The sequence below is a fragment of the Pseudoalteromonas sp. J010 genome, from assembly GCF_003934235.1.
GTDB classification, from domain to species: domain Bacteria; phylum Pseudomonadota; class Gammaproteobacteria; order Enterobacterales; family Alteromonadaceae; genus Pseudoalteromonas; species Pseudoalteromonas peptidolytica.
In genome coordinates, this window is record NZ_RDBW01000018.1 from 1 (window position 1) to 57,276 (window position 57,276).

At 42.6% G+C, this 57,276-nt stretch carries 57 protein-coding genes and 1 pseudogene (1 of these 58 only partly in view); 31 read left to right on the top strand and 27 right to left on the bottom strand.

Features of this window, described 5'->3' with window-relative positions:
* Positions 1-639, top strand: a pseudogene (locus tag EAG18_RS22175) (hypothetical protein); the annotation flags it as partial.
* Between the two features lie 52 nt (positions 640-691).
* Positions 692-1,456, top strand: coding sequence for a class II glutamine amidotransferase (locus tag EAG18_RS10875; RefSeq protein ID WP_125252407.1), 765 nt, complete (start codon positions 692-694; stop codon positions 1,454-1,456).
* A gap of 180 nt (positions 1,457-1,636) precedes the next feature.
* On the opposite strand, the gene EAG18_RS10880 is transcribed toward EAG18_RS10875, so the two are convergent.
* From EAG18_RS10880 to purM, 3 genes are read right to left on the bottom strand one after another with little or no spacing between them, the layout of a single operon-like run.
* Positions 1,637-2,332, bottom strand: a complete 696-nt coding sequence (locus tag EAG18_RS10880) for a DUF3108 domain-containing protein (protein ID WP_125252408.1) — start codon at positions 2,330-2,332, stop codon at positions 1,637-1,639.
* A 13-nt stretch (positions 2,333-2,345) separates the two neighbouring features.
* Complete coding sequence (purN, locus tag EAG18_RS10885; protein ID WP_125252409.1) at positions 2,346-2,996, bottom strand: phosphoribosylglycinamide formyltransferase; 651 nt, start codon at positions 2,994-2,996, stop codon at positions 2,346-2,348.
* Positions 2,996-4,048: a phosphoribosylformylglycinamidine cyclo-ligase gene (gene purM, locus EAG18_RS10890; protein WP_125252410.1), complete on the bottom strand. Its 1,053-nt coding sequence runs from the start codon at positions 4,046-4,048 to the stop codon at positions 2,996-2,998. Before purM ends, purN begins: the two co-directional genes overlap by 1 nt.
* A 352-nt stretch (positions 4,049-4,400) precedes the next feature.
* On the opposite strand from purM, the gene EAG18_RS10895 reads away from it, so the two are divergent.
* Both EAG18_RS10895 and EAG18_RS10900 read left to right on the top strand, forming a co-directional pair.
* A complete protein-coding gene (locus tag EAG18_RS10895) occupies positions 4,401-4,643 on the top strand; it encodes a DUF465 domain-containing protein (protein WP_125252511.1) in 243 nt (80 codons plus the stop codon).
* Between the two features lie 175 nt (positions 4,644-4,818).
* On the top strand, positions 4,819-6,390 hold the full coding sequence (locus EAG18_RS10900) for a bifunctional diguanylate cyclase/phosphodiesterase (RefSeq protein ID WP_275557272.1): 1,572 nt from the start codon (positions 4,819-4,821) through the stop codon (positions 6,388-6,390).
* Here the strand turns inward: EAG18_RS10900 and EAG18_RS10905 are convergent, their stop codons facing one another.
* A complete protein-coding gene (locus tag EAG18_RS10905; RefSeq protein ID WP_125252411.1) occupies positions 6,391-7,362 on the bottom strand; it encodes a LysR substrate-binding domain-containing protein in 972 nt (323 codons plus the stop codon).
* Between the two features lie 174 nt (positions 7,363-7,536).
* Between EAG18_RS10905 and EAG18_RS10910 the strand changes: the two genes are divergently transcribed.
* Positions 7,537-8,517, top strand: coding sequence for a zinc-binding dehydrogenase (locus EAG18_RS10910; protein WP_125252412.1), 981 nt, complete (start codon positions 7,537-7,539; stop codon positions 8,515-8,517).
* 422 nt (positions 8,518-8,939) lie between these two features.
* Positions 8,940-9,527, top strand: coding sequence for an ABC transporter substrate-binding protein (locus tag EAG18_RS10915; RefSeq protein ID WP_125252413.1), 588 nt, complete (start codon positions 8,940-8,942; stop codon positions 9,525-9,527).
* A 73-nt stretch (positions 9,528-9,600) separates the two neighbouring features.
* On the opposite strand, the gene EAG18_RS10920 is transcribed toward EAG18_RS10915, so the two are convergent.
* Both EAG18_RS10920 and EAG18_RS10925 read right to left on the bottom strand, forming a co-directional pair.
* Positions 9,601-10,581: a 2-hydroxyacid dehydrogenase gene (locus EAG18_RS10920; protein ID WP_125252414.1), complete on the bottom strand. Its 981-nt coding sequence runs from the start codon at positions 10,579-10,581 to the stop codon at positions 9,601-9,603.
* Positions 10,547-11,062, bottom strand: a complete 516-nt coding sequence (locus tag EAG18_RS10925) for a glutathione peroxidase (RefSeq protein WP_125252415.1) — start codon at positions 11,060-11,062, stop codon at positions 10,547-10,549. The genes EAG18_RS10920 and EAG18_RS10925 overlap by 35 nt, the downstream gene beginning before the upstream one ends.
* A 128-nt stretch (positions 11,063-11,190) precedes the next feature.
* On the opposite strand from EAG18_RS10925, the gene EAG18_RS10930 reads away from it, so the two are divergent.
* Positions 11,191-12,075: an NAD(P)-dependent oxidoreductase gene (locus EAG18_RS10930; RefSeq protein WP_125252416.1), complete on the top strand. Its 885-nt coding sequence runs from the start codon at positions 11,191-11,193 to the stop codon at positions 12,073-12,075.
* 130 nt (positions 12,076-12,205) lie between these two features.
* Here the strand turns inward: EAG18_RS10930 and EAG18_RS10935 are convergent, their stop codons facing one another.
* From EAG18_RS10935 to EAG18_RS10965, 7 genes are all read right to left on the bottom strand, one after another.
* A complete protein-coding gene (locus EAG18_RS10935) occupies positions 12,206-12,919 on the bottom strand; it encodes a M15 family metallopeptidase (RefSeq protein ID WP_275557273.1) in 714 nt (237 codons plus the stop codon).
* A complete protein-coding gene (gene dapE, locus EAG18_RS10940) occupies positions 12,888-14,015 on the bottom strand; it encodes a succinyl-diaminopimelate desuccinylase (RefSeq protein WP_125252417.1) in 1,128 nt (375 codons plus the stop codon). Before dapE ends, EAG18_RS10935 begins: the two co-directional genes overlap by 32 nt.
* Positions 14,015-14,362, bottom strand: coding sequence for an ArsC family reductase (locus EAG18_RS10945; RefSeq protein WP_125252418.1), 348 nt, complete (start codon positions 14,360-14,362; stop codon positions 14,015-14,017). Before EAG18_RS10945 ends, dapE begins: the two co-directional genes overlap by 1 nt.
* Positions 14,359-14,871: a PTS glucose transporter subunit IIA gene (locus EAG18_RS10950; RefSeq protein ID WP_125252419.1), complete on the bottom strand. Its 513-nt coding sequence runs from the start codon at positions 14,869-14,871 to the stop codon at positions 14,359-14,361. The genes EAG18_RS10945 and EAG18_RS10950 overlap by 4 nt, the downstream gene beginning before the upstream one ends.
* Complete coding sequence (locus EAG18_RS10955; RefSeq protein ID WP_125252420.1) at positions 14,868-15,248, bottom strand: ACT domain-containing protein; 381 nt, start codon at positions 15,246-15,248, stop codon at positions 14,868-14,870. The genes EAG18_RS10950 and EAG18_RS10955 overlap by 4 nt, the downstream gene beginning before the upstream one ends.
* 408 nt (positions 15,249-15,656) lie before the next feature.
* Positions 15,657-17,804 (bottom strand): phosphate acetyltransferase, encoded by a 2,148-nt coding sequence (gene pta / locus EAG18_RS10960; RefSeq protein WP_125252421.1) that lies wholly within the window; start codon positions 17,802-17,804, stop codon positions 15,657-15,659.
* Positions 17,805-17,806: 2 nt separating this feature from the next.
* Positions 17,807-19,006, bottom strand: coding sequence for an acetate kinase (locus EAG18_RS10965; RefSeq protein WP_125252422.1), 1,200 nt, complete (start codon positions 19,004-19,006; stop codon positions 17,807-17,809).
* Positions 19,007-19,158: 152 nt separating this feature from the next.
* On the opposite strand from EAG18_RS10965, the gene yfbV reads away from it, so the two are divergent.
* The gene (gene yfbV / locus EAG18_RS10970) at positions 19,159-19,605 is read left to right on the top strand and encodes a terminus macrodomain insulation protein YfbV (protein ID WP_125252423.1); all 447 of its coding nucleotides are present in this window, start codon (positions 19,159-19,161) and stop codon (positions 19,603-19,605) included.
* A 112-nt stretch (positions 19,606-19,717) separates the two neighbouring features.
* Here the strand turns inward: yfbV and rlmA are convergent, their stop codons facing one another.
* From rlmA to xthA, 3 genes are all read right to left on the bottom strand, one after another.
* Positions 19,718-20,521, bottom strand: a complete 804-nt coding sequence (gene rlmA, locus EAG18_RS10975; protein ID WP_125252424.1) for a 23S rRNA (guanine(745)-N(1))-methyltransferase — start codon at positions 20,519-20,521, stop codon at positions 19,718-19,720.
* A complete protein-coding gene (locus EAG18_RS10980) occupies positions 20,518-21,141 on the bottom strand; it encodes an energy-coupling factor ABC transporter permease (RefSeq protein ID WP_125252425.1) in 624 nt (207 codons plus the stop codon). The genes rlmA and EAG18_RS10980 overlap by 4 nt, the downstream gene beginning before the upstream one ends.
* Positions 21,142-21,373: 232 nt before the next feature.
* Positions 21,374-22,183 (bottom strand): exodeoxyribonuclease III, encoded by an 810-nt coding sequence (gene xthA / locus EAG18_RS10985; RefSeq protein WP_125252426.1) that lies wholly within the window; start codon positions 22,181-22,183, stop codon positions 21,374-21,376.
* A gap of 517 nt (positions 22,184-22,700) precedes the next feature.
* On the opposite strand from xthA, the gene EAG18_RS10990 reads away from it, so the two are divergent.
* Positions 22,701-23,135: an exonuclease III gene (locus EAG18_RS10990; RefSeq protein ID WP_125252427.1), complete on the top strand. Its 435-nt coding sequence runs from the start codon at positions 22,701-22,703 to the stop codon at positions 23,133-23,135.
* Positions 23,136-23,297: 162 nt separating this feature from the next.
* Here the strand turns inward: EAG18_RS10990 and bcp are convergent, their stop codons facing one another.
* Together bcp and EAG18_RS11000 are read right to left on the bottom strand one after the other, a co-directional pair.
* Positions 23,298-23,771 (bottom strand): thioredoxin-dependent thiol peroxidase, encoded by a 474-nt coding sequence (gene bcp / locus EAG18_RS10995; RefSeq protein ID WP_125252428.1) that lies wholly within the window; start codon positions 23,769-23,771, stop codon positions 23,298-23,300.
* Positions 23,772-23,780: 9 nt separating this feature from the next.
* Positions 23,781-24,317, bottom strand: a complete 537-nt coding sequence (locus EAG18_RS11000) for an ACT domain-containing protein (protein ID WP_125252429.1) — start codon at positions 24,315-24,317, stop codon at positions 23,781-23,783.
* Between the two features lie 324 nt (positions 24,318-24,641).
* Between EAG18_RS11000 and bamC the strand changes: the two genes are divergently transcribed.
* Together bamC and EAG18_RS11010 are read left to right on the top strand one after the other, a co-directional pair.
* The gene (bamC, locus tag EAG18_RS11005; RefSeq protein ID WP_125252430.1) at positions 24,642-25,700 is read left to right on the top strand and encodes an outer membrane protein assembly factor BamC; all 1,059 of its coding nucleotides are present in this window, start codon (positions 24,642-24,644) and stop codon (positions 25,698-25,700) included.
* Between the two features lie 66 nt (positions 25,701-25,766).
* Positions 25,767-27,137: a YjiH family protein gene (locus tag EAG18_RS11010; protein WP_125252431.1), complete on the top strand. Its 1,371-nt coding sequence runs from the start codon at positions 25,767-25,769 to the stop codon at positions 27,135-27,137.
* A 217-nt stretch (positions 27,138-27,354) separates the two neighbouring features.
* Here EAG18_RS11010 and EAG18_RS11015 read toward each other — a convergent pair whose 3' ends face one another.
* The 4 genes from EAG18_RS11015 to pabB form a co-directional block, all read right to left on the bottom strand.
* Positions 27,355-27,588 carry a hypothetical protein gene (locus EAG18_RS11015; RefSeq protein WP_125252432.1) on the bottom strand — a complete coding sequence of 78 codons (234 nt, stop codon included), beginning with the start codon at positions 27,586-27,588 and terminating at the stop codon, positions 27,355-27,357.
* A 169-nt stretch (positions 27,589-27,757) separates the two neighbouring features.
* A complete protein-coding gene (locus EAG18_RS11020) occupies positions 27,758-29,134 on the bottom strand; it encodes an L-serine ammonia-lyase (RefSeq protein WP_125252433.1) in 1,377 nt (458 codons plus the stop codon).
* Positions 29,135-29,317: 183 nt separating this feature from the next.
* A complete protein-coding gene (locus EAG18_RS11025; protein WP_125252434.1) occupies positions 29,318-29,914 on the bottom strand; it encodes a CoA pyrophosphatase in 597 nt (198 codons plus the stop codon).
* On the bottom strand, positions 29,904-31,253 hold the full coding sequence (pabB, locus tag EAG18_RS11030; RefSeq protein WP_125252435.1) for an aminodeoxychorismate synthase component I: 1,350 nt from the start codon (positions 31,251-31,253) through the stop codon (positions 29,904-29,906). Before pabB ends, EAG18_RS11025 begins: the two co-directional genes overlap by 11 nt.
* Before the next feature lie 165 nt (positions 31,254-31,418).
* Between pabB and EAG18_RS11035 the strand changes: the two genes are divergently transcribed.
* The 10 genes from EAG18_RS11035 to EAG18_RS11080 all read left to right on the top strand — a co-directional run bounded on the left by EAG18_RS11035 (position 31,419) and on the right by EAG18_RS11080 (position 41,464).
* On the top strand, positions 31,419-32,945 hold the full coding sequence (locus EAG18_RS11035; RefSeq protein ID WP_125252436.1) for a fumarate hydratase: 1,527 nt from the start codon (positions 31,419-31,421) through the stop codon (positions 32,943-32,945).
* Between the two features lie 358 nt (positions 32,946-33,303).
* Complete coding sequence (locus EAG18_RS11040) at positions 33,304-34,344, top strand: Glu/Leu/Phe/Val dehydrogenase (RefSeq protein ID WP_125252437.1); 1,041 nt, start codon at positions 33,304-33,306, stop codon at positions 34,342-34,344.
* A 51-nt stretch (positions 34,345-34,395) separates the two neighbouring features.
* Positions 34,396-35,040: a CatA-like O-acetyltransferase gene (locus EAG18_RS11045; protein ID WP_125252438.1), complete on the top strand. Its 645-nt coding sequence runs from the start codon at positions 34,396-34,398 to the stop codon at positions 35,038-35,040.
* A gap of 404 nt (positions 35,041-35,444) precedes the next feature.
* Positions 35,445-36,215, top strand: coding sequence for a DUF3450 domain-containing protein (locus EAG18_RS11050; protein ID WP_125252439.1), 771 nt, complete (start codon positions 35,445-35,447; stop codon positions 36,213-36,215).
* A 6-nt stretch (positions 36,216-36,221) separates the two neighbouring features.
* Positions 36,222-37,583 (top strand): MotA/TolQ/ExbB proton channel family protein, encoded by a 1,362-nt coding sequence (locus EAG18_RS11055; protein ID WP_125252514.1) that lies wholly within the window; start codon positions 36,222-36,224, stop codon positions 37,581-37,583.
* Positions 37,583-38,107, top strand: coding sequence for a MotA/TolQ/ExbB proton channel family protein (locus EAG18_RS11060; protein WP_125252440.1), 525 nt, complete (start codon positions 37,583-37,585; stop codon positions 38,105-38,107). The genes EAG18_RS11055 and EAG18_RS11060 overlap by 1 nt, the downstream gene beginning before the upstream one ends.
* A 14-nt stretch (positions 38,108-38,121) precedes the next feature.
* A complete protein-coding gene (locus EAG18_RS11065) occupies positions 38,122-38,526 on the top strand; it encodes a biopolymer transporter ExbD (RefSeq protein ID WP_010606404.1) in 405 nt (134 codons plus the stop codon).
* Positions 38,526-39,140, top strand: coding sequence for an energy transducer TonB (locus EAG18_RS11070; RefSeq protein WP_125252441.1), 615 nt, complete (start codon positions 38,526-38,528; stop codon positions 39,138-39,140). The genes EAG18_RS11065 and EAG18_RS11070 overlap by 1 nt, the downstream gene beginning before the upstream one ends.
* Positions 39,141-39,151: 11 nt before the next feature.
* On the top strand, positions 39,152-40,411 hold the full coding sequence (locus EAG18_RS11075) for a tetratricopeptide repeat protein (protein ID WP_125252442.1): 1,260 nt from the start codon (positions 39,152-39,154) through the stop codon (positions 40,409-40,411).
* Positions 40,412-40,462: 51 nt separating this feature from the next.
* A complete protein-coding gene (locus EAG18_RS11080) occupies positions 40,463-41,464 on the top strand; it encodes a hypothetical protein (RefSeq protein WP_275557274.1) in 1,002 nt (333 codons plus the stop codon).
* Here the strand turns inward: EAG18_RS11080 and EAG18_RS11085 are convergent.
* Together EAG18_RS11085 and EAG18_RS11090 are read right to left on the bottom strand one after the other, a co-directional pair.
* On the bottom strand, positions 41,427-41,801 hold the full coding sequence (locus tag EAG18_RS11085) for a TraR/DksA C4-type zinc finger protein (protein WP_125252443.1): 375 nt from the start codon (positions 41,799-41,801) through the stop codon (positions 41,427-41,429). The two genes, EAG18_RS11080 and EAG18_RS11085, sit on opposite strands and share 38 nt — an antisense overlap.
* Before the next feature lie 28 nt (positions 41,802-41,829).
* Positions 41,830-42,825 carry a tRNA-dihydrouridine synthase gene (locus EAG18_RS11090; RefSeq protein ID WP_125252444.1) on the bottom strand — a complete coding sequence of 332 codons (996 nt, stop codon included), beginning with the start codon at positions 42,823-42,825 and terminating at the stop codon, positions 41,830-41,832.
* Positions 42,826-43,153: 328 nt separating this feature from the next.
* Here EAG18_RS11090 and EAG18_RS11095 point away from each other — a divergent pair, with 328 nt between their 5' ends.
* The 6 genes from EAG18_RS11095 to EAG18_RS11120 all read left to right on the top strand — a co-directional run bounded on the left by EAG18_RS11095 (position 43,154) and on the right by EAG18_RS11120 (position 49,144).
* Positions 43,154-43,678: a hypothetical protein gene (locus EAG18_RS11095; RefSeq protein WP_125252445.1), complete on the top strand. Its 525-nt coding sequence runs from the start codon at positions 43,154-43,156 to the stop codon at positions 43,676-43,678.
* A 158-nt stretch (positions 43,679-43,836) separates the two neighbouring features.
* Positions 43,837-44,673, top strand: a complete 837-nt coding sequence (locus tag EAG18_RS11100) for a DUF692 domain-containing protein (protein ID WP_125252446.1) — start codon at positions 43,837-43,839, stop codon at positions 44,671-44,673.
* Between the two features lie 2 nt (positions 44,674-44,675).
* Positions 44,676-45,425, top strand: a complete 750-nt coding sequence (locus EAG18_RS11105; protein ID WP_125252447.1) for a putative DNA-binding domain-containing protein — start codon at positions 44,676-44,678, stop codon at positions 45,423-45,425.
* Positions 45,426-45,908: 483 nt separating this feature from the next.
* Positions 45,909-46,454 carry an adenine phosphoribosyltransferase gene (gene apt, locus EAG18_RS11110; RefSeq protein WP_125252448.1) on the top strand — a complete coding sequence of 182 codons (546 nt, stop codon included), beginning with the start codon at positions 45,909-45,911 and terminating at the stop codon, positions 46,452-46,454.
* Between the two features lie 2 nt (positions 46,455-46,456).
* Positions 46,457-48,754 carry a DNA polymerase III subunit gamma/tau gene (gene dnaX, locus EAG18_RS11115; RefSeq protein ID WP_125252449.1) on the top strand — a complete coding sequence of 766 codons (2,298 nt, stop codon included), beginning with the start codon at positions 46,457-46,459 and terminating at the stop codon, positions 48,752-48,754.
* A 63-nt stretch (positions 48,755-48,817) separates the two neighbouring features.
* A complete protein-coding gene (locus EAG18_RS11120; protein ID WP_010368987.1) occupies positions 48,818-49,144 on the top strand; it encodes a YbaB/EbfC family nucleoid-associated protein in 327 nt (108 codons plus the stop codon).
* A 123-nt stretch (positions 49,145-49,267) separates the two neighbouring features.
* Here EAG18_RS11120 and EAG18_RS11125 read toward each other — a convergent pair whose 3' ends face one another.
* Together EAG18_RS11125 and EAG18_RS11130 are read right to left on the bottom strand one after the other, a co-directional pair.
* Positions 49,268-50,320, bottom strand: a complete 1,053-nt coding sequence (locus EAG18_RS11125; protein WP_185745586.1) for a site-specific integrase — start codon at positions 50,318-50,320, stop codon at positions 49,268-49,270.
* 192 nt (positions 50,321-50,512) lie between these two features.
* A complete protein-coding gene (locus EAG18_RS11130) occupies positions 50,513-51,484 on the bottom strand; it encodes a transposase (RefSeq protein WP_125252451.1) in 972 nt (323 codons plus the stop codon).
* Positions 51,485-51,565: 81 nt separating this feature from the next.
* Here EAG18_RS11130 and EAG18_RS11135 point away from each other — a divergent pair, with 81 nt between their 5' ends.
* Together EAG18_RS11135 and EAG18_RS11140 are read left to right on the top strand one after the other, a co-directional pair.
* The gene (locus EAG18_RS11135) at positions 51,566-51,757 is read left to right on the top strand and encodes a hypothetical protein (RefSeq protein ID WP_125252452.1); all 192 of its coding nucleotides are present in this window, start codon (positions 51,566-51,568) and stop codon (positions 51,755-51,757) included.
* Between the two features lie 397 nt (positions 51,758-52,154).
* Positions 52,155-52,721 carry a rhomboid family intramembrane serine protease gene (locus EAG18_RS11140; RefSeq protein ID WP_125252453.1) on the top strand — a complete coding sequence of 189 codons (567 nt, stop codon included), beginning with the start codon at positions 52,155-52,157 and terminating at the stop codon, positions 52,719-52,721.
* Positions 52,722-52,767: 46 nt separating this feature from the next.
* Here the strand turns inward: EAG18_RS11140 and EAG18_RS11145 are convergent, their stop codons facing one another.
* Positions 52,768-54,843, bottom strand: coding sequence for a M13 family metallopeptidase (locus EAG18_RS11145; RefSeq protein ID WP_125252454.1), 2,076 nt, complete (start codon positions 54,841-54,843; stop codon positions 52,768-52,770).
* A gap of 287 nt (positions 54,844-55,130) precedes the next feature.
* Between EAG18_RS11145 and recR the strand changes: the two genes are divergently transcribed.
* Entirely contained in the window at positions 55,131-55,730 is a 600-nt protein-coding gene (gene recR / locus EAG18_RS11150) for a recombination mediator RecR (RefSeq protein ID WP_125252455.1), read from the top strand.
* A 155-nt stretch (positions 55,731-55,885) separates the two neighbouring features.
* A protein-coding gene (gene htpG / locus EAG18_RS11155) for a molecular chaperone HtpG (RefSeq protein WP_125252456.1) crosses the window boundary here: on the top strand, positions 55,886-57,276 show its 5' portion. It continues 523 nt past the right edge of the window; 1,391 of the gene's 1,914 nt are visible here — the first part of the coding sequence; the start codon lies at positions 55,886-55,888; its stop codon lies off the right edge, out of view.

Here is a 57,276-nt window from a genome sequence, read left to right on the forward strand (position 1 = left end):
GGACTACCGTTTACGAGTGGTGCTGTATCAAAACTCGCGATGAAAGATGCGCTTCAGCATGATGTCTTTCTGAGCACTTTACTTCCATTTACAACGATAGGGACAGCTATTCTAATGCTAAGATTCTTAGAGTTAATTCAGAAAAAGCGGTTAGAGAAAGCATCCGTGACTGACACTGGTATTTTCCAATATTGTTCGTATATGGGTCTTATTATTTCGTCTTTTGCCATTACGTTTTGGTTGTTTTCAGTTGAGTTTGAATTACAAAAACTCTTTATTAAAGAAGTTTTTTGGGGGAGCGCATGGCCTGGACTACTTGCGCTAATACTATATTTCCCAATAAGAAAACTATTAAATCGTTTAGATGCGATCCCAGCTGGAGACATTGGGATAGCATACGCAGAAGTGGGTCGCTTTACGACCAAAGGAGTGAGTACGGTTTGTAAAGAAACGAATTTTATTTTTCAAGAAATACGCCTTATGGGGCAAGCTACTGTTGAGCAGATACGTGAGAAAGGAGAAGGTAGGGCGGGCGGCCAGCGCTTAAAGTCTATTATCTCACCCTCTCCGGGAGCTATATTCACAATACTGTTTTTGGTTTTTATAGTGATAGCGCTTATCGAGTATTTTTACAATTAGAACTATAGGGTATGATAACCGACATTTTTAATATCCTGCACTTGAGGTGGATATGTGCGAGCTTTTAGGGATGTCGGCAAATGTACCGACGGACATTTGTTTTAGCTTTTCTGGTTTATTAGAGCGAGGCGGTAATACTGGGCCACATAAAGATGGTTGGGGTATTACCTTTTATGAAGGTAAAGGGTGTCGGACATTTAAAGACCCTGAGCCCAGTTGCCAGTCGGAAATCGCTAAATTGGTAAAAGCCTACCCGATTAAAAGCGTATCAGTGATCAGTCATATTAGGCAAGGTAATCGCGGCCGAACCTGTTTAGAAAATACTCACCCATTTACGCGGGAATTGTGGGGCAGAGAAATTACTTATGCGCACAATGGTCAACTGTCTGATTACAAAGACTTAAAAACAGACTTTTATCGCCCAGTGGGCAATACCGATAGTGAGTTGGCCTTTTGTTGGATTTTAGACAAGGTGAGAGAAAAGTATCCTAACAGGCCCTCAAATATGGTGTCAGTGTTTAGGTACATAGCCAAACTTGGGCACACACTTAGGGAGAAAGGAGTGTTTAATATGCTGATCACCGATGGTATTTATGTCTTAGCATATTGCACCAATAACTTACATTGGATAACGCGTAGAGCACCATTTGGTAAAGCAACCCTTATTGACGCTGACATGGTTGTTGACTTTCAAAAGGAAACAACTCCAGACGATGTGGTAACGGTAATAGCGACTCGACCGCTAACAAACGATGAACAATGGCAAAAACTACAGCCAGGTGAGTTTGCACTATTTAAGCTCGGTGAAAAGGTATAAGTTGCATTAGTTCCTTGCCATCAGCCTACTAGGCATTTGGCAAGGGTCAAACCGAATAATTTTTCGCATCAGTAGCTAGACTAAGCGCTAACTGCACCTAACTCTTGATACGTAGGCTGCCACTTAATGTGAATCTAGAAACAATGTGTTAGCTCATTGCTTATCTACACCTCAGGTTATCTAGCTATCTGATTTTGCCTTTAAGGTTTTCAGCTCTATTTGAAATTGTTCCATCCCATCCTTTCCTTTATACATTTTCACAAGCATGTGATCATGATCGGGGGCAAACCATGCTATGGCTTGACGGTCACTGTCGTCATAAATGCGCTTAACTTTTATTGTTTTTACATTTCCAAACGGGAGGGTTATTGTTTCTTCGCCTGCAATTTCAAAGTCATAGCTACGTTGACTGCCTTTTTTGTCAATAATTGGATAGCTAAATTTGGTTTTGCCAGACTTTAAATCTTCCCTCAATTGTACTTGATAGCTAATCAAATCTTGTTGATTTTCGAGCCACTTTACTTTTAACGGATATTTTTCTTCGCTCGAGGTAATGGCATGATTTTGATGATCGAACTTAATTTTATAGCTTTTATCAGGTCCTGTACCTTCACGCTTCATACTATAGTGAAGTGGGCTGATGACATGATCTGATAGCTTAAATAATGACTCCTCAATACGCACATCTGAAAAGATCATCCATTCTATGTCACTTTTATATCGCACTGCATAAGTGGACTCTGCTACTTTGGTGAGTGTCCGAGTTGCTGTGCCATGTACTTCCCCTTTGCGAGAAACTTGGTATTCTGCGTGATATTCTTTTAGAGGATTGGCAATCGTGGAGGTGGAAAGTAGAGCGCTAATACCAATTAGCACAGCGCTCCATTTTTTATTCTTTGATGTACGGCGCACCTTGAACTGGTAAGGTTTTGTTGTCAAAAACAGCATATTCTGCTTCCATGGTTAGTCTTTGTTCGCTGAACCATTTGACCACCAAAGGGTAAAGAATATGTTCTTGCTTATGAACACGTTGTGCTAGTGACTCTGCCGTATCACCGGGAAGAATTGCAACCTTGGCCTGGCAGACCACAGGACCGCCATCTAACTCTTCTGTGACAAAGTGAACGCTAGCACCATGTTCTGCATCGTTAGCATCGATAGCTCTTTGGTGGGTGTTCAGCCCTTGATACTTAGGCAACAAAGAAGGGTGAATGTTCAACATTTTTCCCTCAAATTTTTGCACTAAATATGGAGTTAGAATACGCATAAATCCTGCTAATACAACCAAATCAGGTGTAAAGCGCTCAATTAATTGACCAAGCGCAACGTCATAGTCCTCGCGTGAGGCAAATTGCTTATGGTCTAATACTTCGGTTGTTATGCCGGCCTGTTGGGCTCTGATCAAACCATAGGCACTGGCTTTATTGCTGACGACAGCTGCAATTTCGCCGTTTATATAGCCTGACTTACAAGCGTCGATAATCGCTTGTAAGTTTGACCCGCTACCAGAAATTAATACAACCAGGCGAGTTGGTGCCATTACTCGGCACCACCTAAGATCTCAACTTGTTCTTCACCTGCTTGTGCGTTTTGGATCTCACCAATGTGCCAAGCATTTTCACCTTGTGCTTTTAGTATTTCAAGGCTCTGCTCTAGTTTGTCAGCTGGAACTACTAGCACCATACCGACACCACAGTTGAATGTGCGGTACATTTCGTGAGTTGCGATGTTGCCATTTTCTTGTAACCAATTGAAGATTGCAGGCCATTGCCAGCTATCCCCTTTGATCACTGCCTTTGCTGACTCAGGCAGCACGCGAGGGATATTTTCCCAAAAACCACCACCTGTGATATGCGAAAGCGCGTGCACATCGACTTCTTTTAACAATGCTAAGATTTGTTTTACGTAGATGCGCGTCGGCTCTAGTAGGTGTTCACCCAGTGTTTTACCTTCGAACTCTGCGTTGGTGTCTGCGCCAGAAACCTCTAGTACCTTGCGGATCAGTGAGTAACCGTTGGAATGGGGACCACTTGAACCAAGCGCAATTAGTTGGTCGCCTGACGCAACTTTAGTCCCGTCAATAATTTTAGACTTTTCTACAACACCGGTACAAAAGCCAGCCATATCGTAGTCATCGCCTTCGTACATACCAGGCATTTCTGCTGTTTCACCACCGATAAGTGCACAACCAGATAACTCACAGCCTTTACCGATACCAGATACAACGTCTGCTGCAACGTCAACGTCTAACTTGCCAGTGGCATAGTAATCCAAGAAGAATAGGGGTTCAGCACCTTGGACAATAAGATCATTAACACACATAGCAACTAGGTCGATGCCTACCGTATCATGTTTTTTTAAATCGATAGCTAAGCGTAGCTTAGTACCAACACCGTCAGTGCCAGCAACCAAAACAGGCTCTTTATACCCAGTTGGGAGTTCACATAGTGCACCAAAACCTCCAATACCGCCCATGACTTCTGGACGGCGAGTTTTCTTCACTACGCCTTTAATTCTTTCGACCAATGCGTTGCCCGCATCGATGTCAACGCCAGCGTCTTTATAACTAAGAGACTGTTTTTGTTCGCTCACAGGTTTTCCTCAAAAGTTGCTAGATAGATTTGCTTAGAAACGCCGACATTTTACAACAATTGCATCTGGGCGGCTAGCGACTTTGCGAGAAACCCTTTGTATGTGGTCAAAGGTCCTCGATTTATTTGTGAGTCTAGTATAGGAAAGTGCTAGATGTTTGCTTTCAATGTAAAGGTATTTGACTTGCGTTAGATCAATATTCAGTGGCGGCAGGAGCGTACTATGAAGACAGACCCAATCAAGCAGTAACTTCATGAGATTATTGAAGAACACTGTTGTTAAAGGCGCATTGATTGGGTTTTCTAAACACGAGAATGCGTTTTATACCACCACGATTAATGGGACTAAAAAGATGAATATTGAACGCCATAGTTTAGCAAAAGAGCTACCAGAGTTTAAAGATAGAATTCACGAACTTAAATTGTCAGATGGACACTTCTCAAGGCTATTTAAAGACTATCACGAAGTAGATAATGAAGTGATCCGAATTGAGGATGGTGTAGAACACTCAAGTGATGAATATTTAGAGTCGCTGAAAAAAAAGCGCCTATGGTTAAAAGATCAACTATATAGCATTCTTAAAAGTGCTGAGTGACGATATATAACAATGCGGGCTAAGCTGGCCCGCATGCCTGCCTTTGCTTATCTTTTGCCTCCATTGATGCTGTTTTGAGCAGGATCAAAATTCTTATCTATACTGTAAACATTGTACTCCTTTCACGATATATCCTTTGATTGCACTCACTTTGGTCATTGCTGGTAGCTTTATTATGGGATTAGCGTTTTCTCCAGCAATTAAGATCTGCCGTATGACTTCGTCCATGGGGTGGCGTGTTTTGTTGATCCTAATGGCCTTGTTTGAGCTTGGTTACGTAAGCTTTGCGTATTTTATGTATGCTCATCTAGAGAGCATTAGCATTATTGAGCAAGGATTGAGCCTCATCTTATTCTTAGGGTCAATTTTCGTGTTTGTTGTCAATTGCCTTAGCTTGACGAGCTTGCGTGAGCTAGACGAGATAGCAAAACAAGCAAAATATAACGCGGAGCATGATTTTTTAACCGATCTTGAAAATCGGCAGCGCTGTATCGATGCGATAAATGAACGGAAATTACGACAAGTTGATTTCAGTGTTATTCTAGTCGACCTCAATAATTTTAAGCAGATAAACGATGCCAAGGGCCATTTTTTTGGTGATAAATTACTGGTAGCACTTGCGAATAAAATGCGCGCTGCACTATTACCGCGAAGTCAATTATATAGGATGGGTGGGGATGAGTTTATTATCATTATGGATGTCAGTGATGCCAACTGTATCTATTCACAAAATAATGCTTTGCTAAGCGAACTAAGGTCGGGGATCGAAATAGAAGACTTAGAACTAGATGTTACCTATAGTGCAGGTGCTAGCTTATGGACAAAGCAACGACAGCTAGGGGTCTTTGATCTATTGAAACAAGCTGATATAGCAATGTATTCGGCAAAACACAGCCGCCAAAGTATCGTTATTTTTGACGAAGAGCTTCACGAAGGAGTTGAAGCTGAGTTTCAATTACTTACAAACCTAAAAACGGCATTGGCACGGGGGGAGTTAACGCTTTATTATCAGCCGATTGTGTGTACACAAAGCGGCGATATTTATGGTGTGGAGGCATTACTGCGGTGGCCGCAAGCTGACGGCACTGTGATTATGCCTGATAAGTTTATTACATTGGCTGAGCGTAACAACTTAATTAAGCAATTGAGTGCGTTTGTTATTAACCGTGTGTTTCAGGACTTAGTAATTTTGCTGGAAGTACATTCAAGTTTAGAAGTGCATATTAATCTTTCATGCCAAGACTTTGTGGAACAAAATTTGATAAGCACACTAGCAATGTTGCTAGATACGCACCAAATTGATCCTAAGCATGTTGTTTTCGAATTAACCGAAAGTACGGTAATGCAGGAAGTCGAAAAAGCACGAAGCCTGATTGAAACCTTAATTGAAATGGGATTTTCGGTGAGTATTGATGACTTCGGTACTGGTTTTTCCTCCTTTTCAATTCTCAAGGAGTTGCCAATCTCACAAATAAAGATTGATGGCTCTTTTGTCAGTCTCAGCCATGAGAGTGAGAAAGATCAAGCGATTGTAGAAACCAGTATGTTTCTTGCTCGTAAACTTAACTGTAGTATAGTCGCCGAAGGTGTTGAGAGCGATGCCTGTTTACAGTACTTATCCCGCTTGGGTTGCCCTTACATCCAAGGCTTTCAAGTTTGTGAACCGCTATCATTGAGCGAGTGTATCAAATGGATGAACTCAAGATTAATGGTCAAAGGAGCGATGAAGCGCCTAGATGGGCGATAGCTAGAAAGTCAGTTTTGGTCTTGGCGGCACAAAACCATACATCTGCTCGAAGCCCGGTATTTCATTTTCCCAAATCGGTATTTCTTCACCGATATAAGCACGAAATGCGTCGAGGAATAGGCGTGTTCTTACAGGGAGATCACGATGAGGGTAAAGTGCGTACATCGCTGCAAAATCAATCAGCTTTGTCTCGGTAAGCAGTGGCTGCAGTTTTCCGTCGGCTACCTCTTGGCCAACTAAAAATGCGGGGGCGACGATGTAACATGTTCCGGATAGCACGCTTTCTAAAAGAGTATCACCATCATTCGTTCTGAAGATACTCTTAATTGGCATTTGTTGCTCTTGGTTATTTTCATCCAAATAAGTAATGCTGGTGAAACGTAATGCGTCACTGGCGTAGCTTGCAGCTGGGAGTTGAGTTAATTCTTCAAGTGTCGTCGGTGTGCCATGTGTTTTTAAAAAGGTTGGGCTGGCTACTATCAAAAAACGATTACGTGCGATGCGCCGTGCTATCAAAGAAGAGTCTTTTGGCTCGCCGACACGAAAAGCTAAGTCAAATCCTTCACCGACTAAGTCAACCAGCCTGTCTTCTAGCCTGAGCTCGACTTCAACGTGAGGAAAACGTTTTTGGAAATCATTAATAACCGGCTGTACATAGCGTCTACCGACAACTGTTGAGCTGGCGATTTTGAGCAATCCCTTTGGCTCTGTGTGGTAATTTTGCGCGATCCGCTGTGTATCACTTAGCAGTAAACGCAGCTCTTCAGCTTTTTTTACCATTTCAGATCCTGCTGAGGTTAATGAAAAAGAACGTGTTGTTCTATTCATTAGCCTTACTCCAAGCTCTTCTTCAAGCTTGGTCATCTGCTTGGAAATGACTGAACGGTCAATGTTGCGAAGTTGTGCGGCGCTTGCAAATGAACCGCGTTCTACAACGTCTAAAAAGATTAATAATCGGCTGCTAATATCCATAGTGCAAAAAAGTTCACTGGTACTGATGCCATTGTGACACTAAACAATTGGAATTGCGAGGGGCATATTTACACTAATAAAGTTGTGGCAAATAGCTAACAATGGTTTAATGAAAATAGACGCATAGCTTCTAAGCGTATTACATTATTTTGAAGCATAACGTAAAGGCACAAGATGAAAGCAGTCCGATTCAAACATACAAATGGACTTACCTTCGAGCAGGGAGAGATTAATTTACCCGAGGCGAACGATGATCAAGTTTTGATCAAAGTTGAGCATGTTGGTTTAAGCTTTATCGATACTAAAGTCGCCAATTGTCCTTGTGAAGACACACCAAATCGTGTGTTTGGTATTGACGCGGTAGGCACTGTTGAGAAAGCTTGTAAAACAGGCTTTCCTGAACCCGGCACTCGGGTATTTTGGCATGGAGATATACGTGAGCAGGGCACAATGAGCGAATTTGCAATCGTCCCTAGTCATGCCTTAACTGTGTTACCAGCCAATGTCGATGGTAAACTTGCAGCCGCGGCAATCGCGCCGGCTATGTGTGCATTAATCGCGCTATTCAAATTACAGCTGAATCGTGGTGATACCATACTTATTGAAGCGGCACATCATCCAGTTGGACAAATGGCGGTACAGTTTGCAAAGCAGCTCGGAGTTGGTGTTGCTGCTTGTACACAGGCAAAGCATAAAAAGCTGGTGGAACAACTAGGTGCAGATCTGGTTTATACAGAAGATAATCTGTCTGCTTTAGCCGAGAGGTTACAGCAACATTTTGGTGAAGCAGAGGTTCAAGGTGCATTAGACCTTACCGGTACACAAACACAGCAATTGATCAATCATTTGGTTTTTTGTGGACGAGTGAGTTGTTTAGCTGGGTTACCTGCAATTGAACAGCATGTATTGATGAAAAAGGCACCTAATATTGGCATTGTATCTTTATGTGGGAGCTGGCTTTCTAACAGTGTCTGTGCACAGCAAAGAATGGCATTTATTGGCAATGTACTGGCCGAAAAGCTAGAAAAAGACGAAGTAAAGTTGTCCCACTTAGGATCCGTCCTAGCTAATAACGACACTCTCATCGAGACACTCGATAAGCTTGCTGATGATGAAAATATTACTTTCTTCTGTGCTGAAATGCCGTTTAACTAATTCTTGCTTTTTAGGGTGCCAAGGCTGCGTGTAAGCCCAGCCTTGCACTTCTACAATATTTGATACATTTTCTGACATTTTTTCTTATCTGAACACCGTATACTCAAGCTACCACTAGGCTATGGCAGTTAAGTGCAGTAAATCCTTCTGTCCATGCTGTTAGTGGTGCTTGTACCGTATTAATACCAATTTGACTCAATACTTGCTCAATTTGAAGGAGTAAGTCTGGCGCGAACTACGTTAAGATTTTTTGTCTGGAAATAGATCGTTTAGTTAAGCGGATCGGTATTAATCGTGTCATCTCATATTTTATAATAGGTTTATTGATGTCAACACAGCATCAATTTGGTGCGAATTGATATGTTTATTTGCACTCGTCAAATTGGATAGACTAGTGCCCAAGGTTTAATAAGGATTAAACGATGAAAAAGTTACTCATTATTTTTAGTTTACTCGTTTTTTCGAGTATTGCTGTGGCGAATACTTCTCCATACACGCTAATCAATCAAGTAGGCGATAAGCTTTTTACAGATATTAAAGCGGTAAATAAAGAAGGAAAGGCAACTGAAACCGAAATGAAGGGGATTGTACGTAGTCGCCTTATGCCACACATTGATGTGAAGTTTGTTTCTTTCAAGCTGCTTGGCAAGCATATCAAAGGGCTAAAAAGAGATGAAGCGGTCGACTTTATTAATGCCGTTGACGATTATTTAGTAGCAACTTATGCCAGCGCACTTTTGCAGTATAAAGGGCAGGAGGTGATATTTGAAGAGTTGCCAGTTTCTGACGGCTCTGATTTTGCTACGGTAAAAGTTGTGATCAAAGAGCAAGCAAAGCCTGATATCGACATGCACTTTAAGTTTCGCCAAAGTAAAGATGGCACTTGGAAAGTTTATGACATGGTAGCTGAAGGCATTTCTCTACTGAGTGCGAAGCAAAAAGAAATCACCATGCGGATCTCTGAAGTAGGTTTGGCACAAGTCACCGCTGAACTTAAGAGCAAAGCATAAAACGAATTACTTCCCCCGACTTTGAAGTAACCAAAAGAGCACAGTATCGTTGAGTGCTCTTTTTTTTTGTTATTCACTCAACCTTGTTTAATAGTGGTTTACCCACCCTTGCTGCATCAAGGTTTTCGCAGGTGACAGTAGCTATTTGTTTAAGTGCTTCTTTAGTAAAAAAACCTTGATGGCCAGTTACTAATACATTAGGAAAGCTTACTAATCGAGAAAAGATGTCATCTTGAATGATCTCTTCACTGTGGTTTTTGAAAAAAAGTTCGGACTCTTGTTCATAAACGTCTAAACCAAGATAACCGAGTTGTTTTGACTTAAGTGCTGAGATACAGGCTTTACTGTCTAATAACGCACCTCGACTGGTGTTGATAAGCATCACTCCTGGTTTCATTTTTGCAAATGCAGCATCGTCAATAATATGATAGGTGTGTTCATTTAATGGACAGTGCAGGCTGATTATATCTGACTGTGCGAGCAAAATATCCAAAGAAACAAGGGTGTATGGCCCTTCACCAATATTGGGGTCGTAAACCAGTACATTCGCCCCAAAACCGTTAAGAATGCTAACCAGTGCCTGGCCGATTTTCCCACAACCAACAACACCAACAGTCTTGTTGTAAATATTGAAGCCTAATAGGCCGTTTAGATCAAAGTTATCTTCTCTGACTCGATTATAGGCTTTATGTGTTTTTCTGCTCAATGTTAGCATTAAGGCAATGCAATGTTCGGCAACCGCTTCGGGACTGTAAGCGGGCACTCTTACCACATCTATGTTGTTTGCCGTTGCAGCCTTAATATCTACATTGTTAAATCCAGCGCAGCGAAGGGCAATTGTTTTGATGTTATATTCTTTGAGTGTGGCGATAACATCGGCATTCACAATATCATTTACAAAAACGCAAATGGCATCATATCCTTGGCACAGGGCTACGGTATTTGGATTCAGAGATTCATTGATAAAACAAAGCTCAAGAGCTGAAAATGGCTCAATGGCTTGCTTAAAAAATGGCACTTCATAGTTTTGCGAACTGAATAGGGCGATTCTCATGGTTAATGTGGCTCTCTATCACTGATTTTAGCGTTTCTGGTTTTGTTCTTGGCGCATATCTAGATACTAGCATGCCATCAGAGTTTATTAGAAACTTAGTAAAATTCCATTTAATCGCGCGATTTTGCGCAATACCTCGGGTATGAGATTTTAAATAGCTAAATAAAGGGTGAGCATCCGGTCCGTTAACTTGTGTTTTAGTACAAATCTTAAAGCTCAAATTAAAGTGCGTATTATAAAACTCTTTGAGCATTTCATCTTCAAGTGGCTCATTACGGCCAAATTGATTGCATGGAAACGCCAGCACCTCAAAACCAAATTGTTTGTACTTGTTGTGTAGCTTTTCTAGTGCTGATAATTGCGGGGCAAAGCTACATTTGCTAGCAATGTTTACGATGAGCAGCGGTCTACCCGCAAATGATTGTAGCGGTATAACTTGTCCATCAATAAGCTGTGCACTAAAACGATAAATACTCTCCATCCTTTCAGGCTCCGTGTGTTTTCTTTATGTTATTCGGTATCAAAGCAGTTTTTTCATTTGCTATGACAGAGGTGCTCGGGTATAAAAACTCCATTCTTATTAAGATAACAATGAAATAGGACAGAAATATGTCAGTGAGAGTCGCTTTTTTAGGGTTGGGTGTCATGGGTTACCCGATGGCAGGACATTTGCAAAATGCAGGTTATCAAGTCACGGTATATAACCGTACGACAAGTAAGGCTGAAAAGTGGGCTTCAGAATATCAAGGAAGTTTTGCTGCAACACCAAAAGCTGCGGTGACTGACTGTGATTTTGTATTCATGTGTGTGGGCAATGATGATGATTTACGTTCGGTAATATACGGCGATGATGGTGTGCTGGCGGGAATTAAATCTGGTGCAGTGCTGGTGGATCATACCACTACATCAGCAAAAGTCGCCCGTGAAGTCGCACAAGAAGCGCAATTACAAGGGGTTGAGTTTCTAGATGCTCCGGTATCGGGAGGACAGGCCGGAGCTGAAAATGGCGTATTAACAATTATGGTTGGTGGTCAAACTAGCACGTTTGAAAAAGCACAACCAGTCATGGCTGCATTTGCAAGATTCAGCCAGTTAATTGGTGAAGTCGGTGCTGGACAGCTTTGTAAAATGGTTAATCAAATCTGTATCGCCGGAGTAGTACAGGGGTTAGCAGAGGGACTACATTTTGCAAAACAAGCAGGCTTAGATGGCGAAAAAGTGATTGAAACGATTGCCAAAGGCGCAGCAGGGTCATGGCAAATGGAAAATCGCTATAAAACCATGTTAGCAGGAGAGTATGAATTTGGCTTTGCTGTTGATTGGATGAGAAAAGATTTGGGCATTGCACTGGATGAGGCAAGAAGTAACGGTTCAAATTTAGCGCTTACAGCGTTGGTTGATCAGTACTATGCAGACGTTCAAGCGTTAGGCGGAAATCGCTTCGACACATCAAGCCTACTTGCTCGACTTGATGCTATCCACGACAAGAAATGATGGTGTAATCTGAGGCGAATTTATACACAAGTAGCTGGCTATTGGCAGGGAGTTAAACGCTGTTAGCGTCAGATTTACTCTTTCAAATTGAGCAAGTATTAAGTCAAATTGGTATTATCCGAAGCTCAGGTTACTTGGGTGCTATATTAGCGATAAACTGCTGATGTAGCGCCTCTAGGTTATCAAGTATTGCTGTCTTTGCGCCGATATTCGTGTGTGCTAGCAAAGCTTTGAGCGTAGCCGGCGATTGTAAATCAGCCAGTGGCTTTGCGGTGCGCCAATGACTGATATGCCACGGTTCGGCAGCAACACCACCACGAAAACGGTCGTAAGGTCGGTAAAAACCATAGCGTTCGAGGTTGCTGTCTAGCCACAGAGAGAATTCGTATTGATGCCCGCCTTCCTGGTACTCCCACGGCTCAAGCTGCAATGATTGCTGTGCTGGTAGTCTATCCCTCGCGTATACATCTATATCTGTGCCAAAATGGTGGCGGCTTGCTCCTGGAAGGGCAGAAAACAGCATGATAGCTCTGACTTTTTCTATTTCAGACAGTTCACTCAAATCTACAGCTTGGTTGTTCAAGTCAAGCACCGGCCGTCGCATGGAGAACTTATGCTCCCATATCGATTTTTGCCTTTCAAAGCTGCGAAATGCTGAAGCCATGTAAAGCGTGAAACCGGCCAGTTTTGCAGCGTTGATAAGGGATGCCAAATCATCCACAATCTCTCGGTGCACATGACGACCGTTATAGCATATGAGATGCGATTCATTCACCCCACATGCTATACACTGTGCCGTCGTTAAGGAGCGGCTAGGCAAGTAACTTCTCCAAGATTTTTTCATAGATCAATGCGAGTTGGTCTAGATCTTTACAACTTACGCATTCGTTCACTTGATGAATGGTCGCATTTATCGGGCCAAGCTCAATGACTTTACAGCCTGTTTGTGCGATGAAGCGCCCATCAGAGGTGCCACCGGAAGTCTCAGGGGTTGTTGTTCTTCCCGTTACTTCTTGAATGGCTGCTATGGTTACATCGAGTAATGGGCCTGGCTCAGTTAAAAACGGTAGACCGTTTAATATCCAATCAAGTTCGTAATCAAGCTGGTGTTTATCCAAAATCGCAGTCACACGTTGCTTGAGTTCTTCGGCAGTTACCTCAGTGCTAAAGCGAAAGTTAAACTGAACTTGTAGGGTGCCAGGGATAACATTGCCGGCACCGGTTCCGCCATTAATATTAGATACTTGGAAGCTAGTTGCTGGAAAAAACGCATTGCCTTTATCCCACTCTGTATCGCTCAACTCCGCAATTGCTGCTGCGGATAAGTGGATTGGATTTTTAGCGAGGTGTGGATACGCGACATGACCCTGCTTTCCTATCACTTTAAGGTGTCCTGTGAGTGACCCGCGACGACCATTTTTAACCACATCACCAAGCTCATGACGAGATGAGGGCTCACCGACTAAACACATATCAATTTTTTCGTTTCGCGCCTCAAGTAAGTCGACAACGCGAGTCGTCCCATTCACAAATGGGCCTTCTTCATCAGAGGTGATCAAAAAAGACAAAGATCCTTTGTGATTAGGGTGGTTATTAATAAACCGCTCCGTGGCAACAACCATCGCAGCAAGTGAGCCTTTCATATCGGCAGCGCCACGCCCATGTAGCATATCTCCTTCAATCGTTGCTGCAAATGGCGGATGTTGCCATTGGCTCTCGTCGCCAACAGGTACAACGTCGGTGTGACCGGCAAAGCAAAAGTGTGGCCCACTTGTCCCTTTTCGTGCCCATGTATTGAGCGTATCGACAAAAAAGTGTTCTTCTACATTGAACCCTAATTTTGCTAGACGCTCGTTAATCAATTGCTGGCACCCTGCATCGTCGGGTGTGACTGAAGCCCGTTTGATCAAGGTTTGTGCAAATTCTACTACTTCACTCATCAGGCAAAAATCTCATCATATTGAGCTGCTTTAAAGCCTAAGTGGTATTGACCTTGATAAAGTAAGATTGGACGTTTGATCATTGCTGGCGCATCTAGTAAATGCTGTTTTGCACTCGTTTCACTTAAATTCTGCTTTTGCTCATCGCTTAGCGCACGATAGGTGGTACCGCGTTTATTTAACACATTTTCCCAGCCTAAATGTTCAAAAAAAGTAGCGAGCAGGGCTTCGTCGATCCCTTCTTTTCGATAGTCATGGAAAGTAAACTCGATATTGTTGTCTTGAAGATATTTTTTTGCTTTTTTAATGGTATCGCAGTTGCTGATCCCATACATCATAACTGTCATAAAGCACACGCCCTCGCAATGGTTATTATCGGCTCTTTGGCCGCTGTAACTTGTTTTAAAGGATAATAACATGCACCAAGTTTTTGTGCATTGAGTAGCACAATTGCCGCCATTGTTTTTGCTTCACTTAGAGGAACATCGTAAAAACATAGTGGCTCACCGAGCGCGACCTTAGACTTACCAAAGCTATTAGCTTTAAGGTATTCAGGCTTGGTGAACTCACTACTGATGTCAAGGCTTAGTAACATTTTAAGGCCGTTGTTTGCCTGCACAATATACTCGCAGCCATTTCTGCGCGTTTGGAGTAGCTGGCCGTGACAAGGAGAAAGCAGCAGTGGCACTCGAACCTGTACGCATACACCAATTCCCAATGCCCCCGATGCAATTACTGCGTTTGAGTGTGCTGAGAGCGGAAACACCTTACCGGTGAAAGGGCTAGGAATATGTGCGATAGGGTTGGCAATTTGTGATATTGGTCGATACTGAATAGTTGGTGAAAGTTCAATCAAAGTAGTAAATACCCGTCTTTTTTAAGCGCTTGTATAGCATGTTGAATTTGGCTCTGCTTCACAAGAATATAGTCTGTATCATACGTTGATAAGGTAAATATTGAGATGTTCGATTTTGCCAGCACGCCAGATATATTTGCCATAATGCCAGTTAAAGAAAATCCAAGTGGTCCTATTACCTCTAGCGCGCGCCAGTGAGTTTCGGCTGCAAGGCTATCGACTTTAAGACTTGACTCACAGACTATGGATAGCTCATCTGATGTTTTGGCTATAAAGAAAATTTCACTGTTTAACACCGCTTGCGGTACTGCTTCATCACAATCTAGGCTATGTATCGTAAATTCTTGCTTGAGCAGCTGCAGTGTTTGCTTTGACATTACCAACCCTTTATTTGGAAAAATACCAAGTGCTTAAAACATAGTATAGTGAAGTCAAATTAAAGGCCAGAGCAGACGGGTAAAAGTAAAAAATTAATTACTGAGAGCTAATACCAATTAGACTTAATAATTGCTTATTTAGAACAACTAAATAAGCAAAATTTTTGTCTGGTTACGACAAAATTTTCTCGCCTCAAAATAGACCACTGAATTAAGATAATTGGTATTAGAATAACCAATGGCTTTTCAGTCACAATTTTCGTGGTTTTTGTGTCGATTTCAATGCAGGGTTATGGCGTTGTATGAGGAAATAGGGCATCCCCAGTAATTATTGTCAAAAAGATATAAATCAAGGTGTACTTTGAGAGGAAAGGGCTCAGTACTGAGCCCTTTGTCTAATAGTAATGATTAAGCTTCGATTTGCGTCGCTTGAATTGCGGTCAACGCGATTGTATATACGATGTCATCGACCAATGCACCCCTACTTAAATCATTGACGGGCTTGCGCATACCTTGCAGCATAGGCCCTATGCTGATCAGCTCAGCACTTCGTTGTACAGCCTTATATGTAGTATTACCAGTGTTCAGATCTGGAAAGACAAATACGGTTGCTTTACCAGCCACTTTGCTGTTTGGTGCTTTTTTCCGCGCGACATTTTCCATTATTGCGGCATCATATTGAAGTGGCCCGTCTATATCTAGATCGGGGCGTTTTTCCTGTGCAATTTCTGTTGCAGCTCTCACTTTTTCCACATCAGCACCTTGCCCAGAAGTACCAGTACTGTAACTGATCATTGCAACTCGCGGTTCGATACCAAATGCTGCAGCTGAGTCAGCTGACTGGATGGCGATATCTGCTAATTGCTCCGCAGTGGGATCAGGGTTAATCGCACAGTCACCGTACACTAATACTTGATCTGGTAACAGCATAAAGAATACTGAGCTAACCAAGGATGCGCCAGGCGCGGTTTTTATCAACTGCAAAGGCGGCCTGATAGTATTTGCTGTGGTGTTCACTGCGCCTGATACCAAGCCATCAACTTTGCCTTCAGCTAACATCATAGTGCCAAGAACTACGTTGTCTTGTAACTGCTCTTCAGCAACAACTTCAGTGAGGCCTTTGTTTTTGCGTATCTCAACCATAGGCGCAATATATTTGTGCACTTCATCTTGTGGCGATAATATGGTCACATTTTCATTTAGCTCTACACCTTGCTGCTGGGCGATGCGCTCAATTTCTTCGCGGTCGCCAAGTAACACGGTCTTCGCTATGTTGCGAGCGCCACAAATCGCAGCAGCCTTTATTGTACGAGGCTCATTGCCTTCGGGCAGTACAATTGTTTTACCTGCACGTCTTGCCAGATCAGTGAGCAAGTAACGAAAAGCCGGTGGTGACAGCTTACGAGTTTTGGCAACGCCTTTAGCAAGACCCTCTAGCCACTCACTGTCAATATGGCGAGCATTGTGCTGCTTCACCCTTTCAATACGTTGCTCATCATCACTGGGTACTTCCATATTAAAGTTATGTAGTAGTAATGACGTACGCCATGTATCGGCCTCAGTGGCAAGAATAGGTAAACCAGTATCCATGGCCTGCTCACACAAGGTCATGATCTTCTCTTCGGGCTTAAAACCACCGGTTAATAATATGGCACCAATCTTTGTACCATTCATAGCCGATAAACAGGCTGCGACCAATATATCTGAACGGTCACCTGGAGTGACCAACAGGGCACCTGGGGTAAAGTGGTTCAGAATATTTGATACCGTTCGAGCACAGAAGGTCACGCGGCGCAGACGACGGTGTTCCATGTCACCTGCATTGATGACTTCGGCTTTCATGTAATTACTCAGATCAATAACCCGAGGTGCAACAAGATCAAAGTCCCACGGAATTGCGCCTAACAGCTGAAATGGGTGCTTTCTAAAAATCGGTAGCGACGCTAATCGATTCATTTCATTTTCTAGTTCATCAGGCTTGTACTGATCAACTAAGTCTGCACGTGCTCGACCATCTTCATCCAGTGGTGCATTGACTTTGTTAAAAATACAACCCAGCACGCGGGGGTGGTTGACCCCGCCGTAATTACCCGCGGCGATTTCTAGTCGATCTTCAAGCTCGTCAATGGAGTCATTTCCTGGTGTTAGAACAAAAACAATGTCTGCGCCCAGAGTTTGAGCGATTTCACGATTCACACGTCCAGCATATGGCTGACGACGCGTGGGCACCATGCCTTCAATAATGGCAACCTCATCATCCTGCACCGCACCTTCGAAGCGCTCTACAATTTCCTCTAGCAAGTCGTCGCCTTTACCATCACCAATCATCTGCTCAGCATAGCTCAGCTCAAATGGTGTTGGCGGAGTAATCGTTGACCCCTGTTGTACGATAAGGGTCGATTTTTCTGGACCTGTGTCTTCTTTTCTTGGTTGTGCAATCGGTTTAAAAAAGTTCACTTTGACTGCTTTTTGCTCAAGCGCTCGGACTATACCTACCGAAACCGACGTTAAGCCAACGCCAGTTGAAATAGGAATGAGCATGATACGACGTCCCATTACTATGCTCCTTTTGCAAGTGTTGCAGCGTCGTTTGCGATCACCCACTCTTCATTCGTTGGAATAACCATCGCAACCGGAGAGTGTGTGGCGTCAGTGATAATACCCTGACCACCAAATCGAGCTTTGAGGTTGTGCTCAGCATTTACCTTCATGCCAAGGAAGCTCAGTTGGTTAACCACTTTTTCACGGATAACATCCGAGTTTTCACCGATACCACCTGTGAATACGAGTGCATCTAAACCACCTAACGGGACTAAGAAGCTAGCAATTTGCTTAGCCAAACGGTAACAAAAAATATCCAAGGCAAGACTCGCTTGAGGGTGATTTTCCTGAGCAGCTTCTTCTATAGTGCGGCAGTCATTTGATAGCTCACTGATCCCAAGTAAACCACTTTGCTTGTTCAACAGCGTATCAATTTGCTGGGTTGAGTAGTTTAGGTGGTTGATAAGGAATGAAAATAAACCTGGGTCTATATCACCACTTCGGGTCCCCATAACCAGACCCTCCAGTGGGGTTAACCCCATACTAGTATCGACAGATTTACCATCTTTTATGGCCGTAACAGAACAGCCATTACCCAAATGCGCAGTGATAATACGAGATGGTGCCTGTTGCAACCCTAAAACTTCAATGGCTTGTGCCGATACGTAAGCATGACTAGTCCCGTGGAAGCCGTAACGTCGTACACCATGTTCGCGGTAGAGTGAGTAGGGTAGCGCGTAAAGGTATGCGGTTTGATCCATACTTTGGTGGAAGGCCGTATCAAACACTGCAATCTGCGGTAAATGGGCAAATGCCGCCTGCGCTGCGCGTATGCCAAGTAGATTGGCAGGGTTGTGCAAAGGCGCGAGACTTGCCGTTGCTTCGATTGCTTGAATAACGGAGTCATCAATAATGACTGACTGTGTAAAGCGCTCTCCGCCATGCACTACGCGATGGCCGACAGCGACAAGATCAGCATCTAAAGAAAGATCTTTGATGAGTTTTACAAGTGTAGTGATTGCAACTTGGTGTGCATCACCACTGTTAAGGGGAACGATTTCTTTGTTGCCTTGGAACTTGTATTTTATTTGTGGTGCTTGTTCAGCGAGGCGCTCGCCCAGACCTGATAGTATTTCCTCTCCGGTTGCGTTATCAATGATTGCAAACTTGAGACTGGAGCTTCCACAATTAAGAACCAAAACATGCTGAGATGACATAATGACTTTCCGTTTTGACAATAACAGTTATTGCGTATTAAGCTTAAAGCTATAGCGCATATAAGCTACGCATTTAGACTAAGGTATAGTTGACAGTAAAGACGTCGATTTTACCTCATTTTTTATATAAAAGTTAGCACCTAGGAGTTATGATGCAAAAAAGTCTTATTTCGCAAGTGCAACTTGGACGTCAATACTCAAAAGAGTGGCCTATGCGCAAGGAATTAGCACCACTATTCCCCGAGTTTCGGGTGATAAAGGCGACAGAGCTTGCTTTAAATACTATGCCTATGCTGGCGGTGTTTACTCTATTTCTGCAAACTAGTCAGTTGGGGTACCAATATTTACCACAGGCGATAGCGGTTGCGCTGTTCTTTTTATCGTTGCCTGTTCAAGGGCTGTTATGGTTAGGAAAAAGGGCGGAAACACCATTAAATCCAGCACTGAATTCTTGGTACACAGAGCTTCACCAAAAGATGGTTGCGAATGGCTACGATACCCCTTTATCCTCTAGAAAGCCAAGATATCGGGAATTGGCGAGATTATTGAAAGATATGTTTGAAAAGATGGATAAAGCATTCACCAAAGAAAACCTGTGAGGTAATGTGTAAGCCTACCCCTAAAAACAGTGGGTAGGCTACAGCGTGCAAGCGCTAATTTAGTGAATCACCCTTGGACTTCAACATATCCATGTTAGTTCGTAAGATTGTGCTATTCGTTGCGCTGATATTCATTAATAAAAAATGATAGCGTCACTTCAACTTTATCCATTTTTTGCAATATGTCTAAGTGCTGCTGCTTAAATTTCCACGCAAATGGTGTCATCATGATCAGGTGCTGTACGCAAGTAAAGTCCATAGTGTGAGTCTGTTGTAACTTGGTACGATCAACTAATGTAAAACCAGCAGGGGTGTCCGGCGCTTTGTGTAGTTTCACATCGTCGTAAATGAGAGACTTTAGCTCAAACAGATGATGCTCTGCTGGTGATATCACAAATAAGCTGCCTTTTGGTTTACACAGACGCGCTAACTCTTGATCAAAAATCGGCGCGAAAATACTGACGATAACGTCAGCAAACTTATCTTCAAATGGCGCCTCCTTAATAGACGCGACACTAAACGCGACTTGAGCGTAGCGTTTTGCTGCATAACGTATTGCTGGCTTGGCAATATCTACGCCATATACCGTGGCATTTGGACAGTGACTCGCAATTTCTCGTGTATAAAACCCTTCTCCACAGCCTAAGTCCAATACTTTTTCAGGCGTTTTCTGTGCTATAAGAGAGGCGAGGTTATCTCTTAGAAACTCATAATGGTGGGTTTCAAAAAATGCACGACGTGCAGCCACCATTTCTTGGTTGTCACCAGGCTGTTTAGACTTTTTATTCTGAACTGGCAATAAGTTGACATAGCCTTCTTTGGCTATATCAAATTGGTGATTTTGATCACAGGTATAGCTAGCACCACCTCGAAACAAAGGTAGTTTACAAAGCGGGCAGCGGTAATGGGATATCATTTGTCTAAGTATTCCCTATCAAAAAAGGTTTTAACCCAATGTGGGCGGTATGTAATAAGCAAAGTGATAGCCATGCCATTTAGCATTGCTTCTGGGAACCACATGATGACAGCAAAGTGCAGGTAATTATCTGCAAGCTCGAACCAAGTATAGGCATCGACGGTGTAATAGTACATTGCGCTGAGTAAGATTTTTAAGCACCCGACGGTACCTGCAAATATAAATGCACAGACGAAGATATATACAAAAAAGTGCCTCGGTAGATAATGATAGCAAAGCACAAATAACCCGTAACTAATGTACACTGGGAGTAAAGCGGTAAAGAGCCATAAATTACCAAACTCCGGCAATGAGAAGCCGTTGAAGTAACCATGTAATATACATGCTAAGCTTGCACTTAGCGCACCTAAACGCCAGCCCAGTATAAGGCTTACAGCGGTAACACCCAAAATATGAATATCAAGTTGTGGTAAAATGCCCGCCTTAATTTGCCACAGCAACGTGAGTACGACAGCGCAACTTAACACCCCAGTTTGTCTTGCTGCAACCAGTAATAATTGTTGGTACTCTTGACGATTAAAGCTAAATAAAAATAATCCGAGCGCGGCGATAAAAGTCACGGCTTCTTCCACATGTTAATGAGATTGGCAATACTAGTTCGAGCAAAACTGTGAGTTACAGCTCAATATAGTGCGATCCTATTTGGTTTTCAGATTTACTCAATGTGAGGGAGTACCTTGATGCTAACCGGTTAAAACCTTCTCATCTAGATAAGCTTTTGCCTTAGCGATAGCTACGTAATTGACAAGGTTTACTCCCCTCAAAAAAAGTCACTTCGTTGATATAATACGATCAGAGACTAAAAGTAGCCCAAACTGGGGCGTGATCTGAAGGCTTTTCAATTCCTCTTAACTCGTAATCGATATCACTTTCAAGGCACTTAGCCATCAAAGGCTCTGTAGCGAGTACCACATCAATACGTAATCCACGGTTGTCATCAAAGCCTTTAGAGCGATAGTCAAACCAAGAGTATTTCTCTGTGGCATCAGGTGTTAACTCTCTAAATGTATCTTTGAAACCCCAGTCCAACAAGGTTTTTAACCATTCACGTTCCTCTGGCTGGAAAGAGCACTTTCCGGTTTTTAGCCATCGTTTACGATTTTGCTCACCAATACCAATATCAGCATCTATTGGAGAGATATTAATGTCACCCATCACGACTAAATTTGATTTAGGATCAGCAAACTCATTTAAATGTGTCATCAGATCAGCATAAAATTGTCTTTTATACGGAAATTTTGTTTCGTGGTTAATATTGTCGCCTTGTGGGAAGTAGCCATTCATTACAGTGACCTCAGCGCCAGAGTCACTTTCAAATGTACCACTAATCATTCTACGTTGTGATTCATCAGTGTCGGTTGCAAAGCCTTTTTGAATCACTTTGGCAGGCTTTTTGGAGAGTATCGCAACACCATAATGAGCTTTTTGCCCATGAAAATAAACATGGTACCCCAGTGCTTCGACATCATCTTTAGGAAAAGCTTCATCATGTACTTTGATTTCCTGAAGCCCAATTACGTCAGGTTGATGTTTTTCTATTAATGCTTGTAATTGATGTAGCCTAGCTCTTAGGCCATTAATGTTAAACGAGACAATTTTCATAGCACTCTCTATTGACTTTGCTGTTTTGTGGCAGAGTTTATCATTTAAAAAGAAGAGGATCAGCGATTGAAGGCAATTAACCTGAGCTTTGAGAAATTATTGCCTTTCTATCGGTGAATTTTAGCAATCACCACCACAATCTAAAGGTTGTACCAATTTGATCCGTCAAGTTGAGCTAATGTATTGGACAATGATACTTGTGCTGTGGAGAGTGAAGTGCGCTACAGTAAAATTTATATAGCGCCTAACACCTTTTTTGCAGTTTAAGACAAGAAAAACTGGTTAGTAGCATTTGAATGTACCTAAAACCTAGCTATCGCAGTCGTTGAAGAAAGTGTTTGTCCCGGTATTGGTATATATGAACTTGTTAAATTTTGTACAAGTTTAGGTGTGCCATAGCGATAATTTTACCCTAGTGTAAATAGAACATTAAATAAGCAGTTTTGCATGATTTAGCTGTTTACTTATTCTACATTGTAATTATAATCCGCACCGAATCGTTCATTTGGGGTATATTATGCTTAAATCTCTCTCTTTCTTAGGTCTTGTTTCTCTAGCTTCTTCAACTGCGTTTGCGTCTCAAGTTGAGTACACGCAAGCTGACTCGTCGCCTGCGACAAAAGTGTGCGCTGTTGCTGCGGAGCAGGGGTTCAGTGCAGCACGTAAAGAAGCTGCATCACTAGGCTTATTTATTTCTCGCTTTTCACCGAGCATCAAGTGTAATGGTGAAGATATTCGTGAGTTTGCAAAAGCATCTCAGCGTATTAAAAGGCAAGAAAAGAAAGTTGAGTTAGTTGCTGAAAAATCTGATGTAGCAACTGGATTATGTATTGACGCTGTGCGTCACGGTGTGAATCATTTACGCCTTAGCAATCAACAGGTACGTAACCTTCGTTGTAACGACATGCCTGTTAAGCAGTTTGTTAAAGAATTCAGAAACGCAGCGATCTAATACCATTTGTTCTAAAATTTACTTAGTTGGTATTACTGCTACGTATCAAAATATACCGACGAATAAGGTTGGTAAAAAAATCCGATAAACAGTCGTTTATCGGATTTTTTATGTTAAAGCCTAAAAAGTCTTTACTACTGGGCGTGTTGAACCATCTATTGTTTATGCTTGCGCTTTTAGATGCTCAATAACGACTTGATGATGATCTTTTGTTTTAAACTTATTGAATACATGTTTGATGGTTCCATCCTGACCCACAAGGAACGACAATCTGTGGATCCCGTCATACTCTTTACCCATAAATTTTTTCAGACCCCAAACACCGAACTCATCTGCGACGGCATGATCTTCATCAGAGAGTAGATCGAAGTTTAGCTCTTTTTTGTTTTCAAAGTTTTTTAACTTTTTCACAGGATCAGGGCTAATACCAACGGCAATGGTGTTAAGTGCAGCGAGTTCTGTTTTGTGATCGCGTAAGTTTTCCGCTTGAACTGTGCAGCCTGGTGTAAGCGCTTTGGGGTAAAAATAGACTAAGACTTGATTGCTCTTAAGTAAGCTTGCAAGTTCAATGGTTTCGTCATTTTGATTCTGTAATGAAAATAATGGTGCTTTATCACCTGCTTTCAAAGTGTTCATGTAAAATCCTTAGCGAATGCGTCTAAAAATGTAATCTACGTTTAAGGCGTGAGAAAGATCTTCAAACTGAACTTTAAAGTTATCGATATCAACATCTACAGGAATATTGAATTCAAGTTCACAGCGCATGTGAAGTTCGTCATCTTGCTCAAAGGTATCCGATTTTAGTGAACAAATACTGACGCCTTGCGCTGCAAAATAGCGAGTCACTTTGCTCAATGTACCGGGAGAATCCAGCCCTTCGTATTCCAAGGTATAACCGGCACTAAATTCCCCTTGTTGATGACTTGAGGTTCGTTTCATCATGGTCAACAAACCCAGCTCCATGCTTTTAGCTGGTAAGGTATGTTCGACACGACTGATAGAGGCCATATCACCGGCGAGTAACATAATGAAAGTAAATTCGTTACCTAATATTGCGATACGGCTGTCGATAATATTACAGTTGCAGTCGCTCACAAGTTGTGTCAATTCACCAACAATACCAGATCTGTCTTCACCTATCGCTGTTAAGACTAGCTGATGGTTTGTATGATGCGTGGTCATTTTAAAACCTCTGATTTCATGTAACGCGCCCAATTAGTTAACGCGAAATACTACCATATCTGAGTTTTAGCGCTAGCGGGATGTAATAAAAAATAGAATCGTGGATGACTGTGTGGTTGCTTGTTTTTCTGGTGCATGACAAGTAACATAGGGCAAATTTTTGGCTATGTAATAGATAGGTCAGCAAAAAGTGCTAAATCTATACTGTCATAGCGCTAATAGTTCAACGTTGCCAATATTTGGTAACTTTGTGTGAACCAATTCGGCAATCCTAAATCATAACTTTGATTCGAATAATAATAGGGTTTGCTAAGGAGTAAATGAGTGCAGTATTGGATCCCAAAATCACTGGTTCTTGGAATTGCCGTTAGTTTGAGCGGCTGTAGTATTTTCACAAATGATGCACATCATGAGAGAAATTATCGAGCAAATGCGCCAGTTAAGGTTCCTGAAGGGCTAGAGAAGCCTTATCGCGATCCTGAATTTGCGATGCCTGTAGGGCAATATGAAAACACCCCAGAACCGGTCAGTTACCGTGCTCCTCAACAAGTATTGACTGTTGCGCAAGGTAGCTGGGTTGAGCAAGGCGAAGAAGCGGCAAGGATCTTTTTTGACAAAAACGATGGTATAGACGATTTACCACAGTTTATCTGGCGTGCTGTTGATGGCGTCATTGCTTTACACGAAGCAGGTTATGAGGTTGAAAATAAAGCACAAGGTACCGTAACAACCACTTGGTATTCGCTCATTAAACCAAAAGATGGCTGGTTTTGGGAGGAGAGCAAAGCCCCTGCTAAACAAAAGTTTACCTTCACGGTAGAGCAAAAAGCACACCAACGTACGGCATCAGTTTTAGCCGAACTAGTTGATTATCAAGGTGAAGAAGCGCTCACGCCATTATTAAAGCGTCACCTAGAGGTTCGAGCGCTTAACGAAGTAGTATCGGAATTTGACTATCAGTATCGTCTACTTCAGGTTGAGCTTCGCAAGCGACAAGGCGTGTTGGCATTAGAGCTAGGCTTTGATAAAGCGGGTAATTCGGCACTACTTACCGAAAAAGGTCAGCAAGCGGTGTTGGATCGTTTTTCAAACTTCCTAGAAAGAAGTAACTTTACCGTTGTCCGCGTTGATAGGGAAAAACAAGAAGTGTTAGTTCGCTATGAAGCGCCAGAAAGCAGCGTTTGGGACTCTATCTGGGGCGAAGAAGCTGTGGTGTTGCCTATTGAAAATGGTGACTACACAATAAGTGTTGCCGAAGCGCAAGACACACGCACATCAATTACGTGGAAAGATGGACAAGGCAATGTGCTAGATGCGAACACCATGAATAACTTGCATCAGGCTTTAATTGAACTGCTTAGGCAGAAGGGTCTAACGATCTAACAAGTATAATAATTTAAAAACGAAAAGAGCTTCGGCTCTTTTCTTTGTTTTTGTGGAAGTAAAAAAATGACACAGAGCACTATGGCTACACGCAGTACCTTACAAACATGGTTTGCGTTTATCGTACCGTCATTGATTGGTATTTTTTTATTTATGACGCCCGTTGCTGTTGGCGAGGCGATGACTATTCCAATAGCCGTGATGGCAAAGTGGTTGCAAGCGCAGGTTGCGCCTTTTATCAAAGATATGATTGTTGCTATTGTTTGTATCACAGGGGTAATGAGTTTGGTCATTAAACTCTTGAAACCGCAAGCACTATTAAAAATAAACATAATAAGACACTTATTTGATGTCAGTTGGGTTTGGCTTGTAACCAGACTTATCGGCATGGTGTTTATTGTGCTTACTTTCAATGGTGTTGGTCCGGAGGCTATACACTCAGAAAACACTGGCGCACTTGTACTCAATGACCTGTTACCGGTGCTGTTTTCTGTTTTTATCCTCGCTGGGTTATTGCTGCCACTATTACTTAATTTTGGTTTACTCGAGATGGTTGGCACTTTACTCACCAAAGTGATGCGTCCCTTATTTGGCGTACCAGGCCGTAGTGCGGTAAATTGCGTCGCTTCGTGGCTAGGAGATGGTAGCGTCGGTATTTTGATGACAGCGCGCCAGTATGAAGATAAACATTACACACAGCGAGAGGCGGCCATCATAGGCACTACTTTCTCAGCAGTTTCCATCACGTTTTGTTTGGTCGTGATAGGCCAAGTGAAGCTCGAGCATCTATTTGCGCCATTTTACCTTACCGTATGTGCAGCAGGCTTCGCCGCGGCAATCATTGTTCCACGTCTACCACCACTTAGATTTAAAAAAGACATCTATATTGATGGCACAGATCATAACCAAGACTCAGAAGCGGTTCCTGAAGGTAAAGGATTGCTTCGCCACTCTTTGGATGTTGCATTAACCAAGGCCAAAACAGCACCAGGTATAAAAGGTACGGTGGAAGAAGGGCTTCATAATGCACTTGATATGGTATTTGCTGTATTACCTGTAGTTATGGCTGTGGGTACTTTTGCCCTTATCATTGCCGAATATACACCAATATTTCAGTATCTAGGTACTCCATTTGTACCTTTCCTAGAGTTTTTAAATGTGGCTGAGGCAGAAAAGGCCGCACAGACAATCGTTGTAGGCTTTGCGGATATGTTTATTCCATCAATTCTTGCGGCAGGCTCCATTGAAAGTGATACAACAAGATTTATTGTTGCGGCAATGAGTGTTACTCAATTAATTTATATGTCTGAAGTGGGTGCACTGCTTCTGGGAAGCAAAATACCAGTAAACTTATGGGAATTGTTTCTGATTTTTATTCTAAGAACGCTGGTAACATTACCCGTTATTGTACTTATGGCTAAATGGTTAATTGGTTAACTAACGCATTAGTAAGCTCCCTACGAGAGGTAGGGAGCTATAAGCATACTACCTAACGCCAGCTACAGGCCTTGCTTATCAGTGCTTGCTCTACACATAAATACCAGCTTTGCCTCTGGTTATTATGAGGAGACGGAGAACCTATCGAAGCGCAAGGTAGCGCCTTGGATGGTAAGTTCCAATATGTTGAAACTGACTATGCTCGCCAGTGTTTAGACTAATTCAGATTATCTATGTCTTTTTTTAATTGGTAACCTTCATCCGTCACAATCTGCTCTAGGGTTGCTACTCGGGATTTTAGCGCATTAATTTCAGCTTGCAGCTGTGCTTGTTGCTCCTTAGTGTGAGTGCCCGCTTTTTTAAATTCCAAACGTCGCTTGTACATCTCACTAATGATGCCGCCGCCGACACAAATTAGTACGATGAGAAAAACCATTGTAGTGCCTGACATGACAGTATTACTCCTTATAAATAATATCAACTTAACTTTGTTTCAACAGAACTTGTTGTCTTAACATAGTTTGTTTAATTTCGTAATGTTATCCGCAATAAAAAAATGGCATCACGAGATAACTCATGATGCCATCAATTATATTAAAAAGTGAACTGACAATTGTCAGTTAGCACTCGATGATATTTACCGCCAGCCCGCCACGCGCTGTTTCTTTATATTTTGTTTTCATGTCATTACCAGTATCGAGCATGGTTTTAATGACTTTATCCAATGACACTTTTTGATCGCCAGTACCGCGCAGTGCCAGCCTTGATGCGTTAATCGCTTTAATCGAACCCATTGCATTACGCTCAATACAAGGTACTTGCACTAAGCCTCCAACAGGATCGCAAGTAAGGCCTAAATTGTGCTCCATACCAATTTCAGCTGCATTTTCAACATGGACAACGTTACCACCCATAATTTCAGTGAGCGCGCCTGCGGCCATAGAGCAGGCAACACCAACTTCACCTTGACAACCAACTTCAGCGCCTGAAATTGAGGCATTTTTCTTGTATAGAATACCAATAGCGGCTGCTGTCAGCAGGTAGCGAGTCGCAATTTCCATATCAACTTCTTTGATAAAGGTATGGTAATACATCAACACAGCAGGAAGAATCCCGGCGGCGCCATTTGTCGGTGCAGTCACAACACGGCCACCTGCTGCGTTTTCTTCATTAACCGCAAGGGCAAAAAGATCGACCCAGTCCATTGCTCGCAGCGGATCTTGATGCGTCTCAACACTTAACTTTAAGTATAAACTTGGTGCCCGTCGACGTACCTTTAGTCCGCCCGGTAGAATGCCTTCGGTCTTCATGCCGCGCTCAATACAGGCTTTCATGACTTGCCAAATGTGAAAAAGCGCTTCTTTAATTTCACTTTCTTTTCTTAGCGTCTTTTCGTTTGCCATCATCAAGGATGACACACTGAGACCAGACTCTTTGCACATCTCCAACAGCTCAGCTGCTGAATTAAATGGATAAGGTGCCGGATTTTCCGTTCTAATATCAAGGGCCGCTTGCTTCTCAGCTTCGAAGTTTTGGTCTGTAACAATAAATCCACCGCCAATTGAATAATATATTTGACTGTGGACGAGCTCTTCACCTTTAAATGCCTTGATTTCCATTGCATTTGAATGTTTTGGCAGTGTTTTTCTGCGGTGAAAAACAATAGCCCCTTGTTTGGGAAACTTAACTTTATACTGTTTATCAAGATAGATAACTTGTTCATTCTCAATAGTATCAAGAATTTCAGGAACGAGATCTGCGTCAATTGTTTCAGGGTCGTAACCTGCAAGTCCTAGAATGACTGCCTTGCCAGAGCCATGCCCAATTCCAGTTTGACCCAATGAGCCATAAAGCTCTACTTTCACCGAGGTGATATTATCAATAATGCCTTGTGCTAATAAGTCTTGAACAAAAAGCCTAGAAGCACGCATTGGTCCAACAGTATGAGAGGAGGAAGGTCCAATACCGATACTGAACATATCGAATGCACTGATCATAAATTTTACTCACATTGCCTTTAAAACGGACGTCATCATAACTTGTCTGTAGAGGGAAGTAACCCAAATTCGGCAAAACTGATGGGGTAAGGCTATTTTTATGGACCACAAACGCCAAAAAAGGGGAGAGCGAGCGCGAAACTACATAAAAGATCTCAAAACAATGAGTCTAATCACTTATGGCTACACTAGCTGGATAAACTGTTTTACGATTTTAGCTGTCGCGCCCCATAGTAAACCATGAGGCGTCATAAACCCTTCAAGAGAGACTGACTCTCCTCTATGGATAAAATTGAAGGTCTGCCAGTTTTGTTGTGCCTTGAGCTGTTTCAAAGGAAGCACAAAAGTATGCTGGACTTCAGCACTTTGTCCTAGCCATTTGGCATGCTGATGTACCTTAGCTACAACGGGAGTGATTTGATAGCCTGTCAACGTGCTCAATAAGGGCAGCGTACCTAAAACTTGAGATTCAGTGACAGACAAGCCAATTTCTTCTTTGGTTTCCCTAAGTGCTGTATTAATAATATTGGCGTCTTGTTGTTCGACTTTACCACCTGGGAAGCAGATCTGACTTGGATGACTGTTTAGAATTTTACTGCGTTTACAAAAGAGTAGGTGTGCGCGGTCATGGACGCTTACGATAGGAAGTAATACTGCACTGTGCACAGTATTTTTCCGTGCAGTTTGATTTATAGTCGTATGCACAGCGCCTTTTGTTTGCTGCACTGGCGTAGCTGATGACGCCAGTAAAAATTGCGAGATTACTTGATCAGTTTTCATTTAATACTGGTAAAATCTTGTTTACTTTATGATACGTTTCCTCGTACTCAAGCTGGGCTTGAGAGTCCTTCACTATACCACCACCTGCCCAACAATAAATTTTATTTTGATGACAAACTAATGTACGAATAGTGATGGATGTATCCATATTTCCACATGCGCTTAAGTATCCTATCGACCCACAATAAACACTGCGCCTATGCGGCTCAAGCTCTTCGATTATCTCCATTGCTCTTATTTTGGGGGCGCCAGTAATTGAACCGCCAGGGAATGCGGCCTCTAATTGATCTACCGCGCATTTGCCTTCGGCCAATTCGGAAGTGATTGTGCTGACTAAGTGGTGAACCGCAGGAAAGCTCTCAATATCAAAAAGAGCAGGTACTGTGACTGAGCCTGGTTTAGCTACTTTACCTAAATCATTTCTAAGCAAATCAACAATCATGACATTTTCAGCGCGATCTTTGGTGCTGTTGCGAAGTGCTTTTGCTTGCACAAGGTCGGCTTGCTCATCGGGCAAACGAGGCAGGGTTCCTTTAATTGGTTTAGTCTCAACAACATTATTTTTTACTTGGATGAAACGCTCAGGAGATACAGATAGCACTGCGCTATTTCCAAGTGTGTAAAACGCTGAAAATGGTGCACGATTACTATTTCTAAGTTTTTTATAGGCAAGCCAAGGAGCACCATCATATGTTGCGCTGAAACGCTGTGCGAGATTGATTTGGTAGCAGTCCCCACTGAGTAAATATGCTTGAATCTTGTTAAACTTATCCTCGTACTGTGTTTGAGACATGTTTGAACGCCACGTTGATGTGAGAGTAAATGCGTTGTAGCACGAGGGCGCTTCTATACGGCTCAAGTAATTTGCTAGTCTATCGGTTTTTGGTTGAGAGACGTAGAACCACGCATTAGCGGTTTTATCAAAAATAAGTGCGTCAGGGTACAGCCCGATATGCGTATCAGGAAGCGAAATATCTTGGTCGGCTGTACTGGGAATTTGTTCAATGTAGCGGCCAAAGTCGTAACCAAAATAGCCAAGCCATCCCCCAGTAAATGGTAAACCATGGCTAGCTTGACTTTGATTCATTAATGCCAGTTTACTTTTCATGATGGTAAAAGCAGATTGATCCATTACTTTACCGTCTAAATAAATGGCACCGTCCCGCGCTTCAAGTGTATGCAAAGGTTCAAAAGCGATAATGTGGTAGCGACTGTTGATATGTTCAGAATCACACGAATCTAACAGGATCGCTTGCGTTTCGTTTGCAAAGTATTCAAAAAGTTCAACTGCACTCAGTTGAATGTCTAATTTAACACAGTTTATTTGCTCATTTATCATTTACTTGACCTGCAAAGCTAGCCCCAAACGGGCGAGGAGGTTATCATAGTTGCTTGCTATTCCATAGTTCAAGGTATTGAAATTGACTTTCTGACGCTGAATAACAACAATTGCCAGCGTAGCGTTTCAATCCTGAACCATACCGTCGAAAATTGAGGAACCGTCATGAGCACAATCCGTCAGCAAGACTTTATTGATAGCATTGAAGATGCGCTTCAATATATCTCATTTTATCACCCACTTGATTTTGTCCAAGCGTTAGAGAAGGCCTACGAAAAAGAACAAAGTAAGGCTGCAAAAGATGCGATTGCGCAAATTCTTATCAACTCACGGATGTCAGCTGAAGGTAAACGTCCGTTGTGCCAAGATACCGGTATCGTTACTTGCTTTGTTAAAGTAGGTATGGATGTTAAGTGGGACAAAACGGACTTAACTGTTCAACAGATGGTAGATGAAGGTACACGACGCGCATACACCAATCCAGACAACCCGCTGCGTGCATCAATTGTCGCTGATCCTGCTGGTAGTCGTAAAAACACCAAAGACAACACGCCATCTGTTGTTCATATTGATATGGTACCAGGTGCAGAAGTTGAAGTGATGATCGCTGCCAAAGGCGGTGGCTCAGAAAACAAAACTAAAATGGTGATGTTAAACCCATCTGATGATGTAGCCGAGTGGGTAGAGAAAACGTTACCTGCCATGGGCGCTGGCTGGTGTCCACCGGGGATGTTGGGTATAGGTATCGGTGGTACTGCGGAAAAAGCAGCGGTACTTGCGAAAGAATCATTGATGGATCCGGTCGATATCCATGAACTAATGGAACGTGGCGCTGAAACAGCGGAAGAAAAGCTACGTCTAGAAATTTTTGAGCGTGCTAATAAGTTAGGCATTGGTGCACAAGGTCTTGGTGGCTTAACAACGGTTGTTGATGTCAAAATTAAAACTGCACCAACCCACGCTGCATCTAAGCCAGTTGTTATGATCCCTAACTGTGCAGCTACTCGTCACGTGCATTTTACCCTTGATGGTTCAGGCCCTGCCGACTTGAAAGCGCCAAAACTCGAAGACTGGCCAGAAGTAACTTGGGAAGTCGGTGAAGATACTCGACGTGTTAACTTAGACACACTGACTAAAGACGATATCCAAGAGTGGAAGATGGGTGAAACAGTATTACTTTCGGGTAAAATTCTCACTGGTCGTGATGCTGCTCACAAGCGCCTCCAAGAAATGATCAACTCAGGTGAAGGGCTACCAGAAGGCGTCGACTTTACTAATAAGTTTATTTACTACGTAGGTCCTGTGGACGCTGTTGGCGACGAAGTTGTAGGCCCTGCAGGTCCTACCACATCTACACGTATGGATAAGTTTACTGACTTAATGCTAGAGAAGACGGGACTTATCGGTATGATTGGTAAGGCTGAGCGTGGGCCTGCGACGGTTGAGTCGATCAAACAAAATAAATCCGTCTATCTAATGGCTGTTGGCGGTGCTGCATATTTAGTGGCAAAAGCGATTAAGAAGTCACGCGTTGTAGCATTTGAAGACTTAGGTATGGAAGCTATCTACGAGTTTGAAGTAGAAGATATGCCAGTAACCGTTGCTGTCGACAGCAACGGTGAAAATGCCCACACTCAGGGCCCTGCTATTTGGAAAGCCAAAATTGAAGAGCTAGATAGTAAGCTTAGTTAAGGCATCGTAACTGAGAAAAGGGAGGCATATGCCTCCCTTTTTCTGTATGTGATAGTTTACATTATCAAAGTGCTTTCCGTTTACGTAAACAGTAACTTCGGGAAATTCAAATAACTTAGATTAAATTCTGATTAAAGACTGGTTTATAGAATATATTTGCCTTTATTTTATAATTTATTGGATTTTGTATTTGTATTTGAGTGCAAATGGGTTTATATCATCTCAATTTGTGGAATGGTGCTAAAGTTAGTGATAGAGTCTAGCCAATTTCAGCGCTATTTGCGTTTGATGAGTCGTAATATTACCTAACATCAAACAGCATGCCCAAGTGGGATTGATAATTTTGGAGAAAAAGAAAGTGGCTGTATTTAACCAAGTTGAATTTGATAATCATGAGCAAGTTGTGTTTTGCTCGGACGAAGCGTCTGGCTTAAAAGCTATCATTGCTGTTCACAATACTACGTTGGGGCCAGCGGTAGGTGGCTGCCGATTATGGAACTATGCGTCAGATGAGGATGCTGTGTATGATGTTTTACGTCTATCAAAAGGGATGACATATAAAAATGCCGTTGCACGACTGCCTTTTGGTGGAGGTAAATCGGTGATCATTGGTGACGCGAAAACAATAAAATCAGAAGCGTTATTTCGTGCATTCGGAAGACATCTAGAACGTTTAGGTGGCAGCTATTACTCAGCCGAAGATGTAAACATCACAACTGGTGATGTAATGACCATGCACAAAGAAACAAATTATGTGATGGGGCTAGAGGGCAAAAGCGGTAACCCATCTCCTTTTACCGCACTAGGTACTTTCCTTGGCATCAAAGCGGCATATCAACATAAGCATGGTCACGAAGATCTCGCTGGAGTTAAAGTTGCTGTACAAGGTTTAGGCGCTGTGGCATACACACTATGCAAATACCTTCACGAAGCAGGCGCAGAGCTTTTTGTTACCGACATTAACCAAGAGTCAGTACAGCGTGTTGTTAATGATTTTAACGCAACAGCTGTCGGTATCGATGAAATTTATGACTTAGACGTTGATGTTTATGCGCCGTGTGCGTTAGGTGCAACCATTAATGACGACACTATCCCTCGCTTAAAAGCGACGATCATTGCTGGATGTGCAAATAATCAGCTGGCTGAATCGCGCCATGGTGAAATTATTCGCGAAAAGGGCGTTTTGTATGCCCCAGATTATGTGATCAATGCTGGTGGTATCATTAACGTTTATTATGAAACGAAGCCTGAAGGTTATGATGAAGCGGCAGCAACTAAGCATGTTGAAGGTATTTACGATACGCTGACAGAAATCTTCAAGCGCTCTGAACAAGAGCAAATCTCTACGCATATAATTGCAGACAAATTAGCACAAGAGATCATTAAAAACGGGCTATAATAGTGGAGCCGTTTAACTGATTTAGAGAGGGGCGCTAGCCCCTTTTTTTGTATGAAAAAGAAAATTTCTCTAGAAGCTTGGCCCCGTAAAGAACACTTCGCTTTTTTCAATGAGTTTGAACAGCCGTTTTTCTCTGTGACTGTTACTTTGCAAATGCGGCGCTTACACGAGCTGAGTAAGCGAACTGAAACGCCTTTCTCACTAACATGCTTGTATGCTCTACAACTAGCATTGCAGCAATACGCCCCAATTCGTTATCGTATTGAGTCAAGTGATATTGTTGAGTACGATGAAGTGGAAATTAGCAGTGTATTTCTGCGTGATGATGAAACATTTAGGTTTGTAAGGTTGGCTCCTGAGCGCGACTTTAAGCGCTTCATAAGTATGAATCTTCACTGTAAAGCTGAACAACTGGATGGGCCGTTACTTAGCGAGCAGTTTTTATCAGAAAGCGTATCCCCAAATTGTGTCCATGTGTCAATTCTACCTTGGTTGTCATTTTCTAGTTTCAATCACGCAAGGCATAGCCGAGATGACTTCGGTATTCCTAAATTTGTTTTCGGAAAATACAACAAAGCAGATGGAACCATGCCATTTTGTATCGAGGTACACCATGCGTTAATGGATGGTCTACACGTCGCTGAATTCGTACGAATTTTACAGGAAAAAATAGATCAAGAGATTTGGGATAGATAAACAAATTTTGCGTTAATTGGCATATGATGAAATAATTTGCGTGCAATGCAATGACACATTTTGTTTATCTTGCTGTTTTTTATGTTTATTCATTAGACTTATGTGGAATATCTATTCAGCTTATTGGAATAAATCTGATGTAAAGTATTGTAAATAGCGTATGCAAAAGGTTGGTTTTACGAGTGTTCTGTATCTTTTGCTGTGTTTTTGATGTTAATTTTTTGTTTTATATATAATTATTACTTATTTATTGACAAAAAATGTTTTCACAGTGAAGTTGACACATCGTGTTGCATTTAGCATTATTGGACGGTTGATATCTGTCAAATGATGTCAGGGTTGCTCTTACTATGTATAAGAGCGCGAAAATTATAAAAGTAACATTACTTAATTGGTTGGGAACTATGTCTGTTAAAATCAGAAAGAGCCTTGTAGCTACGGCGCTTTTAGGCGCGACAGCTTTTGCAAGCAGCAATGTGATTGCAGATCCTTTGAATGACATACAAAAAGTAGGTCAACAAACTCAAACGGCTGCTAAAAAGTCTCAAGAAAAGATTGATAACCTATATGGTCAGTCTCAAGAAATGATCGCTGAATACCGTGGTCTTATCGACGAAACAGAACTGCTAAAAGTGTACAACGACCACGTTGCACGCCTTGTAGCAGACCAGAATGCTGGTATTGAGTCTCTTGAGCGTCAAATTGGTACTATTGATAAGACAAAACAGGACGTTGTGCCTTTGATGTATCGCATGATCGATACGCTTGAGCAATTCATCAAAGCGGACGTTCCGTTTAATCAAGAATCACGCCTAGAGCGTGTTGAGAGACTTCGTAGCATTATGACGAACTCTTCTGTAACGACTTCTGAAAAGTTCCGTCAGGTGCTTGAAGCTTACACTATTGAAACTGACTACAGTACAACTATCGTGTCAAGCCAGGGTTCACTTGAACAAAACGGCAAAAACATCAATGTTGACTTCGCACGTCTTGGCCGTATTGCATACGTTGCTCAGTCGTTTGATCAAAAACACGCTTGGGTTTGGAATAACAGTACTAAGCAGTGGGAACAACTTGGCGAAGAATATCTTAAGCCAGTTAAGAGCATGATCCGTATCGCTCGTAAGCAAGCGGCTCCTGAACTTATCGATCTACCTATCTTTGGCGCGGAGTAATTAATGATGAAGAAACTATTTAAAGGTTTTGCAGTTGCTGCAGCGTTAACAGTTTCTGCTGGTGCCGCGCTAAATGCACACGCGAACACTGAAGCCTTAGACAAAATTTTAGAGCAGGTTAAGCAAAACCGTATTTCTGAAGGTAAAATCAACAAGCAACGTGAGCAAGAGTTCTTAAACGACCGTGCTGACAAGCAAGCTTTATTGAACAAAGCAAAACGTGACTTAGCCGCTGAAAAAGCGCGTGGCGATCGTTTAAACGAGCAGTTTAAGCAAAACGAAATCACACTTGCGGAAAAAGAAGTTGAACTAGAAAACGCTAAAGGTACTCTAGGTGAGATGTTTGGTGTTGTTCGTCGTTCAGCAGCTGACGCTATCGGCTCAATTGAAGCATCACTTGTAAGTGCTGAAAAGCCAGGGCGTGCTGAAGTACTTCGTTCACTAGCGGAAGCGAAAGAACTTCCTACTACTCGTGAACTTGAAGACCTTTGGATTGCTTTCCAGACTGAAATGACTGAGTCTGCAAAAGTTTCAAAATTTGAAGCTGAAGTTGCAGAGCTAAGCGGTGACGTTAACGTTAAAGAAGTGACTCGTGTTGGTAACTTCAACCTAGTAACAAAAGACGGTTATGTTATCTATGATGCGGAGAACAAGCAAATCGTTCCACTAGGTAAGCAGCCAGGTGGTGAGTTAGGCGGTGTTGCGAGCCTTATCGGTGCATCTGCTGATCAATACGTTAAGTTTGCAGTTGACCCAACTCGTGGTTCACTATTACAACTTAATACTCAGCGTGCAACAATGGAAGAGCGTTGGCACCAAGGCGACACGGTTGGTTATATTATCACTGCACTACTTATCTTAGGTGCGTTGATTGCGGTTATCCGTATGCTTGACCTATTCATCGTGAGCGGCAAAATCAAAGCGCAAATTAAAAACGCGAATAACCCGAACACAAACAACCCACTTGGCCGTATCTTGAAAGTTTACCACGATAATAAAGACCAAGACGTTGAAAACCTAGAGCTTAAACTTGACGAAGCTATCTTACGTGAAACTCCACGTATTGAGATGGGTGTAAATATTATCAAGATCCTAGCGGCTATCGCGCCACTACTAGGTCTACTAGGTACGGTTGTTGGTATGATCATGACGTTCGAATCAATCACGCTATACGGTACTGGTGATCCGAAGATCATGGCTGGTAACATCTCTCTAGCGCTAGTAACTACAGCACTAGGTCTAATTGCAGCTCTACCACTAATTCTACTTCACGCTGTTGTTGCTGGTCGTAGTAAAGCGGTTCTACACATCCTAGATGAGCAAAGCGCAGGTATTGTTGCCGCTCACGCGGAGAAGGAGAAAGCCTAATGTTAGTCCTGATGGAGATATGGGAATCTATCAGGGATTTTGTTGCTACAGGCGGCGATGTATTATACGTGGTCGCAATAGCACTCTTTCTAATGTGGGTTTTAATGATTGAGCGCTATTGGTTCCTACTAGGTGAGTTTCCTAAAATACACAAGGAAATAGTCACTAAGTGGGACGCCCGCCAAGATACTACGTCTTGGTACGCACACAGAATCCGCGATGCATGGATTTCTGAAGCGTCTGAAAAATTAGATGAGCGTATGTTGATTATCAAAACATTGGTTGCAATGTGTCCTTTAATCGGTCTTTTAGGTACAGTGACAGGTATGATCACAGTATTCGAGACAATGGCTACTCAAGGTACGGGTAACGCACGATTAATGGCTTCAGGCATTTCAATGGCTACGGTACCAACAATGGCTGGAATGGTTGCGGCACTATCAGGTGTTTTCTTTAGCACGCGTTTAGAAGCGCGCGCAAAAATGGCTAAAGAGAAGCTAGTTGATAGCTTGCCTCATCACTAGAGAGAGATTGAACTATGGCACGTAAACAACGTTTTCGTGAAGAGGAAGATGCAGCAGTAGATATGACGCCGATGCTAGACATCGTATTCATCATGCTTATCTTCTTCATCGTAACCACTTCTTTTGTTAAAGAAGCTGGTATTGAGGTTAACAAGCCAAAAGCGGCACAAGCACAAAAAACTAAGAATGCGAACATCTTCATCGCAATCCGTGAAAACGGCGAGATTTGGATGGATAAGCGTCAAGTAGATGTTGAGCGTGTAAGTGCTAACCTTGAAAGTCTAATGGCCGAGCAACCTACAGACGTGATAATTATTCAAGCTGACAAAGGCGCGAAACACGGCGTAGTAGTGAAGGTTATGGATCAGATCAAAGCGACTGGCGACAACCTGAAGATTTCAATAGCTGGAGATCAGTAATGATTCGACTTCTGTTTTCACTTCTAGCAGGTGGGGCAGTAACTCTCGGCTTGTTCTTTTTTATGTCATATCTTATCTCCGGTGGAGCGGATAGGGCAGATGTTCAAAAAGAACAGATCGTAGTCGAGATTATGTCGAATCCACCTGAATCGAAGGTGCAGCAGCGGAAGCGTGTCCCGCCTCCGCCGCCGCCACCGCCTAAACAGCCGCCTAAGCCGCAGCCGCCTCAGCCTGACGTTGCTGATCCGACTGGTGGTAACATCGGCTTTAATATGCCTAGTATTGATCTAGGTGGTACAGCAGGTGGTTTATCTGGACCAGGTGAGTTCGGTCGCGATGGTGATGCAACACCTATCGTTCGAATTGAGCCTAAATATCCACCGCAAGCTGCTCGTGATGGCAAAGAAGGTTGGGTACGCTTATCATTCACAATCAATGAACTTGGTGGTGTAGAAGACATCGAAGTTATTGAAGCTGAACCAAAGCGTATATTTGACCGTGAAGCTAAACGTGCGCTTCGTAAGTGGAAATACCGTCCAAAGGTTGTTGATGGTAAACCACAGAAACAGCCGGGCATCACTGTTCAGCTTGATTTCACATTGAACCAAGACTAAGGAGGCAGGATATGAAAAGTTTACCTAAATTTACAGCTCTTGCTCTTCTTATCGCACTGACTGGTGGTACGTACTCAGGATCAGTTTCTGCTGCGCCGAACTATGAAGAAATAGAAAAGCGTAAAGCGGCAAAAACTAAAATCATGGGTGAGCGGGTAGGTAAAAAAGTTGCCCAAGCTTTCGACTTATATAACGAAGAGAAAGTGGATGAAGCAATAGCAATGCTTCGTGAGCTAGACCCTTCTGATGAGTTTGACAAAGCAACGGTTAACCGCTACCTGGGTCAGCTGTATGCTCAAAAAGAAAATTACGCCGAGGCCATTAAATATACTCGTCAAGCAATTGCACCAGATGCGCTTAATTTTAAAGATCAAGCGGACATCATGAAGCTATTAGGTGACCTTTTATTGGGTACTGAAAAGTACGCAGAAGGTATTAAAGCCTATGAAGCTTGGATGGATTTCACTGGTGAAACTGATGGAAAAGTATATGGCCGTATTGCACAGGCATATTATGAGTTGAAGCAATTTAAAAACGTTATTGCTCCTGCTGATAAAGCAATTGCCGGTGTAGAAGAGCCCAATAAACAGTACTATCTGATGAAAGTAGCGGCTTACTTTGAGCTGAAGCAGTTCAAAAATGCTGTGAAAGTTGGTGAAGAACTGGTTAGAGTTTTCCCAGAAGACCCTAAAGTGTGGACTCAACTTGGTGGTTTTTATTTGCAAACTGAAGATTACAGTAAAGGTATGACTGTAATGAAGGTTGCGTATGACAAAGGCTATTTTGCAAAAGAGAATGACTACAAAATCCTTGGTAGTCTATACTCTTTAACAGATGACCCTTGGCGTGCTGCTCAAACTTTCGAAAAAGCCATCAAAGATGGCAAGATTGAACGTACAAAGCAGAACCTAACAGCACTTGCAAGTTATTATCATCAAGCTAAAGAAATCACTGACGCTGCAAAATTCTATGAAGAAGCAGCGAAAATGGATGATGATGCCGATCTTTATCGCCGAGCTGGTAGCTTGCTACATCAAGCACAAAAATATAGTGCTGCGGTAGTAAGGCTGAATAAGGCGCTTGAACTTGGTACTGATAAAAAAGGAAGTGCATATGCAGATCTTGCAGAAGCTTACTTCTATCAGGGCAAATTTAAGCAAGCCCACGCAGCAATCGTGAAGGCGCAGGATGACCCGAGTACTCGTAAGTTTGCGAAGAGTTGGGAAACCTACATTAAAGACAAAGCACAGCGCAAAGGCATCAGCCTTTAATAAAAAAGCCCCGAAAGGGGCTTTTTTGATTCTCAGATATGAAGTTAAGCCATGAAAAAGTATTCTTTAGCCTTGTTAACCTCAATCCTACTTTCCACGTTAACTGCATGTGGAGATAGTAACCTCTCCCTCAATGAGCAAGAGTTCAGCTCAGAATTACGCGCGTTAAATAGCGCACTGTATAGACAGTCTGACTTGAAGATCAACGAGCTTCCGTTTACTGAAGCGTATCTAGAGCGTAGGCATTCAATCCTTTCAAATAAATTGCTCTCATCCAATGTAGCTATACATTCTGAATTAGATTATCTAAGAATTCAGCAGCGCTACCCCGAACGCTACTTGCCCTGGCCTGGTAATGTACCTGTGATAACGTATATTCAAGAAAAGGTGAGTACTGAAGTAGTTGATAAATGGTTTTTATTCGTCAAATCAAAGCTGGTAGAGGCAAGTGAAAGCAATATTAGGCTGAACCGACTCGAACACCAGGGATTACTGGAACAGTTGACTTCTGCTGATATCGCACTCCAATCACGTGATGACTTGATTAGTTACTTAAACAGCTACAAGCCAAGAGCAATGCTTGGTTTACATCAGCTTCCCAATGGTAAAGAGTGGTATCAATCTAAACTAAACTTTTATGGTTCCATAAAGACTTCACCTAACAAGGTATTGGCTAACTTAACTAAGCTTACTGTACATGATACAAATACAGTACCGCTGGTGATGCCAAATCTACATCGCCCTTACATCTTAGAGTTGCTACCAGATAGTTGTAAAAGGTTAGAAGGGCTAAACTGGCGAGACGGCTTTGTTAATTTGCCAGCATCGGTTGCCAAATGTAAACAAGTAAGAAAACAGCATAAGATGTTATTGCTAACAATAATGGAAGTAGATTTGGGCTTGCACTACCAAGGGTGGTCACAACAGCAAGCATTTGTTGTGCTCAACTCAAGACTAGCGCTGAATGAACAACAAGCACAACAATTGATTGCTAATATCGTGTATTTTCCTGCAACTATTTTTGCTGCATATCCACACTTCTTGCAGCCTTAGCTTTACAACTTATACAGCGCTGAGTTGCAGGGTCTTGCTCTAGCAGCTCAGGCTCAATCGCTTGTTCACAATCGCAACAGTAACCAAATTGGCCGATCTCCATTTGACAAAGTGCAGCCTCGACTTTCATCAGCCGATCGTATTGTGGGAATTGCTCCGGATTAATCTTTTCCACCACAATATCTAACCACTTATTTGGCGGATTAACTTCTAAAGTGTTGGCAAGGTTATGTGTAAACTCATTGGGTGAGGATTTCAACTCACCTAAAAAGTCATTTCTCAGTGCAGTAAGTTCAGCCTGAAGGCTTTGCTCGTAGTTTATTACATTTTCATTCATGGGCGCTCTCCTATCCGACGCCCCATTATCATTTGGGTATAGCTTTGCTGTTATGATTTGAATCAAGGTCTGGAGATATTGCATATTTCTCAAGCACTCTAACGACATCTTGTTTGCTTTTAAGTGTTTTGATTTCGTCAAACACAAGATGGGCACCGTTATACTGACGCTTTAGATAGCTTAACCACTGTTTCGTTCTAGACGAAAAGTATTTGTCACTCATATTTTCATCTTGGTGCATTGAAGAATGCAATATGTGATAGACCACATTTTCCCATGAAAGCGGTGAGTATGGCTTATCTGCTTTGTATGCTTTGATTTTAGCTGCTAAATCTGGCGTTGCTAATGCTCCGCGACCCAACATAAGATCTTGGCATTGGCTACGCTCCTGGCAACGCAGTGCATCTTCAACTTGCCAAATTTCACCGTTTGCGATAACAGGAATGGTTAACCTTGATAATAAAGGCGGTATTTTTTCCCAATATGCAGGCGGCTTATATCCATCTCTTTTTGTTCGTGCATGAATAGCTAGGCTTGAGGCTCCGGCTTGCTGAACTGCATCGACAATCTCAGTGCTGTTTGCATCGTCATCAAAACCAAGTCTAATCTTGGCGCTCACCTCATGCTCAGTTGGTACTGCTTCTCGCACCGCTTTAATAATTTGGTATATTTGCTCCGGTTCTTTTAGTAACACGGCGCCGCCTCTGCTTTTATTAACTGTTTTTGCAGGACAGCCAAAGTTAAGGTCAACTCCGTGAGAGCCGAGCTTTACAGCTTTTCTTGCATTGGCAGCAAGGGCGTGTGGGACTTGCCCTAGAAGTTGGATCCTAACAGGAGTTCCAGACTTCGTATAACCGCCATTGAGTAGCTCTGGGCAGTACCTGACGAAAACTCGGCGAGGAAAGGTGAGGTCAACAACACGAATAAACTCTGTGACACAGAGATCAAACCCTCCAATATCAGTGAGTAGTTCGCGCATTTTAAAATCGACTACTCCTTCCATTGGTGCAAGAACAAGCTTCATATAACAACCTCTGATACAGCAAAATGGTGTCGCAGCAGATGACACCTTCAAAGCGCGCCATTTTAGCTAATCGTGCAACGTAAGTCATTAACAGTAGGGAGTTGGACTAAAGGTGTAATATTTGTAATGAGACCTTTGTTAATTTTTTAATTACTATTAGACTGGAGTAGGGTGAATTTAATACAAACACCGCGACGGTAAAGGATAGTTATCCCAAGCATACATGAGCATGATACGGTAAACATGAAATTTTTAAAAAAGAGCGAAATAAAACTCTAGCCAGCTTGGTCTACTAATTGAATCAACTATTTTCGAGAGAGCATACAGTATGAATACAATTAAAAATAACTCTATCGCGCTTACGTTAAGCGCTGTGGTTGCAGGCACTGCGGGTCTTACTGCTACTGATGCAAACGCCAATCCATTTAGCTTTGAAACAATGACCTCGGGTTATCAACTAGATGCTGGTGAAGGTAAGTGTGGCGAAGGTAAATGCGGCGGCGATGCTAAAGGCAAAAAAGAAGGCAAATGCGGCGAAGGTAAATGTGGCGGCGATGCTAAAGGCAAAAAAGAAGGTAAGTGCGGCGAAGGTAAATGCGGCGGCGATGCTAAAGGCAAAAAAGAAGGCAAATGCGGCGAAGGTAAATGTGGCGGCGATGCTAAAGGCAAAAAAGAAGGCAAATGCGGTGAAGGTAAATGTGGCGGCGATGCTAAAGGCAAAAAAGAAGGCAAATGCGGCGAAGGTAAATGTGGCGGCGACGCTAAAGGCAAAAAAGAAGGTAAATGTGGCGGCGACGCTAAAGGCAAAAAAGAAGGCAAGTGTGGCGAAGGCAAATGTGGTGGTAGCCATTAATTACTGGTTATAAAGCACACTTAACCCTACCTTATGGCACAGTGGATTTTGATGAGCTGTGCCATGATGTACCTCAGACTAAGCAAAACATCACCACAGAAATTGTTTTAGCTTTTCAGTATTATATCCGTCAACAGTAATCACTAAGGTGAGAGTAAATGGCAGCGAAGCTAGGTAATTTAGGACTTGGCCTACGTCGAGAAATGATTGAGGATGTGTTAAACAACCCTCCCGCGCAAATTGACTTTTTTGAAGTTGCACCAGAAAACTGGATAAAATTTGGTGGTAAGTTAGCCAAGCAATTTCAAGCGCTAACTCAAGCACACACGTTTATTTGCCATGGCTTATCCTTGTCTTTGGGGTCACCCGCACCGCTCGATACCGAGTTTCTATCACAGCTTAAAACATTTTTTAAGCAGCATAATATCCATACCTACAGTGAACATCTTAGTTATTGCTCTGGTGACGGCCACATGTATGACCTTATGCCCATACCGTTTACCGAGGAGGCTATTCGCCATACCGCAAAGCGGATCAAAAAAGTTCAAGATATACTTGAGCGTCGTATCGCGGTAGAAAATGTTTCTTACTATGCCGCTCCAGGTCAAGAAATGTCGGAGTTAGAATTTACGCTGGCGGTATTAGAAGAAGCAGATTGTGACTTACTTTTAGATGTAAATAATATTTACGTTAACTCTATTAATCATGGTTATGATGCGGAGCAGTTTTTGGCAGCGATGCCAACCGAGCGCATCACATACGGACATATTGCAGGGCATTTTGTGGAAGCTGATGATTTATTGGTAGACACTCATGGTGCTGAAGTATCTTCGCCTGTATGGCAATTGTTGCATCGAGCCTATGAGCTGCACGGCGTATTTCCTACTTTGTTAGAACGAGATTTTAATATTCCACCTATGCCTGAATTACTGGCTGAGGCAGGGCAAATATCAGCCATTCAAGTTAAGTATTTCAATGTGGAAGAAAAGGTATAAACATGTCATTTGTCGAAACACAGCAAGCTTTTATGGCGTACATTCGCGATCCTGACAACCAGCCAGCACCTAGTGGTATTGAATCTCGTCGTTTAAAAATATATCAAGAGCTGTTTTTCAATAATATAGAAGGGTTTGTGAGTAGTGCGTTTCCTGTACTGAAGAGCTTGTATCCAGCAACACAATGGCTTGCCTTAGTCAGGCAGTTCTTTGTCAAACACCATTGTAAATCACCGTATTTTCTGGAGATCAGTCAAGAGTTTCTGCTGTTTTTACAAGGCGAATATGAACCCACTGCAACAGATCCTGAGTTTATGCTTGAACTTGCGCACTATGAATGGTTGGAACTTGATGTTGCCACAACAGTAGAATCACAGGATGAATATTCACTCGATGACGATGCGCTGCGACATGCCAACCTCTATTTAGCAAGTACCACTCGAATTGCCCATTATCAATACCCAGTACATCAGATAAGCGAGACCTTTAAACCGGACAAAGTAGAGGGTCAAACCTTTAGCTTTGCGCTATATCGTGACGACGAAGACGATGTACAGTTTATCGCATTAAATCCAATGACGGCACTAATGCTATCTGTTATTGAATCAAACGGTGGGGCACAACTTTATGAAATTACTAGTGATATAGCCAAGCAAGTGCCTCAATTTAGTCAAGAGCAGCTATTTCAGGGAGCATTGCATACCCTTGGTGAATTGGCAAAACTGGGCATTATCAAAACGAAAAACCTTTAAGCAACGCGTAACATCGACTATTATACAGCCTGATTTTCGTCGTGCTTAAACTCGGACTAGGGCGCTGGTCAATACCATCTATATTAACTGGTGGTGCGAGTTATAAAATTAAAGGTAGTATCTATGTCTAAAGGTGACTTTAAAGATCCGTTTAATGCAAAATACTTTATTGCATTTGTTGCTGTTTTTGCAGGAATTGGCTGTCTAAACGCTATTCTTGGTTGGGCAACAGCGGTAGTTTAATCACGCAATTCATAAGGCTGCACTCGCAGCCTTTTTTGACTCTCGGCGCTTAATATACGAGTGTAAACGATTCATCCTTGCCGCTCGACTTAGAACATTAATCATATTGTCATCGCCTTTTTAGCGCTAAATTGTTCGCTTTTTCCTCATCCTCACCGGTAAAATCAATCAGTCGGTTTCAACCTGATAGAAAATTGTTATAATCTGGCTCTTTTGTAATAAACTTAAAGCACAGTAATTATGACGACAGAGAATATGTCATTAATCAAAAATAGTATCGCAACGGTTCCAAACTATCCAAAACCTGGGATCATGTTCCGCGATGTTACTTCACTGCTAGCAGAGCCAGCTGCATTTAAAGCAACCATCGACGCATTCATTGCTGCATATAAAGATGGTGGATTTACTAAGATAATTGGTACCGAGTCACGAGGCTTTATTTTTGGAGCGCCGCTTGCTTATGCGCTTGGCATTCCATTTATTCCAGTACGTAAGCCAGGAAAATTGCCACGCGAGGTGATCAGCCAATCTTATCAATTGGAGTATGGCGAAGATACCCTAGAGCTACACGCTGACGCCATTGAGGCGGGTGATAAAGTACTATTAGTTGACGACTTATTGGCAACAGGTGGTACTATTGAAGCAACCGCAAAATTGGTTAAGCGTCTAGGCGGTGAAGCGACTGACGCAGCGTTTGTTATTTCGTTACCAGAGCTTGGCGGTGAAAAGAAAATCCAAGATCTTGGGATCAACATTCTCTCTTTAGTAGAGTTCGAAGGCGAATAAGCATGAGCTATCAGGTTCTGGCGCGTAAATGGCGTCCACAAAATTTCCACGAATTAATGGGGCAGGAGCATGTAAAGCAAGCTCTAGTAAACGCACTTAATGAAAAGCGTCTACACCATGCCTATTTATTCACAGGAACACGGGGTGTGGGCAAAACAACGATTGCTAGGATCTTCGCTAAAAGCTTAAACTGCGAACAAGGCGTGACCTCAACGCCTTGTGGTCAGTGTAGCGCGTGTACTGAGATTGAAAGTGGTAAATTTATCGATTTAATCGAGATTGATGCCGCGTCTAGAACCAAAGTTGAAGACACCAGAGAGATTTTAGACAACGTACAGTACGCACCGACTCGTGGCCGATTTAAAGTTTACCTTATCGATGAAGTGCATATGCTATCTAAGCATAGTTTTAATGCGCTACTAAAAACGTTAGAAGAGCCGCCCGAACACGTAAAGTTTTTGCTGGCCACAACAGATCCGCAAAAGCTACCAGTAACGATTTTATCTCGCTGCTTGCAATTTAACCTCAATGCGATGACACAAGACCAAATCGTTGAGCAGCTGCAAAAAATACTGCCAATGGAGCAGATAGAGTTTGAGCTTAGCGCGTTACAAACGCTCGCAAAAGCCGCTGACGGTAGTATGCGTGACGCTCTTAGCCTCACGGATCAAGGTATAGCACAAACTAATGGTAATTTAACGTTGCCAGCTGTACAGTCCATGCTTGGTCTAATGGACAGCGCACATGCGATTATTCTTCTGTCTGCGGTGTTGTGCCACGATGGCGAAGCATTACTTGACGGTATAGAAAAAATAGCGCGACAAAATGGTAATTTTGTCAGTGTGCTAGACGACTTGATCGCACTGTTACACGTTATTCAATTAGCGCAGCTAGTGCCTAGTGCTGCACGTCTATCAAATTTTGATAATAACGATATCAAGTTATTTGCAGAGCAGTTATCCCCGCAACAAGGTCAACTACTGTACCAATTGCTCTTAAATGGTAAAAAAGACCTAAAATGGGCACCAGAACCTAAACTTGGCTTTGAAATGGTGATGTTACGCCTCCTGGCGTTTGAAAAAGAAAGCCACGTTGGCATGAACACTATGCCGTCTGCACCGCAGACAGAGGCAAAGCCAAGCAAAGTAGGTAACCTCCGTGAACTTTTAAAAAAGCCAACGGCTGAAAATACCCCAGTTGCAAGTGCACCACAGAGCCAGCAGGGTACTACACCAGTTGCACCTGTACCGACTATACTACCAAGCACACCCCAAGTGCCAATGTCATCAGCGCCTGTGCTACCAAGCTCACAGCCTGAAGCTGACGAGACACAGATAGCAAGCCAATATGAGAGCGTGATGTCACAGGCCGTAGCGCAAGGCTTTCAAGAGCAGGCTGTAACGCCACAACCAGAGTATCAGTCTACAAGTAGTACTTTTTCACCAGCACCAGCTGAACAACAAAGCGAACAAACGATATTGTCATCATCAGATGATGCGGTAGAGTCAGTAACATCTCCTGCAAGTACCCCGGTGTCAGAGCAACAAAGCCAAGCGCAGTCTGCTATAGCGAGGATCTTGAAAAATCGCAACATCTCAGGTGCTGGTAAATTGGTGGGAGCCGATGGTGAGGTAAAAAAGTCTGAGGCGCCGAGTGCGCCTATGCAAATGCCAAAGCCTGCGGCTATGGAAAATGTGCATGTCGAGCCACAGGTAGCGCAAACGGTTGAACCTCGTCCGGTAATAAAAAAGCCAAAGAAAGAGGCGTTTCAGGCGCGTCATCGACCAATCGCAGAAAATCTAGCGCCGGAATTACTTGAGCAGTTATCACCTGTAAAACAAGATGATAATGAGCAAAAGACACAAGTTGAAATTCCAGCTCCGGAGAACTTTGTCAGCCCAATTAGCGACATTAAATTTGCATACCAAAGTGATGATTGGGCAAATATGATTGAAAAAATGCAACTAGGCGGGCGCATTCGTCAATATGCACTTCACAGCGTGTTTACGCAAGAAGGCGAGCAGGTGCAACTGCAAGTAGATGCAAGTCAACAGCACTTAGACTCTGGAGTTTTGAGAGAAAAATTAACTGAAAGCCTCAGTGCTTTGTTAGAGAAGCCAGTATCGCTGGAAATTAATTACATAGAAGCACTAAGCAGTACTCCGTTTTTAGTGCAGCAGCAGCTTGATGAGTATAGATTGATGCAAGCAAAAACAGCAATGCGCGAAGATCCACTCGTCAGCGCATTTGTTCAAGAATTTGACGCAATGCTGGATGAAAATAGCGTCCAAGCATTGTAATTAGGGGCGTTAGCCCTTATCTTTTATCACAGTAAACCAAATTGAAGTATAAGAGAGCAGAATATGTTTAAAGGCGGAATGGGCAACATCATGAAACAAGCGCAGCAAATGCAAGAGCGCATGGAAAAAGCCCAAGAAGAAATCAAAAGCTTAGAAGTCACTGGTGAAGCAGGTGCAGGCTTGGTAAAAGTCACTATGCTTGGTAGCCACAACGTACGTCGCGTTGAGATCGACGAGAGCCTTATGGAAGACGACAAAGACATGATTGAAGACCTACTTGCCGCTGCGGTAAACGACGCTGTCCGTCGTGTAGGTGAAGAAACACAAAAGCGCATGTCAGAAGTTACCGGCGGCATGCAAATGCCTCCAGGCTTCAAAATGCCGTTTTAGTTTTAACTGATTAAAATATATAGGCTTTTCTAATGGCTTGTCTGATTTAGACAAATGTTGGACAAATAAAAGCAAAAAGCTCAGGTTTTCAGGCCTGAGCTTTTTTTCGTTTTCGAGGGTGCATTAGTAATGTTGACCTAAACTTTTGGCTAGATTTTCCATGAAATCAGGTTCGTCTTCTTGGAGCCATTTTCCATAAATTTTGGCTATCATATTGGTATCAGCGTGACCCATTTGTTTAGCTAGCCAAGTTGCCGGCACACGTTTCATAAGCATACGGCTCGCATAAGTATGCCTTAGCTGGTAGGCGGGGCGGTGTTCTAGTTCCGCTTCAATTAGCCATTTTTCCCATTGTTTGGGAACCGTAGTGAGTTCAGGTCGTTTATAGGGTTCGTTATCTCTACTCAAGAAAACTCTGCGGCGCTGGACCGTAATTGACTTTTGATTGTTACCAAAAATCACTTCATTTCTTTGGGGTAGGTTATAACTTTTTTCTTTTTGCTTAATCAGAACTTCCAATGCTGCCGGCAACAATTCAACCGTTCGAACACCAGCTTCGGTTTTAACTAGTTTCATATTTCCTTTTCTAGTTAGATTGTAACGAACATAAATCCTTCGATTTTCGAGATCAACATCCTCCCAAGCTAATGCTTTCAATTCTCCATGACGTAATCCTGTCCACGCCAAAAAAGTGACCATATCCTTAACTTGTGGAACATGTATTACGTCTAGCAGTCGAGAAAGCTCTTTTTGGCTAAATGGATTGATATTGCTCACTTGCTTTAAAAGCTTAATGGTATCTTTAGCAAGTTTCTTGAGTTCTTTAGCAGGATTGAACTTGATGTAACGACGCTCAGTAGCAAACTCTAGCACTTGATTAATCGCTTTCGTGTATTCTGTGACAGTTGATGCAGCACACCCTGAAAAGAAAATAGGATGAGCTTTGTTGTAGCTTCGTTCCAATTTACTTAATTGTGTTGTCGTGAATGATTTTATTGCCTGCTTGCCGTAATCATTTTTTAGCTCTTCGTAAAACGCATTACGTCTTGACTCAATAAGCTCTTCTTTTGTTCCTTTAACTGTCGCTTGACGCGCTAGATTTAATTGCTCAGTAGTTATTTGGGCAACATCTTTTGTGCCTAACTCGTAATGTAAAAAAACAACACTGACACCCACTAGTATCTACCCTATGGTAGTTTCTAGTTAGAACCACAAAAAATTGTTTATTACTCGTATCAAGAGTGCTTAAGAAAATAAGGTTCCTGTTAGTGTTTACGTATTTCCTGACACTAAAGTCAGTGTATCGCACACCATAAAGGCACTGTGGTTAACGCAGCTTGAGGGGTTATCGCTAAAGAATCTATTTGGTTAAGCCAGCAAATGTTCACAATTTGTTAGATTTGTGCGCCTTCGTCTTTTAAGGGTTTCACAATAAGCGGTGAGTACTCGCTCTCGACCAACAGCACCATGGAAAATCCGAGAAAATTGTGTTGTGAGTTTCATCCAATTATCAGGTTCGATGTTTAGTCGAGATAAAATTGGTTGAGACTCTAGGATAGCACCTTTTTTATCGGTGCGAATACATTTCCCCGTAAGCTCGACTAACTCTAGATAAGACTTGAGCTCGAAAGGCAGCCCTTTTGGTATGTTCTTTCGGGGGCTACCCGCAAATCGTAATAGGCTGTTTGGTTGTTTCCCTTGCCTTGCATGGTCGATTCGCTTTTTGATACTGGTAAAGTCAGAGGTTTCAGGCGTTAGGGCTAACTTGGCTCGAATGGGGTTCAAGTCGACGTATGCCATACAAGCAGCTAATGCGGCTTCATCTAGCAAGGGTTGAGATTTGAATCTGCCTTCCCAAAATCGGCCTGTGCATTCATCCTCTTTATTTGCTCTGCGGGCAATATCCTCGTTGAGTACCCGCATAAACCAGCTAATATCTGCCAATCTCTGTCTGTACTTGGCAATATATTCACTGAGTATCAACCGGTCCGACTCACATAGTGGCTCTTCTTCAACGAACTTCCTCGTGACCCAATTACCTTTAAATAGCTTGTGCCAGCGTATCACTATGGCCTTGTCAGATAAGCGCTTTGCTTTATTATCATCAACATGCAATACAATGTGGGTGTGATTACTCATCACCGCATACGCACAGACGTCGATACAAAAGACGGTAGCTAACATTAGGAGCTTTTCTTCAACCCAATCACGGCGATGTGCATAGGATTTTCCGGTCAGTTTGTCTTCACCGCACAAAAACGCGCGTCTAACGCAGCGGGAGATGCAATGATAGTATTTGGTATCTGTTAAGCTGATTTGATTTTTACGGGCAGTCGCCATCGCTTGTTTTCCTCAATCCTTGAGTGCAGAGTTAGAGCGTAGCCGACTTTTAAAAAAGGCACAAATTAGAGGTGGATGTCCTTGGTTTACAAATTAGAGGTGGGTGTCCTTGGTATATTATCCTTGGTATATCTTATCTTTGGTTTATTATTGCTCATCTTAGATAGCAGTGCAGCCCATCAAGAACAGATGATGCAGTTGTTGTCTGACCCATCGAAAGCGGCTCAGTTTGCACGAGTAGTGTTTGATATGTTGAATGGGCTAAACGGGTAGTCTACTGGAGCTAGGGAAAAGGATTGATGTGCGCTTATGTGTCAGTGCATGTACAAAAAGGTGAGCTTAGTAACGTTACGACAAGTAAGATAAAAGTCTCAATCTACTTTACCAAGATAGGGGTCTAGATAATTGCCACGGGTAGGATGAAGTAGCTCATGAGCGCTCCTATGGAGATTCCCGAATTTATAAAAGTTAATATAATGTTAGGGGTAATGTTTAATTCCCCCAGTAAATAATATATTGATATTTCGTTTCACCCATTGGCTTTGTCTTAATTTATAATAAGTCGGCAGTATGATGAGCATAAGGCTGTAAACGCGATTGGTTAAGTTTGCAAATTAATCAGAAATAGCGCCTAATAGGGGGGCTATTTTTGTCTACATACGGAAGTAAGATGAGTAAATACGCCTTGGTTTTTCCGCCCAATTTTAAGCTAGTTTTGTATGCTATGGCGGTGATGTGTGTTGTCCAGGTGTTAGGTGGTCTTTTTGGCTTCCCCGTCTATCGATTTGGGATTGTGCCTCATGATATTCACCATTTAAGTAGTGTCTTTACCGCACCTTTTGTACACGGTAGCTGGGGGCATTTGATGAGTAATTTACTGGGGTTAAGTATCAGTGGTTATTTGGCTGCGAGATTACCTAAGTTCAAGCGTTCAACATTTTTTATTGTGGTTGCGACAGGGCTGCTGGTGTGGCTGTTTGCTGGAAATGCCAATCACATTGGCGCATCAGGCATCGTAATGGGTTACTTTGGCTTATTGCTAGGGGCTGCACTGTTTAATCGAGACATTCTTGGGATCGTGAGCTTTGTAGCGCTGTTGGTGCTGACTTACTATGCCAATATAAGTTTTTTAGCGACCTTGTTTGACTTCTCTGCTCAAACGAGTAGTTCTAGCCATATTTTTGGTTTTTTAAGTGGGCTCCTCGCGGCTTATATCACCAAGCCCAAGCGTGTCTAATATAACCTGCCTGTGACGGCAGGTTATTAAGTTTCAGTTTGGCCAATTACCAGATACGGACGCGCTCTTCTGGTGCTAGATATAGTTTATCACCCGGTTTCACATCGAATGCTTTGTACCAAGCATCATGGTTACGAGGTGCTAACGCTCTGAAGCGGCCAGGAGCGTGAGTGCCTGCGCGCAGCTGGTTTAACATGCTTTGTTCAGTACGCTTTTCTTTCCATACTTGTGCCCAAGCAAGGAAGAAGCGCTGATCACCAGTTAAGCCATCGATGATAGGCGCTTCTTTACCGTTTAGGCTGAGCTTGTACGCATGGTAAGCCATGGCTAGGCCACCAACATCGCCGATGTTTTCACCAAGGCTGTTACGACCATTTACAAAGTTGCCTTCGATAGGTTCGTACTGGCTGTATTGCGCAGCGAGCTTGTCAGCTTTTGCTTCGAATGCAGCGCGGTCAGCATCAGTCCACCAGTTACGTTGAATACCTTTTGCATCAGACTTAGAACCTTGGTCGTCAAAACCATGTCCCATTTCATGACCGATCACTGCACCGATACCGCCGTAGTTTACTGCCGGATCGGCGTTCGGGTCGAAAAATGGTGGTTGTAAGATTGCTGCAGGGAACACAATTTCATTGAATGAGCTATTGTAATAGGCGTTAACGCGTTGCGGTGTCATACCCCAGCGGTTGCGATCTGTTTTTTCAAGCTCTTTCGCCACACTGTCGTTTCTGAAGAATTGACGTAGATTTTGAACATTGCCAACTAAATCATTATTCTTAAGTGTTAGTCCTTCAAATGACTGCCATACATCAGGGTAACCAATTTTAGGCACGAATGCTGCGAGTTTTGCTTGTGCATTAACTTTCGTTTCTGCGCTCATCCAGTCAAGATTTTCAATGCGCTCACCTAGTGCTTTACGCAGGTTTTCAACTAGCTCAGACATCTGCTCTTTTGATGACTCAGGGAAGTGTTTATCTACGTACACTTTACCAATTGCAAAGCCTAATGACTGTGTGCCTGACATTTGGCTTACTGCACGCTTCCAACGAGGGCGAGGCTCTTGTTGGCCGCTTAAATGTTTACCGAAAAACTCAAAATTGGCATTAAAAATTTCTTCAGATAGCAATCCAGCGTTTCCACTGATGGTGTGAAAAGTCAGGTAGTCTTTCCATACCGCTAAATCTTCTTTGTTGACAAGATCAATCATTGCTTTGATCGGATCAGGCTGAGACATGTTGAGTTGTGGTACTTGGTAACCCGTTTGCTCAAAGTATAGATCCCAGTTAAACCCAGGATATTCTTTTGCTAAGTCTTCATGCTTAATTTGGTTAAGGGTGAGGTCGCGGTTACGACGCTTTTCACGTGGCCAGTGGCCTTCTGCCATTTTAGTTTCAAGAGCAAGTATTGCTTGTGCTCGCTCTGTGGTTTTGTCTAAACCTGCAAACTTAAGCATAGTGGCAATGTGGTTAATGTACTCTGCACGAGTATTAACAAAGCGCTGGGCATCCTCTAAATAATATGAGCGATCAGGTAAACCTAAACCCCCAGCTCCCATCGACATTTCATATTTGTTAGGGTCTAGGCGGTTGAACCACATACCACCACCAATTGGTGAATTAGCACCAGTTAACCAAGCTTGACCAAAGGCTTTTGTTAGGCCATCAGTGTTGTTAATTGCTTTAATCTCATCTAATAAACCTTGAATTGGCGTGATTCCGAGCTTATTAAGCGTTTCAACATCCATAAATGCGTTGTAGAAGTCGGCAATGAGTTGCTCTTGAGCATTCAGGTTTTCTCGAGAAACAATATCTTCAATGATAGCATTGACTTGTTTTTCACTGCGTTCAGCAAGCGCGGTAAAGGCACCGTAGCGTGTCTTATCTGCTGGCATTTCATAGTTATTGTACCATGTACCACTGGCGTACATAAAAAAGTCATCGCCAGGCTTTACGCTTTCATCACGGGCTGTTAAGTCTACGCCAAACGTGCCTAATTCTGCTTTTTCAGTTGTGATTGTTGCTTCGGCTGGTGTATTTGATTGACTTGTTGATACCTTTTGCTCCGAGCATGCTGTTAGCATAATGGCAGCTATGGTGCTTGCGATAATTGTTTTTTTCATTATTAGCTCTCTATGATTATGTCGAGAAGTCAGCCCTTTTTGCAGCTATATGTTACTACTTTCGGGAATGCTACCATTGTCCGGTGATTATGTCTCAGCTGCAAGCATTTGAGCTGAATTGGTGGTTAATTCAAGGCGAATGATTTTATTAAAGCAAAAATTGCTTGGAATTGAGATTTTGCCGTTGCTGCTTTTCGTGCCGCGCTTTAAATCAGTATGAATATCCCTTATCATCTCGGCATTATTAAAGGTGCATGTGCACCGAACAAGCTACGAGAAGCTCATTTATGCAATTATCACCTAGTCTGACCGCGCTTATCGAAGCGCTACGTTGTTTACCTGGCATTGGACCTAAATCTGCTCAACGTATTGCTTTTCATTTATTGGAGCGAGATAGAGAAGGTGGCTCGCAATTAGGACAGTGTTTGAGTCATGCGATGCAGGCTATTGGCCACTGTAACAGCTGCCGTACCTTTAGTGAGGTTGATATTTGCGATATATGTCTGAGTATAAAGCGCCAAGATACAGGTCTACTTTGTGTCGTTGAGTCGCCAACAGATGTACTAGCAATCGAGCAAACAGGGCAATATAGTGGTTTATATTTCGTATTAATGGGTCACTTATCACCGCTTGATGGTATTGGCCCAAATGAAATTGGTTTAGATGTGCTAGAGCGTAAACTCAATGACGGCAACATTAATGAAGTTATTTTAGCGACCAATCCAACGGTTGAAGGTGAAGCAACGGCACATTACATCTCAGAACTTTGCCACAAATATGGTGTTGATGCGTCACGTATAGCCCATGGCATGCCGGTTGGTGGTGAGCTTGATTTAGTTGATGGGATGACATTAATGCACGCGTTTAGCGGTCGTAAAAAGCTATAAACTATTTTTATTGTCCTGTTTTTAAGCAAACTCACAAAAAAGCAGGGCTGCATGTTAAAAATTTAATTTAGTCTCTTGAAAGTTTGTTCTCTCCCCCCATATAGCTAGCATAATGATTTAGAACACTGCACTAATTGCTTATATTGGAGAGAACAATGTCCGCAGCTCAAAAAGAAACATTAGGCTTTCAAACAGAAGTCAAACAATTACTAAACCTAATGATCCACTCTTTATACTCAAATAAAGAGATCTTTTTACGCGAATTAGTATCTAACGCTTCAGATGCGGCTGACAAACTACGTTACCTTGCATTGCAAAATGGCGACCTTTACGAAGGCGATGCAGAGCTACGTGTTCGCCTTAGCGCTGATAAAGATGCTAAAACCATCACCATTTCAGACAATGGGATTGGTATGACGCGTGATGAAGTGATCAGTTCATTAGGTACTATTGCAAAATCAGGCACAGCCGATTTCTTTAAAAACCTAACGGGCGATCAAGCAAAAGATTCACAATTGATTGGCCAGTTTGGTGTTGGTTTTTACTCAGCATTTATTGTCGCTGATAAGGTGACTGTACGTACTCGTAAAGCTGGCGAGTCTCAAGCGGTTGAGTGGGAATCACAAGGCGAAGGTGACTTTACCATTGCTGAAGTTGAAAAAGCAGAACGTGGTACAGAAATCACACTACACCTACGTGAAGAAGAAAGTGAGTTCCTAGAAACGTATCGTCTACGCGGTATTGTGACTAAATACTCAGACCACATCTCTATTCCGGTAGAACTTTACAAAGACCCAGTTCCTGAGTCAGAAGGTCCTGACGGTGAAAAAATCGAAGCGCAGCCTGGCGAGTGGGAAGCAATTAACAAAGCGACAGCACTTTGGACACGTGACAAATCTGAGATCAGTGAAGAAGAGTATAAAGAATTCTACAAGCACGTTGGTCATGACTGGGAAGAACCGCTTTCATGGGCTCACAATAAAGTAGAAGGTAAAACCGAGTACACTAGCTTACTTTATATCCCTAAAAAAGCGCCATTCGATTTATACAACCGTGAACGTCAGGCCGGTCTTAAACTGTATGTACAGCGTGTATTTATCATGGATGACGCTGAACAGTTTATGCCAAGCTACTTACGTTTCGTTAAAGGTTTATTAGATTCTAACGATTTGCCACTTAACGTATCTCGTGAAATCCTACAAGATAACAAGATCACGCAAGCTATTCGTAAGGGCTGTACGTCTCGTGTACTCAAAATGCTTGAGCGTATGGGCAAAAACAAACCAGAAGACTATCAAACATTCTGGAATGAGTTTGGTAATGTAATTAAAGAAGGCCCAGCAGAAGATTTTGCAAACAAAGAAGCCATTGCAAAATTACTGCGTTTTAGCTCTACACATACAGACGAAAAGACGCAAAATGTGTCGCTTGAACAGTATATTGAGCGCATGAAAGAAGGCCAAGACAAGATCTACTATGTTGTGGCTGACAGCTTTGAAGCAGCGAAAAGCTCTCCTCACCTTGAAATCTTCCGTAAGAAAGGGAT

What these genes read in the sequence shown, in the direction of transcription:
- EAG18_RS10875 (WP_125252407.1), top strand. Translation starts at nt 692, where the DNA reads ATGTGCGAGCTTTTAGGGATGTCGGCAAATGTACCGACGGACATTTGT.
- purN (WP_125252409.1), bottom strand. Translation starts at nt 2,996, where the DNA reads ATGGCACCAACTCGCCTGGTTGTATTAATTTCTGGTAGCGGGTCAAAC.
- EAG18_RS10895 (WP_125252511.1), top strand. Translation starts at nt 4,401, where the DNA reads ATGAATATTGAACGCCATAGTTTAGCAAAAGAGCTACCAGAGTTTAAA.
- EAG18_RS10900 (WP_275557272.1), top strand. Translation starts at nt 4,819, where the DNA reads ATGGGATTAGCGTTTTCTCCAGCAATTAAGATCTGCCGTATGACTTCG.
- EAG18_RS10905 (WP_125252411.1), bottom strand. Translation starts at nt 7,362, where the DNA reads ATGGATATTAGCAGCCGATTATTAATCTTTTTAGACGTTGTAGAACGC.
- EAG18_RS10910 (WP_125252412.1), top strand. Translation starts at nt 7,537, where the DNA reads ATGAAAGCAGTCCGATTCAAACATACAAATGGACTTACCTTCGAGCAG.
- EAG18_RS10915 (WP_125252413.1), top strand. Translation starts at nt 8,940, where the DNA reads ATGAAAAAGTTACTCATTATTTTTAGTTTACTCGTTTTTTCGAGTATT.
- EAG18_RS10920 (WP_125252414.1), bottom strand. Translation starts at nt 10,581, where the DNA reads ATGAGAATCGCCCTATTCAGTTCGCAAAACTATGAAGTGCCATTTTTT.
- EAG18_RS10925 (WP_125252415.1), bottom strand. Translation starts at nt 11,062, where the DNA reads ATGGAGAGTATTTATCGTTTTAGTGCACAGCTTATTGATGGACAAGTT.
- EAG18_RS10930 (WP_125252416.1), top strand. Translation starts at nt 11,191, where the DNA reads ATGTCAGTGAGAGTCGCTTTTTTAGGGTTGGGTGTCATGGGTTACCCG.
- EAG18_RS10935 (WP_275557273.1), bottom strand. Translation starts at nt 12,919, where the DNA reads ATGAAAAAATCTTGGAGAAGTTACTTGCCTAGCCGCTCCTTAACGACG.
- dapE (WP_125252417.1), bottom strand. Translation starts at nt 14,015, where the DNA reads ATGAGTGAAGTAGTAGAATTTGCACAAACCTTGATCAAACGGGCTTCA.
- EAG18_RS10945 (WP_125252418.1), bottom strand. Translation starts at nt 14,362, where the DNA reads ATGACAGTTATGATGTATGGGATCAGCAACTGCGATACCATTAAAAAA.
- EAG18_RS10955 (WP_125252420.1), bottom strand. Translation starts at nt 15,248, where the DNA reads ATGTCAAAGCAAACACTGCAGCTGCTCAAGCAAGAATTTACGATACAT.
- pta (WP_125252421.1), bottom strand. Translation starts at nt 17,804, where the DNA reads ATGGGACGTCGTATCATGCTCATTCCTATTTCAACTGGCGTTGGCTTA.
- EAG18_RS10965 (WP_125252422.1), bottom strand. Translation starts at nt 19,006, where the DNA reads ATGTCATCTCAGCATGTTTTGGTTCTTAATTGTGGAAGCTCCAGTCTC.
- yfbV (WP_125252423.1), top strand. Translation starts at nt 19,159, where the DNA reads ATGCAAAAAAGTCTTATTTCGCAAGTGCAACTTGGACGTCAATACTCA.
- rlmA (WP_125252424.1), bottom strand. Translation starts at nt 20,521, where the DNA reads ATGATATCCCATTACCGCTGCCCGCTTTGTAAACTACCTTTGTTTCGA.
- xthA (WP_125252426.1), bottom strand. Translation starts at nt 22,183, where the DNA reads ATGAAAATTGTCTCGTTTAACATTAATGGCCTAAGAGCTAGGCTACAT.
- EAG18_RS10990 (WP_125252427.1), top strand. Translation starts at nt 22,701, where the DNA reads ATGCTTAAATCTCTCTCTTTCTTAGGTCTTGTTTCTCTAGCTTCTTCA.
- bcp (WP_125252428.1), bottom strand. Translation starts at nt 23,771, where the DNA reads ATGAACACTTTGAAAGCAGGTGATAAAGCACCATTATTTTCATTACAG.
- EAG18_RS11000 (WP_125252429.1), bottom strand. Translation starts at nt 24,317, where the DNA reads ATGACCACGCATCATACAAACCATCAGCTAGTCTTAACAGCGATAGGT.
- EAG18_RS11010 (WP_125252431.1), top strand. Translation starts at nt 25,767, where the DNA reads ATGACACAGAGCACTATGGCTACACGCAGTACCTTACAAACATGGTTT.
- EAG18_RS11015 (WP_125252432.1), bottom strand. Translation starts at nt 27,588, where the DNA reads ATGTCAGGCACTACAATGGTTTTTCTCATCGTACTAATTTGTGTCGGC.
- EAG18_RS11020 (WP_125252433.1), bottom strand. Translation starts at nt 29,134, where the DNA reads ATGATCAGTGCATTCGATATGTTCAGTATCGGTATTGGACCTTCCTCC.
- EAG18_RS11025 (WP_125252434.1), bottom strand. Translation starts at nt 29,914, where the DNA reads ATGAAAACTGATCAAGTAATCTCGCAATTTTTACTGGCGTCATCAGCT.
- pabB (WP_125252435.1), bottom strand. Translation starts at nt 31,253, where the DNA reads ATGATAAATGAGCAAATAAACTGTGTTAAATTAGACATTCAACTGAGT.
- EAG18_RS11035 (WP_125252436.1), top strand. Translation starts at nt 31,419, where the DNA reads ATGAGCACAATCCGTCAGCAAGACTTTATTGATAGCATTGAAGATGCG.
- EAG18_RS11045 (WP_125252438.1), top strand. Translation starts at nt 34,396, where the DNA reads ATGAAAAAGAAAATTTCTCTAGAAGCTTGGCCCCGTAAAGAACACTTC.
- EAG18_RS11050 (WP_125252439.1), top strand. Translation starts at nt 35,445, where the DNA reads ATGTCTGTTAAAATCAGAAAGAGCCTTGTAGCTACGGCGCTTTTAGGC.
- EAG18_RS11055 (WP_125252514.1), top strand. Translation starts at nt 36,222, where the DNA reads ATGAAGAAACTATTTAAAGGTTTTGCAGTTGCTGCAGCGTTAACAGTT.
- EAG18_RS11060 (WP_125252440.1), top strand. Translation starts at nt 37,583, where the DNA reads ATGTTAGTCCTGATGGAGATATGGGAATCTATCAGGGATTTTGTTGCT.
- EAG18_RS11065 (WP_010606404.1), top strand. Translation starts at nt 38,122, where the DNA reads ATGGCACGTAAACAACGTTTTCGTGAAGAGGAAGATGCAGCAGTAGAT.
- EAG18_RS11070 (WP_125252441.1), top strand. Translation starts at nt 38,526, where the DNA reads ATGATTCGACTTCTGTTTTCACTTCTAGCAGGTGGGGCAGTAACTCTC.
- EAG18_RS11075 (WP_125252442.1), top strand. Translation starts at nt 39,152, where the DNA reads ATGAAAAGTTTACCTAAATTTACAGCTCTTGCTCTTCTTATCGCACTG.
- EAG18_RS11080 (WP_275557274.1), top strand. Translation starts at nt 40,463, where the DNA reads ATGAAAAAGTATTCTTTAGCCTTGTTAACCTCAATCCTACTTTCCACG.
- EAG18_RS11085 (WP_125252443.1), bottom strand. Translation starts at nt 41,801, where the DNA reads ATGAATGAAAATGTAATAAACTACGAGCAAAGCCTTCAGGCTGAACTT.
- EAG18_RS11090 (WP_125252444.1), bottom strand. Translation starts at nt 42,825, where the DNA reads ATGAAGCTTGTTCTTGCACCAATGGAAGGAGTAGTCGATTTTAAAATG.
- EAG18_RS11095 (WP_125252445.1), top strand. Translation starts at nt 43,154, where the DNA reads ATGAATACAATTAAAAATAACTCTATCGCGCTTACGTTAAGCGCTGTG.
- EAG18_RS11100 (WP_125252446.1), top strand. Translation starts at nt 43,837, where the DNA reads ATGGCAGCGAAGCTAGGTAATTTAGGACTTGGCCTACGTCGAGAAATG.
- EAG18_RS11105 (WP_125252447.1), top strand. Translation starts at nt 44,676, where the DNA reads ATGTCATTTGTCGAAACACAGCAAGCTTTTATGGCGTACATTCGCGAT.
- apt (WP_125252448.1), top strand. Translation starts at nt 45,909, where the DNA reads ATGACGACAGAGAATATGTCATTAATCAAAAATAGTATCGCAACGGTT.
- dnaX (WP_125252449.1), top strand. Translation starts at nt 46,457, where the DNA reads ATGAGCTATCAGGTTCTGGCGCGTAAATGGCGTCCACAAAATTTCCAC.
- EAG18_RS11120 (WP_010368987.1), top strand. Translation starts at nt 48,818, where the DNA reads ATGTTTAAAGGCGGAATGGGCAACATCATGAAACAAGCGCAGCAAATG.
- EAG18_RS11130 (WP_125252451.1), bottom strand. Translation starts at nt 51,484, where the DNA reads ATGGCGACTGCCCGTAAAAATCAAATCAGCTTAACAGATACCAAATAC.
- EAG18_RS11140 (WP_125252453.1), top strand. Translation starts at nt 52,155, where the DNA reads ATGAGTAAATACGCCTTGGTTTTTCCGCCCAATTTTAAGCTAGTTTTG.
- EAG18_RS11145 (WP_125252454.1), bottom strand. Translation starts at nt 54,843, where the DNA reads ATGAAAAAAACAATTATCGCAAGCACCATAGCTGCCATTATGCTAACA.
- recR (WP_125252455.1), top strand. Translation starts at nt 55,131, where the DNA reads ATGCAATTATCACCTAGTCTGACCGCGCTTATCGAAGCGCTACGTTGT.